This is a genomic window from Streptomyces sp. NPDC085931 (assembly GCF_044540565.1).
Classification (GTDB): Bacteria; Actinomycetota; Actinomycetes; order Streptomycetales; family Streptomycetaceae; genus Streptomyces.
The window spans coordinates 173,015-230,685 of the sequence record NZ_JBITSK010000002.1 but is presented as its reverse complement, the minus strand read 5'-3'; the positions used below and the strand labels follow the sequence as shown (position 1 = coordinate 230,685).

The window sequence follows — 57,671 nt, the reverse complement described above, 5'->3', positions numbered from 1 at the left end:
GACCTTCAGCGACGCGGCGGTGTCCGGCACAGCTCCGGTGTGCAGGATCTCCAGGCACTCACCGGCGATCAGCTCTCGGGCCAGTGCCGCCCACAGCGGGCGGGCCCGGCCGAGGTAGGCGGCGGGCAGGCCGCTGGAGACGAACAGCTGACCGGCCAGCGACATCAGCAGATCGCCCACCAGCATCGCCAGGGAACGGGCGGCGTTCGCCGCGCGCGGGCGCCGCCGCAGTGCGCTGCGCAGGGCGACGTGCGCGGTGGGGCGGCCGTGGCGCAGCGCACTGTCGTCGATGAGGTCGTCGTGCACGACGGCGGCGGTATGCACCAGTTCCATGGAAGCAGCCGCCCGCACCAGCGCGTCACTGTCGGGCTGCCCGGCCGCACGCCAGCCCCAGTAGCAGAACGCCGCCCGCAGCCGCTTGCCGTCCGCGACCGCCTGCTCCAACTGCCGGGCGACGGGGTCCAGAGCCGGATCGACCGCCGCGAACCGGTCGGCCTCGTGGGCGACGAAGTCGCACAGCACCTCGTCCACGCGGGCCTTGAACGCAAGCGGATCCCAGCGCTCAGACACTGTCACCGGCCTGTCGGGCCATGACATGCCGGGCCAGCACCTCCAGGTGGGCCGGTGGCGCGGTCGCGTACTGGTCGAGCACCAGACGACCGCGAGCGATCAGATCCTGCTCGGCCTCGGCCGCCAGCGCGGCCGTGTCCGAGCGGCGCAACAGCCCTCGCACCGTGCCGAGCACCGACCCCACGGTGCTCACCGCCAGACCGGCCAGACCCGCCACCAGCAGCACCGCGTGCTGTTCCGGATGTCCAGGGCGTTCCGCTCCCCGAGTCATGCCAATCCCCCTCCACCCAGGAATGTGACGGCGCCGGTCCCGCGCCGCGTCTTCCAGCGTCCGGTGACCCAGGGGGGAGAGGGGGGAGAACTCACCAACGAGCGATCACACCGTATGGATGTACGGCCGACGTCGGGCCTGACTCCGCGCGGATGCGGTGCAGCATCTCACCAGTTGGACTTCGGTGCTCCGCTGCCCTCAGCAGCAGGTCGTGCAGCACCGCGGCGACGGCGACGGCATCGTCGACGCCGAGTACGGCAAGGCCTTCGCTGCGGCCATCCCGGCGGCCCGGTTCACCCTTCTCCCGCACAGCGGCCACCTGCCGCAGATCGAAACACCCGGAGCCTTGCTGGGCGCCCTCCTCACCAACTGACCCACTGCGACAGGGCGTCCGCTGTCGCCTCGGTGGGCATCCGCCGGGCTTGATCGGCACGGCGGGGGAGTTCCTCGTGGAAGACGAGGTGAAGAGGCTCGGACGCCGGCTTCCCTCAACGGTCCGATCGGCTCGTACGCCTGTATCAAGGGTGAATCGGGGACGATGCGCGAACCCGCGGAGGGCGGGCGCTGTCACTCTGCTGCTGAAGATCGCAGACGGCGCGGCGCCGGGGGAGGCCCGCAGCACCGGGTCTGCTCGGGGGCGTGGAGGAAGTGGGCGTGACAGTGCAGGAGTCCGCGACCGGCAGGGTGCCTCATCCCGCATCCGGCGGGCCGGGCGCGGCAGTCGGGGAGCCGCGGCAGGTGCCGCGGCATGTGGCGTGCGTGATGGACGGCAACGGCAGATGGGCGCAGCAGCGGTCGCTGCCGCGGACTCTCGGGCACCGCGCGGCCGAGACGACGGTGATCGACGTCATCGAGGCGGCGCGTGCGGCCGGGGTGGGCTGGCTGAGCCTGTTCGCGTTCTCCACCGAGAACTGGCGACGCCCCGACACCGAGATCGCCTTCCTGATGCACCTGGTGCGGCAAGTGGTGCGCAAGCACGCGCCGCTGCTGCACGCACGCGGCATCCGCTGCCGTTTCCTCGGGATGACCGATCCCCGTATCCCGCCCGAACTGGGCCGCGACATCGCTGACTTGAGGACGCTGACCGCGCGGAACCGGGGCATGACGCTCACCGTCGCGTTCGACCACGGCGGGCGCCGCGACATCGTGGAGGCCGCCCGCTCGCTGATGCGCAGCGGCGTGCCGGCCGAGGACGTGACCGAGGAGGTGTTCGCGGCCCATCTGCCCATGCCCGACACCCCGGACGTGGACCTGGTCATCCGCACCTCCGGCGAGCAGCGCATCTCCAACTTCATGCTCTGGCAGGTCGCCTACGCCGAATGGCTCTTTCCGCCGGTGCTGTGGCCCGACTTCCGCGCACCCGACTTCCTCCAGTGCCTGCACGCCTACCGGCAACGCGAGCGCCGCTTCGGCGCCGTGCCCACGAACAAGAACGGAGCCACCTCACCGTGACCACCGCCAACAGCCACGACCCCGCCGTCGGCGGCATGGGCTCCGCACCCGACGACAGCGGCGACGACGGCACCTCGTACGCGCCCCTGTTCGGCCCCGGCTCACAGTTCCACGCCTTCTTCAACGATCCGCGCTGGGCGCTGGCCATGGTCCGGGCGACCGTCCTGGAGGCCGCGCACCCGCAGATCGGCGCCGCCCTGATCGACAACTCCACCTTCGTCGCACACCCTTGGCGGCGGCTGAAGAACACCTTCCTCAGCATGCAGCGCATGTTCGGCGCCGACGAACAGGTGCGGCTGCGGGAGGCGGCACGGCTCAACCGCCTGCACGCCCGGCTGCAAGGAACCGGCGCCGGCGACCGGCCCTACGACGCGTTGGACCCCGCGGTGCGCGCGTGGGTGGTGGCCACCCTGTTCGAGAGCGCCGTCACCATGTGCCGGCTCAGCGGCCAGCCCTTCGAGCAGCAGGCCATGGAACAGCTGTATACCGAATTCCGGGCGTTCCTGGCCGCCATGGGCGACGAGGCCGGACACCTGCCGGAGGCTCTCGCCGACTTCTGGCCCTACTTCGACCAGGTGGTCGAGCGCGAGCTGGAGAACACCGAGGCCATGCGGATCATCCTGTTCAAGCTCTTCGACCACCTGCCCGCCCCGCCGGTGTTCAGTGGGTTCCCCACACTGTGGGCCACCGGCCGGGCCCTGGCCGGACCGGTCATCGGAGCGATCACCGTGGCCTCGCTGCCGGAACCCTTCCGCCGAAAGGCCGGGCTCCCCGAAGTCGCCGGCGCCCAGAGCGTGATGCAGGGCGCCTACCTCGCCGCCGGGCTGGCCCGGTTCCTGCCCGACGGCTGGATCCAGTCCGCCGGGATCGTCAACCTGCTCGCCACCTCCCCGCACAGCGACGACCCTCGCGCCCGCACCATCACCGCCCTCGGTGATCAGATGAAGCGCGCCGGCGCCCTCCTCAGGCTCCTGGCACCTCTGCCCACCCAGCCGCAACCGGACCCTGCGGGGGGCGCCGAGGCCCGGCGCAGCGCGCAGGAGTTCTTCGCCGAAGTCCTGGACCAGACCGGCGACGGCTACCTGGACTGGCCCGACCTGGCGGCCATGGCGCGCGAGATCGCCGGCCGTCTCGACCTGGACGAGCCCGAGGAGACCCGGCTCTACGACGCCTACGCCGCCTGGTGGCGCGAACTACAGGCAGCCCTGGATGCCGACGGCGACGGTCGCGTCAGCATCGACGAGTACGCCGCCGCGGTCCCCGCTCTGGCCGGCCCCGCCCTGATCAGGGTCGCCGAGGTCCTGTTCGACGTCACCGACAGGGACGGCAACCAGCACATCGACGCCGCCGAACACCGGGCCCTGTTCCAGACCGCCTTCCACCGCGACACCACCCACAGCGGTGGCACCTACACCCGCAGCGCGTTCATCAACGAGTTCCTGTCCTTCATGTCCGGACGCCTCCGCACCACCCCGTACGACCCCCTGCTCGCCCAGGCGTGAGCACCGCAGCCCCGACGCGCGGCAGAAGTGTCGCCCACCTGCCCCGGCCGTCTGTCGGCGTCACTGCCGGCCTGGCCCGTCCGGTGGGGCGTCAGTGACCGGTGCCGGCCTTGACCGTCTTGACCGCCTTGGTGGCGAAGTAGCCGGGGAGCCAGCCGGCGGTGGCCTCCGAGTGGTGCGGTGCCTCGGTGAAGCCGGTGATGGCGAAGCCCGCCGCGATCTGCCCGCCGAGCTGTTCGCTGAGGCTGTGGCTGTACTCCACCGGCGCGTCGGGGCCCCACAGCCGTTCCCGCTCGGCGGGCTCCAGGTGGGTGAGGTCGCTGTAGGGCAGGCGGTGGCGCACCACCAGCTCGCCGCGCGTCTCCAGGGACTCGGCGTCGAAGAGGTAGAGGTCGGGATTGAGGAAGCCGGACAGCAGCGTCCCGCCGGGGCGCAGCACGCGGTGGCACTCGCGCCAGACCGGCGCCAGTTCCGGGATGAACAGGTTGGAGACCGGGTGGACGATCAGGTCGAACGAGGCGTCCGGGAACGCGCTCAGATCGCGCGCGTCGCCGAGCACCGTGCGCAGGTCGAGCCCTTCCCGCGCCGCGACCGTCTCGTCCTGCTCCAACTGCCGGGGCGAGTTGTCGAACACGGTCACGCGGGCGCCCGCCGCGGCCAGCACCGGACCCTGCTGGCCGCCGCCGGAGGCGAGACAGAGCACGTCGAGACCGGCGATCTGCGGCGGGAACCAGGACGGGTCGACCGGCTCGTACCCGATCAGGACGATGGACCACTGGCCGGCCCGTGCCTTCGCGATCACCTCGGGACCGACGGGCCGTGACCACTCGTTGCCCTTCTCCACCTGACGGTCCCACGCGAGGCGATTGTGCGCGACGGGGTCGAAGGGAGTCCGGCTCATACGCCGTACCCTAGCGGCTCGGCTCGAAAGGCTGTACGCCATGGGGCCCTTCCCCTCGGCAGGAGACAACGGCGGCCGAGGCCGCAAGCGCTCAGCGCCGGAGCCGTGTGCGCAAGCGGGTGCGTCTTCTTATTGGCGTTATGGCGTCTATGCCTGGTTCGGCAGGGGCACTTACGGTGGCGGTCGAGGGCGTGCGGTTGGCGAGCGGGCGACCGCGGGACGCTCGGCAGGAGGGCTCATGGTTGTCCCGACCCGCAACGCCCCGGTGGCGCCGGGGGCGCTTCCGGTGATCGGCCACGCGTGGCCGTTGATGCGGCGTCCGCTGCAGTTCGCACGACAGCTGTCCGACCAGGGTGAGTTGGTCGAGGTGCGGCTGGGTGGGGTGCGGGCGCTCGTGCCCTGCAGGCCGGAGTTGTTGTGGCGGGTGCTGACCGATGACCGGGTCTTCGACAAGGGCGGCCCGTTCTTCGATCGGGTGCGTGCCACGATCGGCAACGGCGTGGGGAGTTGCGGGTTCGCCGAACACCGCCGCCAGCGTCGGTTGATCCAGCCGTCCTTCCACCCCGCGCGACTGGCCGGGTACGCGGCGGTGATGGAGCAGGAAGCCGCCGCGCTGACGGGCAACTGGCGCGCGGGCCGGATCGTCGACGCCTATCAGGAACTGTTCGGCGCAGCTCTGCGTACGGTGTTGCGCACGCTGTTCGCCGCCCGGGACGCAGACGCAGTGGTGGACCGCTTCCGCGATCCGGTGGAGACGGTGCTCCATCAGCTCACCTTCCGGATGTTCGTCCCACCCTCCCTGCAGCACCTGCCGCTGCCGGTCAATCGCCGCTTCGACCGTGCCGTGGGTGAACTGCGCCGAGGCATCGCCGACCTCGTCACCGAGCTCCGACGCGGCGGCACCGACCGCGGCGACCTGGTATCAGCCCTGATCGCCGCGCGGGACGGCGAAGACGGAGCACAGGACGGGCTGAACGACGACGAGATCCACGACCAGGTGCTGACCCTCGTCGTCGCCGGGGCCGACAGCGTGGCCGCGGCCGTCTCGTGGGCCCTCCACCTGCTGCACGACCATCCGGACGTCCGTGACCAACTGGAAGACGAGGTGGACACCGTGCTCGCCGGCCGCGTTGCCGGTGCCGATGACCTCCCCGGTCTGCCCTGCACGGCCCGCGTGATCACCGAGGCATTGCGCCTGTATCCCCCGGGCTGGCTGTTCACACGAGTGACCACCGGCGATACCGAGCTGGCAGGACACCACCTGCCCGCCGGCACCACCGTGGCCTTCTGCGCCCCGGCGGTGCACCGCAACCCCTCCGTGTACCGGCGCCCGGAGGTCTTCGATCCCGACCGGTGGCTGCCGGAACGTGCCCGTGGCTTGCCGCGGGGAGCTTTCGCGGCCTTCGGTGGCGGCGCGCGCAAGTGCGCCGGGGAAGCGTACGGCCTGACCGAGAGCACCCTGCTGCTGTCCACGATCATCGCCCGGTGCCGGTTACGTCTCGCGCCCGGCAGCGACGTCCGCCCGGTGGCACTGTCCACGGCCTTGCGTCCCCGCCGCCTCCTGATGGAGGTCACCACCCGACGGGGCCGCGCCACGTGATCCGCCCGGCACCGCGGGGATCCCCGACCGGGCAACCGATGCAGTGCCGCCGATGCGCCTGGCGCGACAGGAGGACACCCGTGCCGGACTACGAGACCGTGTCGGTGGACATCCCCTCCCGCTACTGTCCGCTGCCCACCCTCCGCCATCCCGAAGAGGGCGTCATGGCACGGCGCACCGCGGAGTGGATCGACAGCTTCGGCCTCCCACTGACCGCGCAGCAACGCGTGCGTCTACGGGGTAACGACTGCCCCGGCTTCTACGGGCGCATCATGCCCCGGGCACCGTCCGATCGTCTGCAACTCGCGGTCGACTGGTGCACGTTGATGTTCCACTTCGACGATGTGCACTGCGACGAAGGCCCGACCGGTGGCCGCGCGGCCCGGTTCGCGCACCTCGCCACCAAGATCGTGCGGATCCTGGAGGTGCCGCAGGCGTACGTGGACGGCCCTGAGGACGACCCCGTGCTGGCACCGGTAGGGGACCTGGCGCGCCGAGCGCACCGGTGGGCCACCCCCACTCAGTTGCGCCGCTGTGCCGAGGCCCATCGAGCCTGGTTTCTGGCCGTGCTGTGGGAACTGGGCCATCGCGCCGCGCGGAGCACCCCGACTCTCAACGACTACGCCCACATGCGGCAGCACACGGCGGCAGGTGCCGCCACGCTGTGCTGGGCGGAGATCATCGAGGGCAGGGAAATCCCCGAGCGGGAGTTGTCCTCGCCCCCGGTGCGAGCCCTGACCGAACTGGCCTTCACCACCGCGGCGTTCGACGACGACCTCTTCTCCTACGGCAAGGAACTGTGGCTCGAGCATGCCGGGGGCAGCACTCCATCGGGGCTCAGTCTGGTGGACGTGCTCAGCCGGGAACACGACTGCGGCCGAGCGGAGGCCATGGAACGGGCAGTGGAGCTGTGCAATCGGCTCACTCACCGTTTCATGAGCTTGCACCACCAGATCCTGCCCGGCGCGAGCACGCCGCTGCGTGACCATCTCGCTCACCTCGCCCACCTCCTCCCCGGCAACCTCGACTGGGGTCTGACCGCCGACCGCTACCGCAACCCCGACGGTCTCCACCCCGACGCCGTCACGACCACCGCCACCCGCACCTGCTCCCCGCCGGCCGATACCTCACCGCCCCCGATCCCCTCCATCGCCTGGTGGTGGGATCCGTTGGACTGGTGACGACTCTCACGAGCTCAGACGCTTCACCGAGCATGCTCGTGAGTGAGAAGCGGCGTCGGATGCCGGGGTGGTCAAGGGGACGGGAGTGTCCGCCGGGCCTCGGCGGCGGCGGTGTCGGTGGCGAGGGCCACCCTTTTCACGTCGCTGTCGGCATCGGCCTTTCGCACGGCTGCCGCCAGCTTGCGGGACTGGTCGAGGTGTTCCAGCATCGCGGACCGCAGCAGACGGTCGAAGCGTGGCCCGCGGGCCGTCTCCAGCGCGTGCAGTTCACGGGCGTTGACCATGCCGGGCATGTCGTGGCCTTCATGCGGGTTGTCGTCCGGCAGGCCTTCTTCGGCCAGCAGGGCGCGCAGGGTGGCCAGCCGTTCCCGGTGTCGCTCCGCCGTTCCCGCCGCCCATGTCTTGAGGTGTCCGTTGCCGCTGCGCTCCGCGGCCAGTTCGAGGATGTGCCGGGCCTGGTCGTCCATCGCGATCGTCAGCTGGATCCAGCCGACGTCCGTGGCATTCAGACCACCGGTTGAGGCAGTGCCGTCCCCTCCGAGCGGCCCGGAGGGAGAAGGCGGCTCGCTGACGACCCTGGACGCCGCCACCGGGCCGGACGGTTGCTCAGCGGCGGTACACCCCGACACGGCAAGCGCACACAGCACAACGGCGATGAAGGTCTTCCTCGTTCCGCCGCGAAAGTCCGTCATCGCCGCTCCTCGGCTCGCTCGCCGTGTCGGGGTGGTGGTGGGGCAGGTGGAACGTCAGGACGGATTGCCGTCCGCTCCGCACTTGACGATGGCGTTGATGCAGTTGGTGACCCGGCGGGCCAGTTCGTTCTCCGGCCAGGCGTTGAAGAAGTCACCGTGCATCGTGTAACCGGGCCCGGAAGCCAGCCGTAGCCCTTGGGTGCTCCCCGACACCGGGTAGCGCAGGACCTGGCGGAGTTTCGGCACCGGCACCGGATGGCTGGAGGGGCAGGCGCCGTTGACCGGGTAGGACATGTGGCTCTTGTGGTCGGCGGAGTCCAGGTTCCTGCCGTCCCAGCACTGGGGGAAGTCCAGGTAGGACTCCAGCATCGATCCGGCCGGGCAGGTCACGAAGTCCTTGGAGGGATTGACCTCGCCGTGGTGCAGGCAGGACCAACGGGCGATCGACGTGGGGTCGTTCACGCCGCTGGACTTGGCGTTGCCGGCCACGATGCGCAAGCCCTGGGGGAACGGGCGGATGCGCTGGATGACGTCGTCGCGCACGCCCTCGCCCAGGTAGTAGAAGGTGGTCCCCGTGGGTTCCACGGGCTGGTCGTTGCGGTACAGCGTGGGCACCCAGTACGACGAGGTGTCCACCGCGGGAGCGCATGTGGAGGACGAGCCGAGCAGGTCGGTGACGTCGGTGTGCGCGTTGGTCACCCGGCTGCCGAAGAAGCTGTGCATGTGGGAGGCCCCGGGCAGGCCGGGGAAGACGATCGGGTCGTCGGGGAGCCGGTGACTGTAGGGGCACTCGGCGAGGAACTCCGCCACGCGCACCACCTGAGCGGCTTGTGGCGCGGCGTCGAGTTGGGCGGAATCCCGTTGCGTGCGGGGTGAGTTGGCGCCGCTGTACAGGGTGGCGAGTAACAGCCCGAGGGCCGCGAGAGCAGTCGACCAGGCGCGTCGTCTGCGCGTTCGGCCCGAGGGCGGGCGGGGGGAAGCGTGCAGCACAGCACTCCTCCTAGGGAAGTGGTGGGGGCTGTCCTTCGGAACCGGTTCCGGAACCGGTTCCGAGCTTGGCGAGAGTGAACGGCACTGTCATGGCGGCGTCAATACTTCTCGTAAGGATCGGTACATTCGGACGGGCGTCGGCCTTCAACGGATGACGTCACGGCGGGAGTTCGCCTGCTGCTCCGGGGGCCGCGACCCGGCGGCGGGCGCGAGGCTCGGCAGAGGCCGCGGTGCCGGGGCTCGCGCTCCAGGCATCTCGTGCTCTGGGCATAGGGTGTCCGGGTGCTGGGGGCAGCCGCCGGCTGCTGTCCACAGTCGCCGTCGAGCGGCGTACCGCCGTCGAACGGTGAACCGTCGGCGGCCGAGTGGGTGTCGTCCGGACGCCATCAGCGGGGGAGGGAGGAACATGCGGGTCACCATCGCGGACGTGGCGCGGATCGCGGGCGTGAGCAAGACGACCGTGTCACGCGTGCTCAACACACGGGGCGACGTGGACCAGGCCACGCGGGCTCATGTCCGGGAGGTCATCGAACGACTGGGGTACGTACCCAGCTCGGGGGCGGTGGGCCTTGCCCGGGGCAGCAGCCGCACCGTCGGGATGCTTGTGCCCTCACTGACGTGGCCGTGGATGGGGGAGGTCCTTCAGGGAGTCGTCGACACCGTGGAGCAGGCGGGGTTCGGGCTGCTGCTGTTCACCTGCAACCGGGGCGCCGACTCGGTCGAACGGTTCGCCAGCCAGGTCTCCGCCCGTGCCTTCGACGGTCTGCTCGCCGTGGAACCCGAGGACACCTTGGCCATGCTGACAGCCCTGCACCGCAAGGGGCTCCCCGTCGTGCTGATCGACGATCGCGGTCGGCACCCCACATTCCCGCACGTCACCGCCGCGAACCGCGACGGGGGCGCCGCGGCCGCGCGCCATCTGCTGTCCCTGGAGCGGCACAGGCCGCTCGTCCTCACCGGGCCGCTGCGCTTCGGGTGCGTACGCGACCGGCTCGACGGCTTCGGCGAGGTCTACGCCGAGGCCGGCCACCCGCTGGACGCCGCACGCGTGGTGGAGGGCGACTTCACCGAGGCCGACGGGCGGGCCACCGTCGACCGACTGCTGCGAGAGGGAGAGACGTTCGACGCGGTCTTCGCCCACAACGACCTCGCGGCCATCGGTGCGCTGGCCGCCCTGCGCGCGGCTGGCCTGCACGTGCCCGACGACGTAGCCGTGGTCGGCTTCGACGACATCCCGATGGCCGCGCTGACCCACCCGACCCTCACCACGGTCCACCAGCCCATGCGCATGATGGGGGAGACCGCGGCACGGATGCTCCTCGCACGGCTGACGGGGGAGGAGCAGCCGGATACGTCCGCGGTACTGCCGACCTCCATGGTCGTGCGACAGTCCACCGTCGGCGTCTGACGGATGTGCGCTCCACCCTCTCGCCTCGACTCATCGCCACACACCGATGATCAACGGTGGCCCCACGGTCTCCGTAGCGCGTCGGGGTCGCGCAGCGTCCGCCTGCCGTCCCGTGTCAGGAGGACATGTGCAACGAGGCGAAGTCTGGTGGGTCGAGTTCGACGAGCGGCGGCTGGTCGTCCTGCTGTCGGGAGACGACGCGTCCGGGATCCGGGTGATGCAGGTCGTCGCTCCGGCGGGCGTCGACATCGGCGGTCTGGGCGTCGAAGTGGTAGTAGGAGCCGCGGAAGGACTGCCCTTGGAAGGCGTGCTGCGGTTCGCGTTCCCGCGCCCTGGCTTCACCCCTTGCACGTGGCTGACCACCGTGTCCCGGGACGATCTGATCGAGCGGGCGGGCGTCCTGTCCTCAGCGAAGCTCGGCGAGATCGAGGAGGCCCTCCGACTCGGGGAACAGCAGAAGGAGTGGACCCCGGCGACGACCGCGAAGCTCAGCGAGATGAGGGACGCCCTGCGCCTCGGCGGTCTCGCGTAGGCCGAGCAGGAACGGACGCCCCCACGGCGTGGCCGATCCCGCCAAGACGATCGACGTCGGCCGGCCAGTCGGCAGTCGGGTACAGCCGGACCAGGGGCAGTGGCAGTAGCGGTGAGATGCGGGCCGTCGGTCCCGTCCCCGCCTACGACGCGGAGCGTCTCACCGATCTCAGGCGCACGTCCGACGCCTCCTTCGTCTCCGGGAGCAGCCCTCACTGGCAGTGAGCGAGGGCGGGACGACCGATCAGAAAAGTCCCGGCTGCCGGAAAATCGTCGGTCGTTGGCTGGTCCACACCACCTCACGGCGACCGAGATCGGTGTACCTGACAAATAGCCCGTGGAGTTCCGGACCGGCCCCGACGGGAGCACGGACGCTGGTGGTGTCGGGCGAGCTGACCAGCCCGCCCGACGAGCAGCTCACGAAACGGGAGCATGAACCGAGTGACGGGAGCATGAACCGAGTGAACAGCACCTTAGCCAACGCCCACCCGGCTCCGGCCACCCCCCAGAGCACGGCGCCGCGTCGCCACACCGACGCCATCCCCACCGTGACGCCCGAGGACGCGCGCTACCCCGACATGATCAGGGGTCACGGCAACAACCGGCACGTGGCTTCTCCCGAGGCGATCCGCCTGCCCTCCACCACCGAGCAGGTCGTCGAGATCGTCCGGGAGGCGGTCCGCGACAACAAGCGCATCGCGATCCGCAGCGGCGGCCACTGCTTCGAGAACCTCGTCTTCAACGACGAGACGGAGATCATCGTCGACCTGCGGCTGATGGACCACGTCGGCTTCGACGACGACCGAGGCGCCTTCGTGGTGGAGCCCGGCGCCACGCTCCTGAAGATCTACGAGACGCTGCACATCGGCTGGGGCGTCACCCTCCCGGGCGGCGGCTGCTACGCCACGGGCGCCGGCGGCCACTTCTCCGGCGGCGGATACGGCATCCTCTCGCGCAAGCACGGCATCCTCAGCGACCACCTCTACGCCGTCGAGGTCGTCACCGTCGACGAGCGGGGCGAGGTGCGCGCCGTCGTCGCCACTCGCGACCCGGAGGACCCGAACCACGACCTGGCCTGGGCCGTCGCCGGCGGAGGAGGCGGCAACTTCGGTGTGGTCACGCGCTTCTGGATGCGCAGCCGCGGCGCCGAGGGCAGCCCGGGCGACCTGCTGCCGAAGGCGCCGGCCACCGTCTTCTCCATCTTCGCGGCCTGGTCGTGGGAGGACATCACCGAAGAGGCCTTCGCGACCTTCATGGCCCGGTACGCCGACTGGTCCAGGACCCACGGCAGCCTCGACTCGCCCTACATCGACATGGGTCACTGGATCTTCCTGCAGCACGCCGACTCGGGCACCTTCAACTTCGTCGCGCAGATCGACTCGACCGTCCCGGGCGCCCGCAAGCTGGTGGACGACTTCATCGCGTTCGTGTCCGACGCGCTGGGCGTGCGGCCGCGCGGCGTCGACATCACGGAGCAGCCGTTCCTCAAGGCCACCGCGCGGACCATGACCGCCGGCGAGACCATCACCAGCCCCAGTCTGCGCACCTCGCACAAGTCGACCTACATGAAGGACGCCTTCCCCGAGCACCAGGTGCGGACGATCTACCGGTACCTGACGAAGACGGTCAACCCCAACCCGTACAGCTTCCTGGTCATCAACTCCGTCCGCGGACAGATCAGCGCCCTGGACGACCACGCCACCGCCGCGACCCACCGGGACGCCCTCTGGCTGGTCTACTTCGAGTCGTACTGGCACAGGGCCGAGGACGACGAGCGGAACGTCACCTGGCTGCGGTCCTTCTACCAGGATCTGTACGCCGACACGGGCGGCGTCCCGGTGCTCAACGACGTCACCGACGGCTGTTACATCAACTACCCGGACAACGACCTGAGCGACCCCACGTTCAACCGGTCCGGGGTGTCCTGTCACGAGCTGTACTACAAGGACAATTACCCGCGGCTGCAGCGCATCAAGGCGAAGTGGGATCCGCGGAACTTCTTCCGCCACCCGCAGTCGATCGAGCTGCCGGACAGCTGAGCGGCACAGCACGGGCCGGGCGGGGCGTCACGCCCGCCCGGCCCATGGCTGCGCCGCCCGGCCCCTGCTCCGACCAAACCGACCCCCAGAAGCCGGGCGTTCAGCGTGCCTCGCCCTTCTGGCTGTGGCCGGCTCGCCTGCGGGTCCAGCCGCACACCCGCACCGCGGAGGCGAGTGAGGTCCGGGAGGGTGCGCCGGTACGCCGGGTCTTGCCAGTGCCGGGGCGGCGCGAGCCCTTTCGCCGACTCCGGAACTGTTGAGAGGGCAGCGGTACGGCGTTGAACCCCGGGCAGCAGCGTCTGGCGGATCACCGTCATGCGGCAGCACGAAGCGGCAGGACCGACGGATCCGGCCGATCACCGGCACCCGGGGGAGGGCGAGCCGGATTACCGGCACCCGGGCGAGGGCGAGCCGGATCACCGGAACGGGCCGGGGCGAGCCGGATCACCGGCACCGGGCCGGGGTCAACTGCACCACCGGCACTCGGGCCTACCCGCGCCGCGCCCGCGTCGAGGCCCACGCTCGTCGCCGTAGTCCGCCCGGCACAGGATCAGGAGGCCTGCCGTGCCTGCGGAGCCGCCGTGGAGAGCACGGCCACGGCGTGCGCGGCCGAGGCGAGGGTGGTGTGGCGGTGCCAGCCGCCGTAGGAGCGGCCGACGTAGTCGCGGATGCCCACCCGACACGTCACCTCGTCGAAGTCGCGGTCGACCCGTCGCGCGGCGTCGGCGAAGCGCAGCACCGAGGCGGCCGGATGGGGCAGGTCGGTCAGCCACATCTCGGCCGGGCCGCGCCGGCCCGGAGCGTTCACCCCGACCAGTGACAGCGGCGCCCCGCCCGGGCCCGCCCCCGGCGCCCGCACCCCGACCGCCGCGACCAGCGCGGTCCTGCGGACCGCGGGCAGCGAACGTGAGACGGTCTTCAGGCGGGCCATGGGCCGGAACAGGGCCCGCGCCGCCTGCATGATCTCCGGAGCGGTCAGCAGGTGCGCGCCGTGCCCGGTCAGCGCGGGATCGTGCACCGTCAACGGCAGGTCGCCGTGGACCCGCACCACGGCCGGGAAGCCCATGGCGCGCAGCCCGCGCACCGTGGCGACGGGGTCGGCCTCCTCGATGTCGACGACGACCGGCTGCGCCGGCAGCTCCCAGGCGGCCAGGCTCTCCCGGCAGGCCGTCAGCACGCAGTCGCCCAGCGTCTCGGGCCCCACCTCGCACGGGATGGAGGCCTGATTGCGGCGCAGCCCGTCCTTGATCCAGGTCTGCGGCAGGTACAGCCGCCAGTTGAACGGGGCCGTGATGGTGTCGCCGACGCCCCACACCCCCACGGCACGCTGGGCGTTGAGCGCCTGTCCCTCGTCGACCGAGAAGTACCGGCTGACTCCCACCGAGTGACGCCCCACCTTCGGAATCGTCATCAGGCGCGCGACGTAGGCCTGCGGCGGCGCGAGGCGGGTCAGGTACCCGGCCAGGGACCGGCGCACCGGAATCCAGTCCCAGGTGGAGCTGCAGATGAAGTGATGCAGGCTCTGGCCGGTGCTGCTGCCCTTCAGCGCCGCCATGTTCCGTATCGACTTCCGGCCGCGGGTGGAGAGCAGTCCGTGGATGTACTCCATGCCGCGCCGCCGCTGGTCGCAGCGGCGCAGTGTCGCGAACAGCTCCGTGCCCAGGTCGTCGAGCGCATCCCCGAGCACGGCGTCGGGCCGAATGAGAGCAGTACTCATATCACTCCTCGGTCGATTCCTTTCACGCCGTGCGGACCGCTCAATTCACGCCGTGCGGTCGGTTCGATTCACGCCGTGCGGTCGGCTCCACATTAGGAATCGGAGGCAGCCGTATTGAATGACAAGGGCCTAGCAAGGTTCAGCGGTTGGGGCGCCCTCGGTACATGACTGCTTCGAGCCCGAGCGCCCTGGGAACGGTTGACCGGGACACCCTTGAACAGCACAGTCTGCTGCGGGACTTGAATCACGCAGCGGAGACGGGTGAAAATGGGACGCTCAAAGAAGGTCATCCTCGCGGAACCGCGCAGTTTCTGCGCCGGTGTACGCCGGGCCATTTCGATTATCGAGCTGGCGTTGGAACGCCATGGAACTCCGCTTTATGTGCGCAAGGAAATCGTGCACAACCACTACGTGGTGCGGCAGCTGGAACAGCGCGGCGTGCGGTTCGTGGACTCCGAGGAGGAGGTGCCCGAGGGGGCGGTGTGCGTGTTCTCCGCGCACGGCGTCTCGCCCCAGGTGCGGCGCAACGCGCAGGCCCGCCGGCTGGACGTCATCGACGCCACCTGCCCGCTGGTGTCCAAGGTGCACCAGGAGGCCAAGCGGTTCTCCCGGGAGGGGCGCACGCTGCTGCTGGTGGGCCACGCCGGGCACGAGGAGGTCGAGGGGACCTACGGGCACGCGCCCGACCGCACGGTGATCGTGGAGACCGTGGAGGACGCCGAGCGGCTGGACCTGCCGGCCGACACCCCGGTGGCCTTCCTCACCCAGACGACGCTGTCGGTGGACGAGACGCGCGACATCATCGAGGTGCTGCGCCGCCGCTTCACCGATCTGCGCGGCCCCGCGACCGACGACATCTGTTTTGCGAGCCAGAACAGGCAGGACGCCGTCAAACAGGTCGTGCCGCGCTCGGACCTGATGCTCGTGGTGGGCTCCCGGAATTCCAGCAATTCACTTCGGATGGTCGAGGTGGCGCGGCGGCTTGGCGTTCCCGCCTATCTTGTCCCGGACGTCACGGAATTCGATGAGAGCTGGCTCGACGGAGTGTCGGTGGTGGGCCTGAGCGCAGGTGCCAGTGCCCCGGAGATTCTCGTCGACCAGGTTCTGGGAAGGCTCGCGGATTTCGGTTACCGCGACATCGAGATCGAACAGGTGGCGCAGGAGGACGTGGTCTTTCATCCGCCGACGCACCTCATCGAGACGGCGAAGGCCGGCTGACCGGCCGGACAGGAGAGGGAGCAACAGATGACGACCGCGGTGACAGACCGGCTCACCGTGCGCGACACCCGTGCCGAGGTGCTGCGCAGGGCCGAGCGACGTCTCGGCGAGCTCCTCGCCGACGAACGCGCCCGCTGGAGCGGTGTCGACGAACGGGGCGCGGTGCCCGTGGACACCGTGACCTCCCTGGTCGACGCGGGCGGCAAGCGGCTGCGCCCCGCCTTCTGCGTGACGGGGTACCTGGCCGCGGGAGGCGACCCCGACGACCCGGCGGTGGCGGACGCCGCCTCCGCCATCGAACTGATCCACACCGGTGCGCTGCTGCACGACGACGTACTCGACGCGTCCGACACCCGCCGCGGGGCCCCCGCGGCGCACATCCGGCACGCCACGGTCCACGCGGAGCGCGGCTGGCGGGGCGAGTCGCGCCGCTACGGCGAGGGCGTGGCCCTGATCTCCGGTGTGCTGGCCATGCTCTACGCCGACCGCCTCACCCGCGACCTGCCGCCGAGCGCCCGTGACGTGTGGGGCGAGATGGTCACCGAGATCCAGATCGGCCAGCATCTGGACGTGGCCGTGGCCGCGGAGGGGGTGATCGCGCCGGAGTTGTCGCGGTGGATCGCGATCTGCAAGTCCGGCCGCTACAGCATCACGCGTCCCCTGCTGCTGGGCGCCGCGCTCGCCGGACGGCCCGACCTGACGGCCGCGTTCGAGGAGTACGGCGAGTGCCTCGGACTCGCCTTCCAGCTGCGCGACGACCTCATCGGCGCGTTCGGCGACAGCACGGTGGCCGGCAAGCCGGTCGGACTGGACCTGGAGCAGCACAAAATGACGCTGCTCCTCGCCGAGGCGGCGGAGCGCGACCAGCAGGTGCGCCTGCTCGTCAACCGCCCCGAATGGGACACCGCGGCGCTGCTCGACCTGCTCGGCGAGAGCAGGACCCGGATCGAGGAGCGCATCGACGCGCTCGTGGAACGCGCCGGCGCGGCCCTCGACCAGGCCGCGATCGACCCGGTGTGGCGGGAGGAACTGAGCGAGATGGCCCTCGAAGTCGCCTACCGGGACCGGTGATCGCATGTCGTTGCTGCAGACCGTGCACGGCCCGGAGCGCCTCCGGGAACTGAGCGCGGAGGAACTGCGCGCACTCGCCGCGGAGATCCGGGACTTCCTCGTCGACCGGGTCTGTGCGACCGGCGGCCACCTCGGCCCCAACCTGGGGGTGGTGGAACTAAGCCTCGCCCTGCACCGGGTCTTCGACTCGCCCCGCGACCGGCTGCTGTGGGACACCGGTCACCAGTCGTACGTGCACAAGATCGTCACCGGCCGGGCGGCGGGGTTCGACCGGCTGCGCCGGCAGGGCGGTCTGTCCGGCTACCCGAACCCGGCGGAGTCCGAGCACGACCTGGTGGCGAACTCCCACGCGTCCACGGCGCTGTCGTACGCCGACGGCCTGGCGCGCGCCGACGCCCAGCAAGGGCGCACCGACCGGGCCGTGGTCGCCGTCATCGGCGACGGGGCGATGACCGGCGGCATGGCGTGGGAGGCCCTGAACAACATCGCGGGCGGACCGGACCGGCCGCTGGTCGTCGTGCTCAACGACAACCAGCGCTCCTACGCCCTCACCCAGGGCGGCTTCGCCGAGCACCTGGCACAGCTGCGTGCCGGACGGCGGGGCGTCCCCGGCCTGTTCGAACAGTTGGGCCTGGCCTACCTCGGCCCGGTCGACGGGCACGACGTGCCGGTGCTGGAGGAGACGCTGCGCCGCGCACGGGACCTGCGCAGGCCCGTCGTCGTGCACGTGGTCACCGAGAAGGGCCGCGGGTACACGGTGACGGAGCGGAACGAACTGGACCGGGGCCACGCCGTCAAGCCGATGGACCCCCAAACGGGCCGGCCGCTGAAGGGTTCCGCCGGGCCGTCGTTCACCTCCGTCTTCGGACGCGAGCTCGTCCGCATCGCCGAGCGCCGGCCGGACGTCGTGGCGATCACGGCGGCCATGCTGGAGCCGACGGGGCTGCTGCCGATGCGGCAGCGCTTCCCGAACCGGGTCGTCGACGTCGGCATCGCGGAGCAGCACGCGGTCACCATGGCCGCGGGCATGTCCCTGGGCGGTGTCCACCCGGTCGTCGCCATCTACTCCACCTTCCTCAACCGCGCCTTCGACCAGCTGCTGATGGACGTGGCGCTGCACCGCAGGGCCGTGACGTTCGTCCTCGACCGGTCCGGTGTCACCGGCGACGACGGTCCCAGCCACAACGGGATGTGGGACCTGTCGGTGCTCCAGGTGGTGCCGGGGCTGCGGATCGCCGCCCCGCGGGACGGTGCCCGCCTCGCCGAGCTGCTCGCGGAGGCAGTCGAGTGGGAGGAGGGGCCGACCCTGGTCCGCTTCCCCAAGGGCCCCACGGGCGACGACATCCCCGCCAGGACGACGTTCGCCGGCACCGATGTCCTGCACCGCGCGGGACCGCTCGACGTGCTGATCGTCTCGGTCGGAGCGCTGGCCCCGGTGGCGCTGCAGGTGGCCGAGGTGCTGTGGGCGCAGGGCATCGGCGCGACGGTCGTCGACCCGCGCTGGGTGACGCCGGTCAACCCGACGCTCGCCGACATGGCGCGCAGGCACCGCCTCGCCATCACCGTCGAGGACAACTCCCGCATCGGCGGCGTGGGTTCGGCCGTCGCCCAGTTCCTGCGCGACGCGGGGGTGCGCACCCCGATGCGGGAGTTCGGCATCCCCCGGAGTTTCCTCGAGCACGGCAGCCGTGCCGAGGTGCTCGCCGGCTGCGGACTGACCGCGCAGGACATCGCCAGGGCGGTGGTGGAGGAGATCAGCGGTCCGGTGGAGGGCCGCGTCACCACCGGAAGTGCCGACTTCCAGCGGGAGATGGCCCGCCTCATCGACCAGGAACGCGGAGGAGAGACACGATGACGACGGTCGGTCTCGGAATGCCGTCGGTCAGGACGGAGGCGGCTCTGCCGCCGCTGGCCCGGCGGCGCAAGTCCCGCCGGATCATGGTGGGTTCGGTGCCGGTCGGCGGCGACGCACCGGTGTCGGTGCAGTCGATGACGACGACCGTGACCGCGGACGTGAACGCCACGTTGCAGCAGATCGCCGAACTGACGGCGGCGGGCTGCCAGATCGTCCGGGTCGCGGTCCCCTCCGCCGACGACGTGGCCGCGCTGCCCGCCATCGCCAGGAAGTCGCCGATCCCGGTGATCGCCGACATCCACTTCCAGCCCAAGTACGTGTTCGCGGCCATCGACGCCGGATGTGCCGCCGTACGCGTCAACCCGGGGAACATCAAGAAGTTCGACGACAGGGTCGGTGAGATCGCCAAGGAGGCGGCGAACGCCGGCATCCCGATCCGCATCGGCGTCAACGCCGGCTCGCTGGACCGCCGGCTGCTGGAGAAGTACGGCAGGGCCACCCCGGAGGCGCTGGTGGAGTCGGCGCTGTGGGAGTGCTCTCTCTTCGAGGAGCACGGCTTCCGCGACATCAAGATCTCGGTCAAGCACAACGACCCCGTGGTCATGATCGCCGCGTACCGGCTGCTCGCCCAGCGCTGCGACTACCCCCTGCACCTCGGGGTCACCGAGGCGGGCCCGGCGTTCCAGGGCACGATCAAGTCCGCGGTGGCGTTCGGAGCGCTGCTGTCCGAGGGGATCGGCGACACCATCCGGGTCTCGCTGTCGGCGCCGCCGGTGGAGGAGGTCAAGGTCGGCACGCAGATCCTGGAGGCGCTGGCCCTGCGCGAGCGGGGTCTGGACATCGTCTCCTGCCCTTCCTGCGGGCGGGCCCAGGTGGACGTGCACACCCTGGCGGAGAAGGTCTCGGCGGCGCTGGAGGGGTTCCCCGCGGCGCTCCGGGTGGCCGTCATGGGCTGTGTCGTGAACGGGCCGGGCGAGGCCAGGGAGGCCGATCTGGGCGTGGCGTCCGGCAACGGCAAGGGGCAGATCTTCGTGAAGGGGAAGGTGATCAAGACCGTTCCGGAGTCGCAGATCGTCGAGACGCTGGTGGAGGAGGCCGTGCGGATCGCCGAGGAGCGCGGCGCGCCGGTCGACGGGGCGGGGCCGGTGATCGTCACCCCGTCCTGACCTGACGTCCCTTTCGTGCCGAGGACGGTCCGCGGGTCGCCCGCGGACCGTCCTCGCGTGCCGGGGAGTTGACATTCTTCGTGCTCTTTGAGGAAGGTTTTGCGCCAACCAGCCGTGCCCCGCTCGCGACTGCGACGCCGCGCCACCGGCTCGGGCGACGGTCCGGCGGAGGGGAACGCACAAGTGATACAGGGGTGTTGAGCGGCACGAAAAGCGGGTTGAGTCGTTCCGCGGGTGGCGATGGCCGGAGATGCCCGGCTGGAATCAATTCGCTCAAGCGCGCGACTAACTTACCGTGGCACTGTCCGGAACAGGATGGAAACGGGGGTGACTGCACGTGGTGTGCGGCAGGTGTCGCGCGCGGCCACGGACGGGAGGTCCTGCGCCCGGCAGGCCGAGGCGGAGCGTTCGGCTCCCCGGCCTGCGCGCGATTCTCGTCCCGCCGTCCCGAGACGGCGACGTTCCTCCGGCTTCTCCGAGGTGCTGGCGCGCCGGGTCACTGTAGGCGCGGCGAGGAACACCTCGGCTCGTCCTGCGTACGAGCTTGCCGGAAATCAGCGGGATCGATCCATCACGTGTGTCCGTTGATCCATAGGGGCTGCCCATGTACCCGATCAGTCCGAGCACCACCACTGACGACCTCGGCGCCGGCGGACCGGGTCTGCTCACCGTCGCCAACCGCTCCCTCGTGGGGCGGCAGGAGGAGCGGGCCGAACTGCGCGGACTCCTCGGCAATCCGGCCGTCCGCGTCGTCACCGTCACCGGCCCCGCCGGAGTCGGCAAGAGCCGGTTCGCCGCGGCCGCGTACGCCGACGTCGCCCAGTCCTTCGAGGACGGCGGCTGGGCCGTCGACCTGAACGACGTCCACCCCGGCCAGGACCCCGAGACGCTCCTCGCGGAGACGCTCGGCCTGGAGACCGTCACCGGCCGGCCCGTGCACCCGCTGCTGCGCGCCTACCTCCGGCCCCGCCGCTCCCTGCTCCTGCTGGACGGCTGCGACCGGATGCGCGCCGCGCTCGTACCGGCCGTAACCCGGCTGGTCAACGACTGCCCCCGGCTCACCGTCCTGATGACCGGAAACGAACGGCTCGGCATCTACGGCGAGGTATTGCTGCGCCTGCGCCCGCTGGAGCTGCCCCCGGCCGACCGGGAGCCGGACCTGGACGAGCTGCGGGAGATCCCCTCGGTCAAACTGTTCGTGGAACGCACCGTCGTGAGCCGCCCCCACTTCGCGCTCACCGAGCACAACCGCGACGCGGTGGTCCGGCTCTGCCGCCGTACCGACGGCCTGCCGATGGCCATCGAGTTCGCCGCGTCCCGCATGAAGATGCTCTCCCCGCAGCGCCTCCTGGACGAACTCGACCACAGCCTCGACGCCCTGTCCGGGACCGAGTTCGACACCCTGTCCCGGCACCGCAGCATGGGCGCCGCCATCGCCCGCCAGCTCGACACGCTGGACAAGGACGAGCGGGCCCTGCTCAGACGGCTCGCGGTGTTCCACCGGGCGTTCGACCTGCCCACCGCCCAGGCGCTGTGGCCGGGCGACGTCGCCGAACTGCAGCGCCTGCTGGAGACGTTCGTCGACAAGAGCCTGCTGCACACCGAGGAGTGCTCCGACGGCGAACTCATCATCTCCATGCTCGGCCTCACCCGGCAGTTCCTGCTGGAGGAGGCGCAGACGCTGGGGGAGGACCGGGAGCTGTCCGCGGCGCACGCCGCGTTCTGCGTCGACCTCACCGAGAGCGCCGAGAGCGGACTGCGCGGCCCCGACCAGAGCCGGTGGCTGCTCGTGATCGACTACTGGCGGCAGGACCTCGCCGGCGCGCTGGACTTCCTCGAGCGCACCGGCGACACCGCGAACCTGGTCGCGATCGCCGTGCACCTGCGCGAGTACTGGCAGGCCCGCGGGGAGATCAGGGAGGGCATCGCCCGGCTGCGGGCCGGACTCGACGACGCCGGCGGCCTCACCCTGGCCCAGCAGGCCACGGGACGCCTGGCGCTCGCCGAACTCCTGCTGGCCGCCGGCGAGATGACGGCCGCCGAGGACTGCCTCGGCAAGGCCCGAGCCGCCTACGAGGAACTCGGCGACGCCGCCGGAGTCGCCGCCTGCATGCGCGGCGCCGGGCTCGTCGCACTGCGGCGCGGGGACCTGGCCGAGGCCGACCGCCGTGTCGAGGACTGCGTGGCCGCCGCCGACGACGGGGCGGAGCACGCCGAGGTGCTGCGCGTCCTCGCGGAGGTCCGCCGCGCCGAGGGCGACGCGGCCTGCGCGCGCAGACTCGCCGAGGAGGCGCTGGAGTTCTTCGAGCGGCAGCGGGACGTCCGCAACATCGCGCTCACCCGTCTCGTCCTGGGCGACGTGGCGTTCGCGCTGGGCGACCAGGACGGCGCGGTCGATCTGTACCGCTCCGCCCTGCGGGACTTCGCCGAGCTGGGGCACCTGGCGCTGTGCGCGCTCGGCCTGGAGAAGTTCACGCTCCTGCTCACCCGCAGCCGGGGCCAGTCGATGGAGACCTGGCGCCGCGCGGCACGGGCCCTGGGAGCGGCGGCGGGCATCCGGGCCGCCACCGGCTGTGTCGCGCCCGCCCCCGTGCGCATGGAGGTAGACGCGGTCACCGCCCTCACCCGGGTACGCCTGGGCGAGGAGGAGGCCGCCGAGCTCGCCGCCGAGGGCCGGCAGTCGCCGCCGAAGACCGCGGTCGCCGCCGTACTCACCCCTGCCGAGAGCGCCGAGCCGGACCGCGCACCGGACGGCGCCCCCAACCCGCTCACCCCGCGGGAGCGAGAGGTGGCCGAACTGGTGGCCAACGGCCTCACCAACCGGGAGATCGCCCGCCGTCTCGGCATCGCCGAGTGGACGGCCGTGAACCACGTACGCAAGATCATGCGCAAACTGGCCTGCACCTCGCGGGTCCAGGTCGCCAGCTGGATGTCCAAGCAGGACTCCGCCCGCCGGAGCCGGCCGACGGCCTTGCGGCCCTCCGGCGCGCGCGCCTCCCGGGCCTGAAGGGGCCGCGGACAGGCGTCGAAGACGGGGCCCGGCAGGCGGAGCGGCGGTGGTGCCGCCGCTCGCCGTACCGGGCCCCGCGCGCTCACAACCAGTGGTGCGCCACGTTGAACAGCAGCACACCGGCGACGGTCGTCCGGAAGACCACCACGCCGCGGGAGCGCGCCAGCAGCGCGTGGCCGTCGCGCAGGAAGGAGACGTACTGGCGCAGCCGCAGCGCCATCAGCGGCACGGTCGCCACCACGAACCAGCCGGGAATCCACCCCGCGGCGTACGGCCCGAGGATCACCAGGAGGTTCGCCGCCGTCAGCGCCCCCAGGAACACCTGGTTGCCGCGCTTCGACGTCATCACCGCGACGGTGCGCCGGCCCACCGCCGCGTCCCCGGCGATGTCCTGGGTGTTGGAGTAGCCGGATATCAGCAGCTGCCCGAACCCGAACAGCAGCGCCTCCACCAGCACCAGCGCGGGAAGGTCACCGGCGGTGAGGGAGTAGGGAGACAGCACGAACGCCGTGGCCGAGAAGAGCAGCAGCAGCTCACCGAGCCCGACGTAGCTGAGCTTCAGGCCCCACGAGTACTGCGGGCTGAAGACGAACAGCAGCGTGGTGACCACGACACCCCACACGGGCGCGTGCGGTGCCGCGAGCACCGCCACCAGCCACCACAGCGCCCCCCACCCCAGGGCCACGTACCCGAACCGCTGCGCCTGGTGCACGGTGAGCTCGCCGGTGAGCAGCGGCTTGCGCTTGAGGGGCCGCAGCTCGGTGTTGCCGTCGGAGAGGTAGTTCGCCGTGTCGCTGCCGTCCTTGACGCCGGTCACGTCGTCCAGCGTCATGACCGCGGACAGCACGCCCACCTTTCCCACGGCGAACACCAGCAGCGTCAGGAGCACCTGCCCGTCCAGGCGGGCGCCCGGCTCCATCGCCGTCCACACGATGAGCAGCGCGAGGAGGAAGTCGAGGACGAACTGGAACTTGACCAGCCTGGCGTACCTGCCGAGTCGCTGCAGAACGCCTGCGTCGGGGGCCACTTGCATACCCGCAGCCGCCATGGAGTGAGTCCTTACTGTCGGGCCGGGGACGCCTCCTCAGAGCGTCACCGCGGCGGTGTTGAGGCAGGCGAGCAGTGAACGTGCCTGCACGTTGACGTACCGGCTGTGCCGCACCAGCGCGTTGAGCTGCCCGGGTGTCATCCAGCAGAACCCCGCAGGCGGCTCGGTGGGTGCCTGCGACTCGTCCGCCTCGACGAACAGGTAACGGCTCTGCGCGTGATAGAAGCGGCCGCCCTCCTCGGAGTGCACCGCCTCGTAGCGGATCTGCCTCTCGTCGGCGCCGAGCACCAGGTCGAGGAAGCGCGGGCGCTGATCGGGGCGGAAGTGGCGGTAGTTGTCCGGCACGCACTGCACCGTCGGCGCCAGCTCCAGCGTCTCCAGGAGGCCACCCTCCGGCAGGGCCCGTACGAGCAGGTGGGGGACACCGCCGAAGCGACGGGTCACGAACGCCGTGACCCCGAGACCGAGCGGTTCGATCAAGGGCTGGGTCCACTGCGCGACCTCCCGGCCGGCGGCCTCCACCGCGACCGCCATCACGCGGAAGAAGCCCTCCGGCTCGTGGTCGATGGACCAGTCGCCGCGCACCCAGTTCGTCACCTCGGCCAGCGGCACCGACCGCACCCGGCGGTCGTGGCGGGCGCGCTCGGCCGTGATCCAGGACAGCAGCCCCAGGTCGGAGTGGAGCGCTCCCGTCTCGGCCGGCTGCACCGGGGCGCAGGCGAGGACCGTACGCGCGTCCATGTTCACCACGTTGTCGAGGCGCAGCAGTTCCCCGATCTGCCCGAGGGTCAGCCAGCAGAAACCGTCCTCGAGCGGGACCTCGCCGTCCGCCTCCACGACCATGTTCCGGTTGGCCTTGCGCAGGAACCACGAGCCGTGCTCCGACTGGAGCACATCGGCGATCACCCGCTCCGGCGGTACGTTCAGGAAGTACTCCAGGTACTTCACGTCCGCGCCCCGGTGCACCTTCGTGTAGTTGCTGCGGGTCGCCTGCACGGTCGGCGACAGCTGCACCAGGTTGGGGTTGCCCGGCTCCATCTTCGCCTGCATCAGGAAGTGCAGGACGCCGTCGAACTCCTTGGCGAGGATGCCCAGGATGCCGACCTCCGGCTGGTTGATGATCGGCTGGCGCCACTCCGGGACCGGGTTCTCGGGATGGGTGACGTGGATGCCCTCCACCGTGAAGAACCGGCCGCTGCGGTGCACGAGGTTCCCGGTCCCCGGCGCGAAGGACCAGTTGTCGAGGCCGGCGAACGGGATGCGCTCCACCCGGTACCGGTGGGTGCGCGTGCGCTCCGCCAGCCACGGCACGAAGTCCTCGGTGCGCGGACCGCGGCCGTGCGCGGCGAGCACCGAGCGGATGAGGCGGTCCGGTCCGGCCGCCTGCTCGTCACGGCTGCGCAGGGCCGGTGCCGACGCGCTCATCGGTCCGCCTCCGGAGTGGCGGCGCGCTTGAGGTCCTTCCACCAGCCGGGGTGGTCCCGGTACCAGTCGACGGTCTCGCGCAGACCGCGCTCGAACGGCACCGCCGGCTCGAAGCCCAGCTCCTCGCGGATCTTCGTACCGTCGAGGGAGTAGCGGTCGTCGTGGCCCGGCCGGTCGGCCACCCGGCGGATGGCGGACGCGTCGGCGCCGCACAGCTCCAGCAACTGGTGGGTGAGCTCCAGATTGGTCCGCTCGACACCCCCTCCCACGTTGTAGATCTCCCCGGCCCGGCCCTTGGCGCGCACCATCTCCACGGCGCGGCAGTGGTCTTCGACGTGGATCCACTCGCGGACGTTGTGCCCGTCCCCGTACAGCGGCACCGGCTCGCCCTCCAGGAGGTTGGTGACGAAGAGCGGGATGAGCTTCTCGGGGTGCTGGTAGGGGCCGTAGTTGTTGGAACAGCGAGTGATCGACACGTCCAGCCCGTGGGTGCGCCAGTAGGAGCGGACCACGAGGTCGGAGGCGGCCTTGGACGCCGCGTACGGCGAGTTGGGCGCCAGCGGCCAGGTCTCGGTCCACGACCCGGACGCGATCGACCCGTAGACCTCGTCGGTGGAGACGTGCACGATCCGCTCCACGCCGGCGAGGCGCGCGCAGTCGAGCAGCACCTGGGTGCCCAGGACGTTGGTGCGGACGAAGTCGGCGGCGGCCGCCACGGAGCGGTCGACGTGCGACTCGGCCGCGAAGTGCACGATCGCGTCGTGGCCGGGCAGCAGCTCCCGCAGCAGTCCGGCGTCGCAGATGTCACCCCGGACGAAGTCCAGACGCTCCGCGCCGGCCGGCAGGTTGGCGAGGTTGCCGCTGTAGGTCAGCTTGTCGACGACGGTGACCCGGGCGCCGACGGCCTGCGGATAACGGTCGTCGAGCACGGCGCGCACATAGTGCGAGCCGATGAAGCCGGCGCCGCCCGTGACCAGGATTCTCATGATGCGACCTCCACTCGGGAGTCGTCCCCGACGATCAGCCGGTGCCGGCGGGTGGCCGTCACCGAGGCGGTCCTGCCGATGAGCGAGCCGCTCAGCCCGCGCAGGTCCGACAGCGAGGACCCGTCCTGCACGATCGAGTCCTCGATGAGCGTGCGCCGTACCACGCAGCCGGCGCCGATGGCGGTGTAGCGCCCGAGGTGGCTGTCCTCCACCACGCTCCCGGGGCCGATGTACGCCGGTCCCTCGATGCGGGAGCGCACCACGCGCGCACCGGGGGAGAGCACCACCGGACCGTTCAGTACGCTGGCGTCGTCCACCTCGCCGTGCCGCTGGGGGCGCACCTCGTCCAGCAGCCGGCGATTGGATGCGAGGACGGCGTCGACGCTCCCGGTGTCCGCCCAGAACCCGAAGTACTCGCTCGCCTTCACCCGGGCTCCGTGCTCCACGAGCCACTGGATCGCGTCGGTGATCTCCAGCTCCCCGCGGGCACTCGGCCGGATGCTGTCGACCGCCCGGTGAATGGCCGGAGTGAAGAAGTAGACGCCGATCAGAGCGAGTTCGCTGCGCGGTACGGCCGGCTTCTCGGCCAGCCGGGTCACCGTGGCCGACTCGTCGATCTCGGCAACTCCGAAAGCCCGCGGGTCGGCGACTTTCTGGACGACGATCTGGGCGTCCGGCCGCTGCGCGGTAAAAGTCCGCGCGATTTCTGTGATTCCCTCCGACAGGATGTTGTCGCCGAGGTACATCAGAAAATCGTCGGCCCCCAGGAATTCCCGGGCGATCAGCACGCAGTGGGCCAGGCCGAGGGGTTGTGCCTGGTGGATGTAGGTGATGCGGGCGCCGAACCGGGACCCGTCGCCCATCGCCTCGCGGATCTTCTCCGACCGGTCGCCGACGATCACGCCGATATCGGTGATGCCCGCAGCCAGGATGTTGTCGATGACATGTTCCAGGACCGCCTTTCCGGCGACCGGAATCAGCTGTTTCGGCGTGGAATAGGTGAAGGGCCGAAGCCGGGTTCCCATCCCGCCGGACAGTACGAGAGCCTTCACTTTGTCCTTCCGGATCGTTTCTTCGGCCAATGGGTGATGTCCGTAGGAATTTCCGGGAGTGCGTGAAGTGAGGCTAACGGCGCCGCTGTGGACGCCCGTCGATATGTTTTTGGACTCTGTCATGTCCTGCTGGGCATGACGCACGCTGCCCTATTCGCTCATGCGGGAAGGCCGATCCGGCCGGCGCCACCGGGCAGGGGAGGCGGGCGCCGAACAGGTGCACGGGCGGGGCACCGTGGTCGGCCGGCGCCGTGCGGGATCAGGCGCGTGCCCCGGCCGCACGGCCCGGGGGTCACACCTGCTCGCCGGCCGGCATCTCTTGTGCCGCCTCCTCGGGGCTCAGCGTCCCGCCCCGTTCGTAGGCGGCGGTGAACCGCTCCTCGCCCAGCCGCTCACGGGCGCCCGCCGCGATCCGGTCCACGTCGTCGCGCTCGCCCTCGGGCAGGGGAGTGCCCACGCGTGCCCGGGCCGCGGCGGCCGCGCCGAGCAGGCACGCCGCCCGCTCGGCATGGCCCGCCAGGAGCTGCGCCCCGGCCAGACCCTCCAGACCCAGGGCGACCGCGCGGGGATCACCCGACTCCTGCGCCACCTTCAGGCCGTCCCGCTGCAACTCCAGGGCGGTCCGCCAGTCGCCGCGCGACTCCGCGACGAACCCGAGCTCGGCGAGGATCAGGGAGGGCACCCCGGGCTGGTAGCCCATGCGCCGGTGTACGTCGAGCACGTTGCGCAGGTGACGCTCGGCGGTGTCCAGGTCGCCCTCCCGCCGGGCCCCCATGGCCAGTCCCATCTCCGCGAACTGCTCGCCGAAGTCGTCCGACTGCTCCACGGCGAGCCGCCGGGCCCGCTCGTGGTACTCCCGGGCCATCGCCCAGTCCCGGGTGAGCAGGGAGATCCGCCCCAGCCCCGAGAGGTGGAACGACACCTCGGGCCACAGCTCCAGGTCCTCCGCCATGCGCAGTCCGTCGCGCAGCAGCCGCCCGGCCTGCGGGTAGTCCCCGACCACCTCGGCCAGCGTCTGCAGCGGCACCATGGCCCGCAACTGCCCCCACCGGTCGCCCAGTTCGCGGAAGATCTCCAGGCTCTGCTCGCCGTACCTGCGCAGTGCGCCGAACTCGCCGCGCAGCTTGGCGATGAACGCCCGGCTGCTCAGCGCCGCCGCCGTGCCCCAGCGGTCCTCCAGCGACCGGAACGTCATCAGCGCCCGCTCGACCAGCTCCTCGCTGGGGCCCAGGTCCCCGACGCCGTACAGGTTGGAGCCCAGGAACCACTGGGCGTGCGCCTCGCCGCCGGGGTCGTCCAGCTCCTCGTAGGGGAGCAGCGCGGCGCGGTACTCGGCGAGCGGGTCCTTGCCGCCGCCGAGGAGCAGCCTGGTCCCGCCCAGCCAGGCCGTCGCCTCGGCGACGGCCGGAGTGACCGGCGTCCGCGGCACCAGGGCGAGCGCCGCGGTCAGGGAACGTTCCGCCTCGCGGTTGCGGCCGCGCAGGTGCCAGTACCACGCCAGGGAGTTGACCAGCCGCAGGGCCCGCTCGCCGTCCCCGCTGTGCACGGCGCTCTCCAGCGCGGTGCGCAGGTTCGCCGTCTCGCTGTCGAGCCGGCGCAGCCACTCCCGCTGCCCGTGGCCGCGCAGGTGCGGCCTGGCCCGCTCGGCAAACGCGGTGTAGTACGCGCGGTGGCGCAGCCGCAGGGCCTCCAGCTCACCGCTCATCCGCACCTGCTCCAGGCAGTACGCGGTGACCGACTCCAGCAGCCGGTAGCGCGGCCCGTCGACGCCGTCGCTCATGACCACCAGGGAGCAGTCCACCAGCCGGGCCAGCAGGTCCAGCACCTCCGTGTGGTCCACGCCCGCGCCCGCGCACAGTTCCTCCGCCGCCGCCAGCGAACAGCCGTCCGCGTGCACGGCCAGGCGGTGCAGCACCGCCCGCTCCCGAGGGCTCAGCAGGCCGCAGCTCCACTCGATGACCGCCCGCAGCGTGCGATGGCGCGCCGGGGCGTCGCGGGTCCCGGCGGCCAGCAGCGTGAACCGGTCGTCGAGCCGGGCGGCCAGCTCCTGCACCCCCAGGGCGCGCACCCGGGTGGCCGCCATCTCCAGTGCCAGCGGAATGCCGTCGAGGCGGCGGCAGACGGAGACCACGGGGGCGATGGTCTCCTCGCTCAGCCGGAAGCGGGGGGCGGCCGCGGCGGCCCGCGCCGCGAACAGTTCGACGGCGCTGAACCGCAGCACGTCCTCGGTGCTCAGACCCGCGGCGGACTGCGGCAGGTCCAGCGGAGGCACCTCCACGAGCTGCTCGCCGCCCACGCTGAGCGAGGTCTGGCTGGTGGTCATGATGTGCAGCCGCGGCGCCGCTCTGAGCAGCCGTGCCGTCAACTCGGCCACCGGCTCCACGACATGCTCGCAGTTGTCGAGGACCAGCAGGGCCGGCGCGTCGCCGAGGGCGTGCGCCACCCGCGCGGTGGAGGAGAGCGGGTCACCGTCGGGGGAGGGGGAGGAGGTGATGTCGTCGCGCACGCCGAGCACCGCCTCGACCACCTCGTGCACCTCCGTGGCCGACGTTGCGGAAGGGTCGAGGGAGGCGAACTCGGCCAGCCAGACACCGCCGGGGAACTCCGGGCCGACCGCGGCCGCCGTCGCCAGGGCGAGCTGGGTCTTGCCCACGCCGCCCGAGCCGGTGAGGGTCACCAGCCGGTGCCGGCCGACGAGTGCGCGCAGCCGCTCGATCAGCTCGTCCCTGCCGATCAGGTCGACCGGCGTGGCGGGCAGGTTCGTCGGCGGCCGGGCCGCGGTGGTGCTCGGCGAGGGCGCGGCCGCCAGGGCCGGGCTCTGGGTGAGGATCGCCTGGTGCAGCGCGGCCAGTTCGGGGGAGGGATCCACGCCCAGCTCCTCGGCGAGCCGCTCGCGCAGTTCCGCGTAGCTGGTGAGGGCGGCGCTCTGCCGGCCGGCCAGATACAGGGCGCGAATATGGGCCGTACGCAGCCGCTCGCGCAGCGGGTGCGACCCCACCAGGTCCGCCAACTCGTCGGCCACCAGGGCGTGTTCACCGAGCTCCAGCCGGGCCTCGGCCTGCTCCTCCAGCGCCGTCAGCCGCTGCTCCTCCAGTCGGTCGGCGGCGGCACGGGCGAACTCCTCGTCGACGAAGTCGGCGAACGCCGGCCCCCGCCACAAGGCCAGCGCCTCGGTCAGCAGGTTCGTGCGGGTGCGGGGGTCGGTGCCGTGGCGGGCGCGGGCGGTCAGGTCGAGGAAGCGGTCGGCGTCGACGGAGCCGGGCGGGACCGCCAACTCGTAGCCGGGCGGGCGGGAGGCCACCAGGTCCCGGCCGCCGGGCGCGGCGTCCTCCAGGGCCCGGCGCAGCTGCCACACCTTGTTCTGCAGCACACCGGCGGGGTTGCTCGGCAGTTGCTCGCCCCACAGGTCGTCGATCAGCCGGTCCACGGACACGGGCCGGCCACGGTGGATCAACAGCGCGGTGAGCAGAGCACGCACCTTCAGCTCCGGCACCCGCACCGGCCGTCCCTCGTCCGTCCACACCGCCAGCGGGCCGAGCACCCCGAAACGCATGTGATCACGCTAGCCGAACCGGGCGGCCGACGACAGGACGATACGGCGCGAAGACGGCCGGGAGCGATTGCGAGCGACCGGGTGGGGGGGCGTCGGCCGGCAGTGGGAGAGGCCCGAGCGTGCCGACCGAGAGGCTCCGGCCGGAGAGCACCAAGAGCACCAAGAGCACCAAGAGCGCCGAGAGCGCCGAGAGCGCCGAGAGCGCCGAGAGCGCCAAGAGCACCGAGAGAGGCCGAGAGCGGACCGGGAGCGGGCCGGGAGCGGCGCCGGGCACCGTGGGAGCCGAGGACCCGAGCCCACGGAGGGGAACCATGCCTGAGCCGAAACTGCGGGTGTCCGTCATCATCGGCAGCATCCGCAACGGCCGATTCGGGCCCACGGCGGCCCGCTGGATCGCGGACGAGGCGGCCAAGCGCGAGGATCTCGCCGTCGACGTGATCGACCTGGCGAAAGTGTGGCTGCCCGACGTGCTGCCGGCGGACGAGCACGCGGAGCGGCCGGCCGCCGTCCAGGACCTGGCGCCGTGGCTGGCCCGCGCCGACGCGTTCATCATCGTCACCCCGGAGTACAACCACAGCTTCCCCGCCTCGCTCAAGAACGCCATCGACTGGTACGTCGACGAGTGGAAGGCCAAACCGGTCGCCTTCGTCTCCTACGGCGGCATCGCCGGCGGTCTGCGCGCCGTCGCCCATCTGCGCGAGATCCTGCCCGGTCTGCACGCCGTGACGGTCCGTGACTCCGTCGCCTTCCCCGAGTACTGGAACCGCTTCGACGAGCAGGGCCGGCTGGTGAACGCCACGGAGTGCGAGGCCGCCGCCAAGACGATGCTCGACCAGCTGACCTGGTGGGGGCGCACCCTGCGCGACGCACGGGCCGTACGGCCCTACCCCGGCTGACGCTCCCCGCACCGTTCCCCGTGGTCCGCACCACACCGTCCCCGATCCTGGAAGGACACCCATGTCATCTCATGTCTCCCCGGCGACGCCGGTGAAGGCAGGGACCCGTGAGTGGCTCGGTCTCGCCGTGCTCGCCCTGCCCACGCTGCTGCTGGCGCTCGATCAGAGCGTGCTGTTCCTCGCGCTGCCGCACCTGGCGGAGTCCCTGAACCCCACGGGCACCCAGACGCTGTGGATCATGGACATCTACGGCTTCATGATCGCCGGTTTCCTGGTCACCATGGGAACGCTCGGCGACCGGATCGGCCGGCGCAGGCTGCTGCTGATCGGCGCCACCTTCGTCGGCGCCACCTCACTGCTGGCGGCCTACTCCACCAGCGCCGAGATGCTGATCGCCACCCGGGCGCTGCTCGGTGTCGCCGCGGCCACGCTGATGCCCTCCACGCTCGCCCTCATCAGCAACATGTTCCAGGACCCGGGGCAGCGCGGCCGGGCCATCGCGGTGTGGGCCAGCTGCTTCATGGCGGGCACCGCGCTCGGCCCCATGATCGGCGGCGTGATGCTCGACTACTTCTGGTGGGGTTCGGTCTTCCTGCTCGGCGTCCCGGTCATGGTCATCCTGCTGATCGCCGGTCCCGTCCTGCTCCCCGAGTACCGTGACCCCGACGGCGGCCGGCTCGACCTGTTCAGCGTCGCCCTCTCGCTGGGCACCATCCTGCCGGTCATCTTCGGTCTCAAGGAGATCGCCCGCTACGGCTGGCAGCCGCTGTCCCTGCTGGTGATCGCGGCCGGCCTGGCCGTCGGCGTGGTCTTCGTCCGCCGCCAGACCCGGCTGACGCACCCGCTGCTCGACCTGCGCCTGTTCCGCTCCGGCGCCTTCACCTCGGCGCTGCTCGTGCTGATGCTGGCGATGGCCACCATGGGCGGCAGCTACCTGTTCATCACCGGCTTCCTGCAGATGGTCGAGGGCCTGTCGCCCACCGCCGCCGGCCTGTGGATGGTGCCCTCGGCGCTCGCCTCGATCGTGGCGGCGATGATCGCCCCCAGCCTGACCAAGCGGCTGCCCATGGGCCTGGTGATCGGCGGCGGTCTCGTCCTGACGACCGTCGGCTACCTCCTGGTCGCCTTCGTCGACCCGGTGGGCGGACTGCCGCTGCTGATCACCGGCTTCGTGATCGCCTTCTTCGGCACGGGACCGATCGGCGCCCTGGGCACCAACCTCGTGGTCAGCTCCGCCCCGCCGGAGAAGGGCGGTTCCGCCGCCTCCCTGTCCGAGACGAGCGGCGAGTTCGGCGTCTCGCTCGGCGTCGCGGCGTTCGGCAGCCTGGGCACCGCGCTCTACCGCGGCGACATCACCGTCCCGCAGGGCGTGCCGGCCGAGCAGGCCCAGGCGGTGCGCGGCGGCATGGAGGGCGCGATCGTCGCCGCCCAGGAGCTGCCCTCGGACCTGCGTGACCAGGTGCTGGCCGCGGCGCGCGAGGCGTACACCGGCGGCATGAACGTCGTCGCCGTCGTCTGCGCCTCGCTCATCGCCGTCACCGCGGTGCTGGCGGTGACGCTGCTGCGCAAGGTGGGCGGCGCTCCCTCGGCCGAGGACGACGCGGCCGCCGCCCGGCAGGAGTCCGTCCCTGCCGGTTCCTGACCGCCGAACGTCCCGGCGCGGGCCCTTCGCCACCCCGGCGAAGGGCCCGCGCCGTTTCTCCGCGCCGGGCCGCCGACGTCAGCTTGTCCGCCGACGGTCAGGCCGCTGACCTGACACATGAGATGGCCCGCTCATGGACCCCCCTCCCGGCCGTCGACAGCATGGAGCCGTGCGCTCGCGTCCCTGGCGCGTCAAACCGCCCCCCTCGACACGCAAAGGAATCCGTCCATGGTCCCATGCCGAATCTGCGGTGGCCCGGTCGATGAGTTCTTCGACTTCGGCCGGCAGCCCGTCTCCGATTCCTTCGTGACGCCGGAGACGGCGGGCAGCGAGTTCTACTTCCGGCTGGCCGCGGGTGTCTGCACCGAGTGCACCATGGTGCAGCTCATCGAAGAGGTGCCCCGCGAGAAGATGTTCCACGAGGACTACCCGTACCGCTCGGCGGGCTCGGCCGTCATGCGCGAGCACTTCGAGAAGTACGCGCACCGGCTGCTGGAGGGCGAACTCGCCGTCGACGACCCCTTCGTGGTGGAGATCGGCTCCAACGACGGGACCATGCTGAGGACGATCGGCCGGGCCGGCGTGCGCCACCTCGGCGTCGACCCCTCCGCGCAGGTCGCGGAGTTCGCCAAGGCCGCGGGCGTGCGGGTGCGCACGGACTTCTTCCAGGACTCCAGCGCACGCGACATCGCCGCGGCCGACGGACCCGCCGACGTGATCTTCTCCGCGAACACCGTCAGCCACATCGCCTACATCGACTCGGTGTTCCGGGGCGTGGACGCGCTGCTCGGCCCCGACGGCGTCTTCGTCATCGAGGACCGCTACCTGGGCTCGATCATCGAGCAGAACGCCTTCGACCAGATCTACGACGAGCACTTCTACCTCTTCTCGGTCGGCTCCGTGCAGGCCATGGCCCGGCGCTTCGGCCTCGAACTGGCCGACGTGGAGCCGCTGTCCGTGCACGGCGGGTCCATGCGGTACACCGTCGCCCGGCCCGGGCGGCGCACCGTCTCCGCGGCCGTCACCGAACACGTCGAGCGTGAGCGCGAGGCGGGCCTGGGCCGGCCCGAGACCTACCACCGCTTCGCCCAGCACGTGAGGAAGAGCTGCCGCGACCTGGTGCGGCTCCTCACCGACCTGCGCGAACAGGGCCACTCGGTGGTCGGCTACGGCGCCACCGCCAAGAGCGCCACCGTCCTCAACTACTGCGGCATCGGCCCCGACCTGGTCCCGTTCATCTGCGACAACACCCCCGCCAAGCAGGGCCGGCTCGCCCCGGGCACGCACATCCCCATCCGGCCGTCCGAGCAGTTCTCCCAGCCCTACCCCGACTACGCCCTGCTCTTCGCCTGGAACCACGCCGAGGAAATCCTCGCGAAGGAGCGTGAGTTCCGGGCCGCGGGCGGCAAGTGGATCCTCTACGTGCCCGACGTCCACATCGTCTGATCTCCCCGCCAGGGACCACACAACGGGCCGGGAAGGCCCCCGATCTCAACCGGAAGGTGTCATGAACAAGTACGCCGGCAAGAAGGCCGTGGTCACCGGCGGTACGCACGGCATCGGCATGGCCGTGGTGAAGAAGCTCCTCGACGGCGGAGCGGAGGTGCTGCTCACCGGTCTCAACGAGAAGAACATCGAGGCCGCCCGCGCCGAACTCGGCCCGCGCGCCCACGTGTTGCGCTCCGACGCGGCGAACATGTCCGACATCGACGCCCTCGGCACGGCGGTCAAGGAGACGCTGGGCGAGGTCGACTTCGTCTTCGTCAACGTCGGGTACCTGAAGTTCGGTTCCCTCAGCCAGGTCACCGAGGAAACCTACGACCGCATGTTCGACACCAACACCAAGGGCGCCTTCTTCACCGCGCAGCGGCTCGCGCCCCTGGTCAAGAACGGCGGCTCGTTCGTCTTCACCACCGCCGTCGCCGTCGGCATGGGCTTCGTCGCCACCAGCGTCGGCACCGGCATGAAGTCCGCCATCCGCGCCTTCTCCAAGGTCTTCGCCTCCGAGCTGCTGCCCCGCGGCATCCGCGTCAACACGGTCAGCCCCGGCTTCACCGACACCCCCACGATGGGCATCGCCGAGATCTCCGACGAACTGCGCGCCGCCAACATCAAGGAGGGCGTCGAGCTGACCCCCATGCGCCGCTTCGGCACCGCCGAGGAGGTCGCCGACGCGGTGCTCTTCCTCGCCTTCGACGCCACCTTCACCACCGGCGTCGACCTGCCCGTCGACGGCGGTCTCGGCCAGGGCCTGGAGTGGCCGCACGACGAGATCGTCGAACACTGACCCGGTCGGACCAGCAGACGGAGGTGGAGCGATGACCAGTCGCACACAACGCACCAGGACCGCGGTGATCGGCGGTGGCATGGCCGGCTGCGCCGCCGCCCGCCAGCTGCTGCGCGGCGGCCGCGAGGTGGTCGTCTTCGAGGCGGCGGACGGACTCGGCGGCCGGGCCCGCTCCTGGCACCGCCCGGAGATCGAGCCCGACGTCGGCATCAACCTGATGTACGTCAGCTTCTACAAGCTGATGACCCAGCTCATCAAGGAGTACGGGCTGGAGGACGAGCTGATCCGGATCTCCAGCAACGTCTGGATCTCCGACCACGGCAAGGCCGTGCCGCTCTCCTCCGACTCCCCGCTCAGCCTGCTCCGCTACCGGCACGTCAAGCTGCGCGACCGGGTCGCCTTCCTGCTGACCACCCTCGCCCAGGTCGCCCGCAAGAAGCAGCTCGACCTGTTCGACCCGGTCAAGTCGGCCCCGTTCGACGACGGGCAGAGCGCCGCCGACTGGGGCTACCGGAAGGTCTCCAAGCGCGGCTTCGACTTCCTGCTGCGCCCCCAGATCGAGGGCTTCTGGAACTTCGCCTGCGAGGAGATCTCCGCCGTCCACGCCCGAGCCCTGCTCGCCTGGATGGGCGGCTCCGGCTTCTACGTGCTGCGCAACGGCATGGAGATCCTCGCCGAGAAGAACGCCGAGGGAGCCGAGCTGCGACTGTCGCACGAGGTCACCGGCATCCAGCAGGACGGCACCGGCATCGTCGTCGGCGCCGTCGGCCCGGACGGCACCCCGGTCACCGAGACCTTCGACGAGGTCGTCGTGGCCACGCCCGCGCCGATCGCGGCCAAGCTCGTCGCCGCGCTGCCCGCGCAGGCCGTGGACGAGGAGACCCGCCGGTTCCTGGAGACGCAGAAGTACGAACCGGCCCTGTCCGTCTCGTTCCTGGTCGACAAGGGCACCCTGCCCGCCGAGGCGCACATCGTGGCCGGCGGCCCCGAGGACCCGCCCCTGCGCAACATGATCACCTACCCGCGCACGGTGCGGGACGAGCGGGGACGGCCCGTCGACAAGCTCCTGGTGTTCACCTACCCCGGCCGCGCCAACACCCGCCGCCTGCTCGGCCGTCCCGCCGAGGAGCAGTTCGCCGAGGTGAGCACGATGCTGACGTCGCTGTGGCCGGAGTTCCCGGTGGAGAGCGCCGAGCCGTTCCAGATCGCGGAGCGGCCCTACGGGTTCCCCATCCCCGCGCCGGGCCGCTACCGCCGCTCCGTGGCGGTGCTGAAGAAGCAGCGGCCCCCGGTCGTCTTCGCCGGCGACTACTTCAACTCCCCCACGACGGAAGCGGCGATGCTCTCGGGAGTCCGAGCCGCCGCGGCACTCACGAAGGCAGGTTGAGACAGCCCATGAAGGTCCTGTTCATCCCCGGAAACAGCCCCTACCCGATCTTCTCCCACACCCCGCTCGCCACGGCCGTGCGCAATGCCGGACACCAGGTGTTCATGGGCGGCATCGACTGGGTGCTGCCCAACATCGCCAGCGTCGGCCTGCCCGCCGTGAAGATCTCCCCGGTGTCGATGGAGGAGGTCAGCGCCTTCATGGGCGCCATGCCGGAAGACCCGGCCGAGCAGCTCAAGGCGGTGGGCCGGGTCTACGCCGAGATCGCCGTGGACAGCCTGGACCGCCTGCTCGACCTGGCCGACCACTGGCGCCCCGACCTCGTCGTCGGCGGCGGCATGTTCTACACCGCCCCGCTGCTCGCCGACCACCTGGGCATCCCCAGCGTGCGCCTGGAGTGGGACCGCATCGACTCCCGTGCCTACGACCCGGGCGCCGAGCCCGTGCTCGCCCCGGTCCTCGCCGAACTGGGCCTGCAGAAGCTGCCCGACCCCGACCTGTGGCTCGACGTCTGTCCGCCCAGCCTGCGGCCCGACGACGCGGTCCCCGCCAAGCTCATGCGCTGGGTCCCGGGCAACCCCCAGAAGCCGCTGGAGCCGTGGATGTACACCAAGGGCGACCGCCCCCGCGTCTACATCACCGCCGGGACCCGGCTGTTCAGCGGCGAAGGGCTGCGCGACATGGCGCGCAGCGTCGGCAAGCTCGGCGCCGAGGTCGTGGTCGGCGCCCCCGAGGTCGTCGCCGCGGAACTGCGCGACGAGGTGCCCGAGGCGCGCGTCGGCTGGGTGCCGCTCGACGTACTGGCCCCCACCTGCGACGTCATCATCCACCACGGGGGCGGCGGCACCGACATGACCGCCCTGCACGCCGGCGTCCCGCAGCTGATCGCCCACCCCGAGTACCCCACCACCGCCACCCGCCGCATCGTCGAGTACGGTGCCGCCACCCTGGTCGAGTCGGGCGGCTACGAGGAGATCAACGCGGCCTGCGAGCTGCTGCTGAAGGATCCCTCGTACCGTGAGCGGGCGCGGGAGGTGTCCCGGGAGATGGCCCAGCTGCCCCCCGCCCACGAGATCGTCCGGGACCTGGAGCGCCTGGTGGCCGACCGGACCTGAACCGGCCGGCCGGCCCCCGGCTCCTGCGACGGAGAGGAGAACACGGTGCGTATCGCCGCGACGGCGATCACCGGGGCGTATCTGGTGACCCCCGAGCAACTGCCGGACGAGCGCGGCGCCTTCTGGGAGGGCATGCGTGCCGACAAACTCGAGAAAGTGCTGGGTGAGCCGTTCGTGCCCCGGCAGATCAGCTACTCCGTGTCCCGCCGCAACACCCTGCGCGGCATCCACACGGTGGCCGTACCGCCCGGGCAGGCCAAGTACGTCAGCTGCGTACGCGGCGCGCTGCGCGACATCATCGTCGACCTGCGCATCGGCTCACCCACCTTCGGCCGGCACCACGTCTGCACCCTCGACGCGTCCTCCGGCCGCTCCCTCTACATTCCCGACGGCGTGGGCCACGGCTTCGTGGCCCTCAGCGACGACACCTGCATCTGCTACGTGATGTCGACCGTCTACGAGCCGGGCACCCAGATCGACATCAACCCCTTCGATCCGGAACTGGCCCTGCCCTGGGACCTCACCGAGGAACCCCTGATGTCCCCGAAGGACAGGGCCGCACCCGGCCTCGCGCAGACCCTGGCCGCCGGGGTGCTGCCCCGCTGGAACCAGGAGACCCCGTGACGGACGTCCTTCGCATCGGCGTGCTCGGCAGCGCGGAGATCGCGCGCCGCCGGATGCTGCCGGCCTTCGCCCGCTCCGCGGCCTTCGAGGTCACCGCGATCGCCTCCCGGGACCCGGACCGCGGCGCGGCGGCCGCCGCACCCTACGGCGCGCGCGTGGTGCCCGGCTACGCCCGGCTGATCGAGGACGGCGACGTGGACGCCGTCTACGTCCCGCTGCCGCTCGCCCTGCACGCCGAATGGGTCGAGGCGGCCCTGCGCGCGGGCAAGCACGTGCTGGCCGAGAAACCGCTGAGCACCTCCCCGGAGGTGAGCGCGGACCTGTTCGCGCTGGCCCGCCGCCGGGGCCTGGCCCTGATGGAGAACGTCATGTTCGTCCACCACGGCCAGCACGCCCGGGTGCGCCGGCTTCTCGCGCAGGGCGCCATCGGCGAACCACGCTCCGTCCAGGCGACGTTCACCGTGCCCCGGCGCCCGGCCGGAGACATCCGCTACCGCCCGGAGCTGGGCGGCGGCGCCCTGTGGGACACCGGCGTCTACCCGGTGCGCGCCGCGCAGTTGCTGCTCGGCACCGGCCTGACCGTCGTGGGCGCCGTCACCACGGCCGCCGCCGGCTTCGACGTCGACACCTCCGGAGCCGCGCTGCTGCGCCGGCCCGGCGACGGCGTCGCCGTCCAGCTGTCCTACGGCCTCGACCACGCCTATCGCAGCTCCTACGAGATCGGCGGCAGCTCCGGCCGGCTGACCCTCGACATGGCGTTCACCCCGCCCGCCGACCATGTCCCCGTACTCCGGCTCGACGACTCCTCCGGCACCCGGGAGCTGCGGCTGGAGCCCGAGGACCAGGTGGCCGGCACCGTCGCGGCGTTCGCCGAGGCGGTGCGCCGCGGCACCGTGGACACCGAGCACGAACGGGCCACGCTGGAGCAGGCCCGCCTGCTGCGCGACATCCGCGCAGGCGCCGCGGCGGCTTCGGCCGCTGCAGAGGCCTCGGCTACGGCTGCGGCTGCGGCTGCGGCTGCGGCTCGGGCTCCGGTACCGAGCGACTGAGCACCGCACCGGGCGGCGCGCACATGACCGAGCGGCACACGGTCCGACCGTGTGCCGCTCGGTCATGAGGTGGAGAGAGGGGCCGGACAGGGCCGGACAGGGCCGGACGGGGCCCGGACGCGGGGTCGGTCACGGGCCCGGCCCCGGAGACCGGATCGCGCGGGCCGGCCGAGGGCCGGCCGTGCCAGGGCGATCAGTCAGGGCGGTCAAGGGACGACGTGCGTGGCGACGCGGCGGGAGCGGCGCTCAGCCGGCGTTTCCCCCGACCGTGTGCGCGGGACCCAGCTCCTCCATCTTGAACTCACCCGTGGGGAAGCTGGGCGTGGGCAGCGGGTCGGGGTAGGCGGCCTCCTCGCGCGGCGGCTGCCGGCGCACATAGGCCGCCCGCGCCTTGAGCGCGGCGTCCACGGCCAGCCGCAGCGGCCGCGACGGCTCGGACACGCCGAACGCCTTGCGCATGTGCGGGGTCAGGAGCGCGGGCAGCGCCGCCGCCGCCACCTTGCGTCCCAGCGGCTGGAGCCGCTTCGGGAGCCAGGCCGCCATGGGCTCGATGACCGTGTTCCGCAGCACCTGCCACAGCGTCACGGCCTCCGGCGAATACGCGAACGTCCGCTCCACGTACTCGTCGTGGAACCGGGCGAACTCCTCGTACGAGCCCGGGATGTTCTTCAGGCCCATGAGTTCGCCCTGCTCCCGCATGTGCAGGTACGCCGCGGTCCGCTCCTGGTCGGTCAGCGGCCGCCAGCCGTACCGGTCCACCCAGCGGATCTGGATGAGCATGCTGGTGGCGAGGACGAACAGGTACTCCTCGTTGCTGATGCTCCACTGCTCCTTCTCGTCGCTGATGTGGCGGACCGCGTTCTTGTGGATGCGGTTCATCTGCCGGACGGCGGCCCGGCCGCGCTCGTCCTTGAACCCGCGCCGCACCATCTCCAGGCTGATGAGGGCGAAGTGCTCCATGCGCCGCTGCGTGTTGTGGGTCAGCTCCCCGGTGCGCACCAGGAGCGCGGCCATGTGGGGCGGCGCGACGCTGTTGCAGAACGCCAGCGCGCCCGCGACGCTGAAGTCCCACGGGAACTCGTAGCCCATGTCGAGCCACCAGATGCGGCTGTACTCCTCCTTGACGTCCATGCCCTCGATCTCCCGGAGTCGGGCATACCGTTCGTTCTTGTCGATGGCCATGGTGCGGCCTCTCCTCTCGCCGGTCACCTCGGAAAACAGCGGGTCGTCTGACGCCCGGGCCCTACCGGCCGTTGCGCCCGTGCCGGGGGCGGGGGAGCAGCGGGACGACGGCTCCCGCGCGACGACCATGCCCGAAAAGAAGGCCGTCCGCCCCGCGCCGCCCGCGACTGCGTCAAGTCGCCCCCCGGCGCACCGCGTTACCCGCTCCGCGTCGGCACCCCCTGTCACCCGGCGTGCCCCAGCCGCTCGACGCGTCCACAGTGCGTCACCCGGCCCGGCCGCGCATCACCTCAACGTGACCGGCCGAGAGGCTACTTGACATACACGCGGAGCATCTGTGTCGGCCCTGCCCGGCCATGGGCACGCTGGGGGCCGCTTGGCAACCCACCAGGACGCCCTCGCCGAATGGAGCTGCACGTGAGTATGTTGAACAGGCGACGGTTCATGGCCGGAGCGGGCGCCGCTGTGGCCACCTCCGGGACCGTCACCGCACTCGGTACGCTGTCGCCCGCGCACGCGGCCCCCGAGACCGCCTCCGGCGCGATCCCGACGGTCAGACCCGGTGACCCCCGGTACGTCGACATGGTGTCGGGCATGAACGCCCGCCTCGTCGGCACCCCCGAGGCCGTCCGGCTGCCCGCCACCACGCAGCAGGTGGTCCAGGTGGTGCGCGAGGCCGTCGAGGCCGGCAAGCGGATCGTGGTGCGCAGCGGCGGTCACTGCTTCGAGGACTTCGTCTTCAACAAGGAGGCCCAGATCATCGCCGACCTGCGGCTGATGAACCGGGTCGGCTACGACGAGCGGCGGCGCGCCTTCTTCGTCGAGCCCGGCGCCACCCTCCTCGACATCTACGAGACCCTGCACAACGGCTGGGGCGTGACGATCCCCGGCGGCGGCTGCCACAGCGTCGGCGCGGGCGGACACTTCGCGGGCGGCGGTTACGGCGTCCTGTCCCGGGCACACGGCATCGTCATCGACCACGTGTACGCCGCCGAGGTCGTCACGGTCGACCGCAGGGGCCGGGTGCGGGCCGTCGTGGCCACGCGGGAGCCGAACGACCCCCACCGCGACCTGCTGTGGGCGCTCGCCGGCGGTGGCGGCGGCAACTTCGGCATCGTCACCAAGTACTGGCTGCGCAGTCGCGGCGCCAAGGGCGACGACCCGAGCCGGCTGCTGCCCCGGCCGCCGTCCCGGGTCGTCTACACCCAGGTCACCTGGCCCTGGGAGCAGATCACCGAGGCCGGCTTCACCAACCTGCTGCGCAAGTACGGCCAGTGGTCCAAGGACAACGCCTCCATGGACTCGGAATACCTGGACCTCGGGCACTGGCTGTTCCTCAACCACGTGTCGGCCGGCACCCTCTTCCTCGTGGCGCAGATCGACGCCGACAAGCCCGGCGCCCAGCAGCGGATGGACGCCTTCGTCGACTTCCTCAGCGACGCCATGGGCGCCCGGCCCAACTGGCGCGACTCCCAGAACCTGCCGTTCATGAAGGCCACCACCTACAGCACCACCGGCGGTGAGACCCTCAACAACCCGAACCTGCGCACCTTCCACAAGTCCGCCTTCGTCAAGGACGTCTTCCCGCAGCGCCAGATCGACGCGCTGTACAAGCACCTGACCCGCAAGGACTACAACAACACCTACAGCTACATCGTGCTGGCCTCCGCGGGCGGCCGGATCAACCAGCTGGGCCCGCACGACACCCCGGCGCCGCACCGCGACGCGCACCTGGTGATGTTCTACGAGTCGTACTGGCACCGCGCCGACCAGGACGAGGCCAACATCGCCTGGCTGCGCGACATCTACCGCGACGTGTACGCCGACACCGGCGGCGTCCCCGTGCCCAACGACGTCACCGACGGCTGCTACATCAACTACCCGGACAACGACCTCAGCGACCCCGAGTTCAACAAGTCCGGCATCCCCTGGCACCAGCTCTACTACAAGGACAACTACGCGCGGCTGCAGAAGGTCAAGGCCACCTGGGACCCGCGCAACGTCTTCCGCCACCGGCAGTCCATCGAGCTGCCGGGCAGGTGACACTCCCGCCACACGAAGCGGGCTGTGCGACCCGGCCGGTCGCACAGCCCGCTTCCGCGCTGCCTCCGTCCCGGCCGGCCTCAGGACTGCGGCCGGGACGGAGCTGACCTCACAGCAACGCGCGCGCCTCGGCGATGAGTTCCACCTGCCGCTCCCAGTCGCCGCCGTCGACCAGGAGGTCGAGATGGTCGGCGCCGGCCTCCGCGTACGCGGCGAACCGCTCCGCGGCCTCCTTCGGGCTGCCACCGATCGGCACCAGCCGCGCCTCCTCGGGTGCCAGCCCGTACATGTCCACCAGGCTCTTCTCGAACGCGACGCGCGCGGAGCGCACCGACTCGTCGTCTCCGAGCCCGGCGTGCAGCCACACCGTGGTGCTCGGCGCGGGCCGCCCCGCCTCCTCGGCGGCCTCCCGCAACTTCGCGACACCGCGGGCCACCGTCGCGGGGGAGACCATCGACGGCAGCCAGCCGTCCGCGTACCGGGCGGCCCGCCGGATCGCGTTGTCGGAGTTGCCGCCGACCAGCACCGGCGGCGCCGGCACGGCGGGTGCGAGCGTCAGCGCGGTGCCGTCCGGCAGCGTCGTCTCCTCGCCGGCGAGCAGCCCCGGCAGCAGTTCGAGGGAGCGCTCCAGCCGGGTGTTGCGACCCTGCGGTGTGGCCCCCACGGCCTGCCAGAACGGAGTCCCGGGGGCTCCGCCCGACCCGACACCGAGGATGACCCGGTTGCCGGACAGATGCTGCAGCGTGCCGATCTGGGCGGCGGTCCAGGCGATGTTCCGCAGCGGCAGCACCAGGAGGCTGAAGCGCAGGTCGACCCGCGTGGTGACGGCGGCGGCGGCCGAGAGCGCGACGGTGGCCTCCAGGGCCGGCGCGCCGTTGCCCATGATGAAGTCGGACACGGACACGGAGTCCAGACCGGCCTGTTCGACGTGGCGGGCACCGGCCGCTATGCCTGGGAAGCCCTTCGGCGCCAGGTCGGCCATGGTGGGCAGGGAAATGCCGACTTTGATCGCTGCCAAGACGTCCTCCGTGTCGCATGACGAATGGGAACGCCACCGCCGGGGGCGGACCACCGGACCCCTCCGGGGATCTGACCGCATGGCGATGGCCGTTGCAGCCTAGCGACGCGGAGCGGCCCGGACCTGCACGAGGCCCGCACTATGTCAGCTTGCCTGCCCGCCGCGGCACGCGCCCCGCGAACGGACACTTGACGAAGCCCTGGATACCGCGTTGCCTCGCGGTCACGCGATGGGATCCACTCGTCGTCGTCAGGAAGACGCCGGGGCGCCTGGACCGCCCAACTCAGCGACGCCCGGCGGGTGCTCGTGGTCAGGACGACTCTGGAGTCACAACCGACATGACTGTTGTAGCCAAGGACCCCGGCGACCTCGTCGAGGGACGGAAACCGGTCACGCGTCTGGACCGGGTGATCATCAGGTTCGCGGGGGACTCGGGTGACGGTATGCAGCTCACCGGTGACCGTTTCACCTCGGAGACGGCGTCGTTCGGCAACGATCTGTCGACGCTGCCGAACTTCCCGGCGGAGATCCGGGCGCCGGCCGGGACGCTGCCGGGTGTGTCGTCGTTCCAGTTGCATTTCGCCGACCACGACATCCTGACGCCGGGGGACGCGCCGAATGTGCTGGTGGCGATGAATCCGGCGGCGCTGAAGGCGAACATCGGCGATCTGCCGCGTGGTGCGGAGGTGATCGTCAACACGGACGAGTTCACCCGGCGGGCGATGCAGAAGGTCGGCTACGAGAGGTCCCCGCTGGAGGACGGGTCGCTGGATGGTTATCACGTGCATCCGGTGCCGCTGACCACGCTGACGGTGGAGGCGCTGAAGGATTTCGACCTCACCCGCAAGGAGGCCGAGCGCAGCAAGAACATGTTCGCGCTGGGGCTGCTGTCGTGGATGTATCACCGGCCCACGCAGGGCACGGAGAGGTTTCTGCAGTCGAAGTTCGCCAAGAAGCCCGATATCGCGGCGGCCAACATCGCCGCGTTCCGGGCGGGCTGGAACTTCGGTGAGACGACGGAGGACTTCGCGGTCTCCTACGAGGTGGCGCCGGCGGCGACGGCGTTCCCGCCGGGTGTCTACCGCAACATCTCCGGCAACCTGGCCCTGTCCTACGGGCTGATCGCGGCGTCGCGGCAGGCGGATCTGCCGTTGTATCTGGGCTCGTACCCGATCACTCCGGCCTCGGACATCCTGCACGAGCTGAGCCGGCACAAGAACTTCGGGGTGCGCACGTTCCAGGCGGAGGACGAGATCGCCGGGATCGGGGCGGCGCTGGGCGCGGCGTTCGGCGGTTCGCTGGCGGTGACCACGACCAGTGGGCCGGGGGTGGCGCTGAAGTCGGAGACGATCGGGCTGGCGGTGTCGCTGGAGCTGCCGCTGCTGATCGTGGACATCCAGCGCGGCGGGCCTTCGACGGGTTTGCCGACCAAGACCGAGCAGGCGGATCTGCTGCAGGCGATGTTCGGCCGCAACGGCGAGGCCCCGGTGCCGGTGGTCGCCCCGCGCACTCCGGCGGACTGTTTCGACGCCGCGCTGGAGGCGGCCCGGATCGCGCTGGCCTACCGCACGCCGGTGTTCTTGCTCTCCGACGGCTACCTGGCCAACGGCTCCGAGCCCTGGCGTACCCCGGAGCTTGAGGAACTGCCGGATCTGAGGGTGCAGTTCGCGCAGGGCCCCAACCACACCCTGGACGACGGCACCGCAGTGTTCTGGCCCTACAAGCGCGACCCGCACACCCTGGCCCGTCCCTGGGCCGTCCCTGGCACCCCGGGTCTGGAACACCGTATCGGCGGCATCGAGAAGCAGGACGGCACGGGCAACATCTCCTACGACCCGGCCAACCACGACTTCATGGTCCGCACCCGCCAGGCGAAGATCGACGGCATCGACGTGCCCGACCTGCACGTCGACGACCCGGACAGCGCCCGCACCCTCGTCCTCGGCTGGGGCTCCACCTACGGACCGATCACCGCCGCGGTACGGCGGCTGCGCCGGGCCGGGGAGTCGATCGCCCAGGCCCACCTGCGCCACCTCAACCCCTTCCCGCGGAACCTCGGTGAGGTCCTCGCCCGCTACGAACGGGTCGTCGTACCCGAGATGAACCTGGGACAGCTGGCGGCACTTCTACGTGCCAAGTACCTGGTCGACGTGGTCTCCTGCACGCAGATCAATGGCATGCCGTTCAAGGCGGAGCAGCTGGCCCGCGCGCTGGAGGAGGCATCCCGTGGCAACTGACCTCAAGCTCACCGCCAAGGACTTTAAGTCGGATCAGGAAGTGCGCTGGTGCCCGGGCTGCGGTGACTACGCGATCCTCGCCGCCGTGCAGGGCTTCATGCCCGAACTGGGGCTGGCGAAGGAGAACATCGTCTTCGTCTCCGGCATCGGCTGCTCCTCCCGCTTCCCGTACTACATGAACACCTACGGGATGCACTCCATCCACGGCCGCGCCCCGGCCATCGCCACGGGCCTGGCCAGCAGCCGCCGCGACCTGTCGGTATGGGTGGTCACCGGCGACGGCGACGCCCTGTCCATCGGCGGCAACCACCTCATCCACGCCCTGCGCCGCAACGTCAACCTCAAGATCCTGCTGTTCAACAACCGCATCTACGGCCTGACCAAGGGCCAGTACTCCCCGACCTCCGAGGTCGGGAAGATCACCAAGTCGACGCCGATGGGCTCGCTGGACGCGCCCTTCAACCCGGTGTCGCTGGCGATCGGCGCGGAGGCGTCGTTCGTGGCCCGGACGGTGGACTCCGACCGCAAGCACCTGACGGAGGTGCTGCGCCAGGCCTCCGCCCACGAGGGCACGGCGCTGATCGAGATCTACCAGAACTGCAACATCTTCAACGACGGCGCCTTCGACGCCCTGAAGGACAAGCAGCAGGCCGAGGAGGCCGTGATCCGGCTGGAGCACGGCAAGCCGATCCGCTTCGGCGCCGACCAGGCCAAGGGCGTCGTGCGGGACGAGCTGACCGGGGATCTGAAGGTGGTTGCCGTCACGCCGGAGAACGAGGGACGGATCCTCGTCCACGACGCGCACTCCCCGTCGCCGACGACGGCGTTCGCGCTGTCCCGGCTCGCCGACCCGGACACCCTGCACCACACCCCGATCGGCGTGTTCCGCTCGGTCGAGCGGCCCGTCTACGACACGCAGATGGCCGACCAGCTGGACCAGGCCGTCGAGCAGCACGGCAAGGGCGACCTGGCCGCGCTGCTGGCGGGCGGCGACACCTGGACCGTCGTCGGCTGACCGCGCAGAAGAAACCGAAAGGGCCCCGGCCGCGCATCGCGCCCGCGGAGTGCAGCGCACTGCGCGGCACCCGCCACCGCGCCTGCGGCCGGGGCAGCCCTGCTACCGCCTGTCCGGGCGGGGGAGTCGCCACCGCTAGGACCGCAACGCGTCGAATCGCATGAACCCCGTGAAGCGCGCCGCGAAGGAGGGCGAGACCTGGTCGTCGAGTGAATTCCGTACGCCCGCCGTCACCTCGGGATCGGGTTGTCCGAACACCTCGAAGCGTTCCACCCGGCAGTGCTTCATCACTTCCCGGATGTACGGCTCGGACATCTTCCAGTGCGCGAGGACGGACTCCGAGTCCCGGTACATCTGGAAGCTGTGTGCGAGCAACTTCTGCTCGTCGATGAACACCTCCACCATGACCTGGGGACCATGCTCCTCCACGAATCGTACGGCCCGCTCCGTGGCTTCCCGGTAGGCGTCGAGATGCCCTTCGGTGATGCGCATGGTGTTGCGGAAGAGGAGGATTCCGCTGTCCGGTGCGTCCACGTTGTCCACGCCTTCAGCCTCCGCGGCGATTGCTCTTCGGATCACGACATCCCCACACGTTCCCCGAGGGGCGCCCGCGGACTCCCCCAGGGCGCGCCCACCGGCGGACATCACCCCGACGGCCGTCCCCCATGGCTCACGGCACACCCGCGGCGCGGCTTCGAAGAGAACGGCGGAATCGCAGAAGAGACAGCCACGGTCGCGCGAGGGGCTGATGCCGTGCCCGGCGTAATCCGTTACGCGGCGTTCCAGCCGTGCTCCAGAAGCGCGAACGCGGTGTCCACGGCCTGCTCGGCGTCGTCGGTGCGATGGGCGAAGGCCGAGGTCTCGAGCGCGAAGTGGGCGAGGGCGGCGCACCGGTAGTCGTCGGGCTGCCGGCCCGTGGCCTCGGCGATGGCGCGGGCGAGCGCGTCCTGGTGACGCATCCACATGCGGTGCCCGTACTCGCTCAGGGCGGGCGTGTCGGCGACGAGGCGGAGGAAGGCGGCGAACCGCGGGTCGGAACCGCGGACATCGATGCGGATGCGCTTGATGTGCGCGCACAGCGCCTGCGGGATGCTCAGCCCTTCCGGCCGGTCGCGGACGGCGGCGACGAGGGCGGCCTCCTGCTCGGTGTCTTCGTCGAAGACCAGGGCTTCCTTGGTGGGGAAGTACTTGAGCAGCGTGGTGGTCGACACGTCCACGGCGTCCGCGATGTCACGGATGGTGACGTTGTCGTAGCCGTGCTCCAGGAACAGGTTCAGGGCGGTGTCCGCCAGCGCCTGGCGGGTGGCGGCCTTCTTCCGCTCGCGACGTCCGACGGGTGTGCTCATGGTCGCATCATACAGAATCGCGATGCGATGCAAAAAGTTGTGTCGTTGCACTTTCTGTATGGGTGTGCTTTTTTTGGTGTGCAGGCCGATGAGACGACGTGCGGCCCCGACCAAGGAGAACGACCATGAACGCTCCCACTCCCCGCATCGCGATCATCGGGGCCGGCCCCGGCGGACTGACCTGCGCCCGGATCCTCCAGCGCCAGGGCATCCCGGTCACCGTCCACGACCTTGACGCCTCCCGCACCAGCCGCAACCAGGGCGGAACCCTCGACATGCACCCCGGCACCGGCCAGCACGCCTTGCGTGCAGCCGGACTGTGGGACGCGTTCACCGCGCTCTCCCGCCCCGAAGGCGAGCAGATGCGGCTGGTGAGCCGGGACGGCCGAGTCCTGATCGACGCCGTGCCGGCCCAGGACGGCCGGGGCAAGCCCGAGATCGACCGCGGACAGCTCCGCGACCTCCTCCTGGACTCCCTCGAACCCGGCACCGTGCGCTGGGGCCACCAGCTCACCCACGCCGAACCGCTGGGCGAAGGCACCCACCGGTTGCACTTCGCCGACGGCTCCACCGCCGAAGCCGATCTCGTCGTGGGCGCCGATGGCGCCTGGTCCAAGGTCCGCCGCCTGGTGTCCGACGCGACACCCGTCTACACCGGCGTCACCTTCGTCGAAACCGGTCTCGACGACGCCGACCACCGCCACCCCGAGCGCGCCGCCCTCACCGGCAACGGCACCATGATGGCCCTCGACAACAACCAGGGAATCATCGCCCAGCGCAACAGCGGTGGCCACATCCGCGTCTACATCGGAATGCGCACCGACGAGGACTGGTACCAGCGGCGCAACCTCGACCTGAACGACAACCAGGCCGTCCGCGAAGCCCTGTTGAAGGAGTTCACCGGTTGGGGCGACGACCTGCTCGGCTTCATCACCGACACCGACACCGACACCGACACCGGCTACACCAACCGGCCGCTCCACGCTCTCCCCGTCCCGCACACCTGGCCCCACACCCAGGGTGTCACCCTCCTCGGCGACGCCGCCCACCTGATGTCCCCGTTCTCCGGCATGGGCGCCAACCTCGCCATGCGCGACGGCGCCGACCTGGCCGCCGCCCTCATCGAGCACCCCTCCACCGACGACGCGATCACCGCCTACGAGGACATCCTCTTTCCTCGCTCCAGCGAGGCCGCCGAAGGAGCGGCCGAAGGCATAAACAGCGCCTTCGCCCCCGACAGCGCCACCCAGGCCCTCGCCCACATGACCCGAGACCAGTGAGGTGCCGAGAAGGCCAAGTACCAGTGCCCGCACGCTCCGGCACTAACGTCACGCGGCTTCACCGAGACGGAGGGCACCAAACACTGCCCCATGGCGGAACGGCTCCTCCATCAACCGATGCTCACCGTCGCAGAGGCCCACTCGGCCTGTCGGCCGAGTCCACGGCCGGAGTCGACATGCGATTCAACCGGGAACCCGGGGGCACCTTGAACTCCATGACGACCGGGGGCAAGTCGTACCACTACCTACTGACACGATCGGACCAGTCATCGCGGCTATTCACTGCGGTGCCGGTCTCGTCGGCGAGCCCAACGAATCGCCGACGTCGACCATCGCACCTTGTGTGGCGTCACGTGTGCTGTCGGCGGAGGCGCTCCGGTCACTGTTGCGCCACATTGAGTGCGTAATCCTGATACGAAGGAGGCGCATGATGCTGCACTTTGCAGACTCTTCCGGGAAGGGATCCTGGATACCTGATGGCTGGGAGATTCCCATATTCCTGGGCTCAATGGCTCTTGTTGTCATCATGGTTGCTGTCGCGCGATGGCGTCAAAGGAGGTGAGGTCTGCCTCTACTTCCTCACTCGGCCGGCTCCAGCACAGACATCATCCAGGGCTGGACTGGCTCGGCGGCCTGATGAGTCGGATCAGACGGCTGGCGACATCGCCGCTCGGATCGCCAGCCGGCACTGCTGCCGAAGTGCGTGCTGTAGCTTGACCGTGCTGAGGTCAGCGCGGGCCGGTCAGGCTGGTGGGCTGGGCCGGGATGCGGGGGATCGAGCCGTAGCGGCGGGTGCGGCGGGCGTACTCTTCCATCGCGTGCCACAGGTCGCGGCGGTCCATGTCGGGCCACGGGGTGTCGGGGAACAGCAATTCGGCGTATGTGGCTTGCCAGGGAAGGAAGTTGGAGGTGCGCTGGTCGCCTCCGGTGCGCGGCAGCAGGTCGACGTCGGGTAGTTCCGGGACGTGCAGGTAGCGGGCGAAGGCGTGTTCGCAGACCGAGCCCGGGTCGATCCGTCCGGCGGCCGCGTCCCGGGCGATTCTCGCTGATGCCGCGATCTCGGCGCGGCCGCCGTAGTTGACGCACAGGGTCAGGGTCAGTCCGGTGCGGTCGCGGGTGGCGTGCTCGGCGTCCGTGAGAGCGGCGACGACGTCGGCCGGCAGAGGCCCGCGCACTCCGGTCCAGCGCAGGCGGACGTTCAGTGGGGCGGTGTCGTTCGCCAAGCGGCGCAGTCTCTGGGGAATCTCGTCCATCAAGGCGGTCAGTTCGTCGGCCGGGCGCTTCCAGTTCTCGGTGGAGAGGGCGTACACGGCCAGGTGGGACAGGCCGATCTTCAGAGCACCGTGGACGACATCGGCCAGTGCCTCGCCACCTGCCCGATGGCCGTCGCTGCGCGGCAGGCCGCGGCTGGTGGCCCAGCGGCCGTTGCCGTCCATGACGATCGCAATGTGACGGGGCTTGGCTTCGGTGGGCAGTGTGGGCGGGCGGGCGCCGGACGGGTGGGGGGTCGGAGGAACGATCGGGTTGCGCTGGGCGTCGAGCCGGCGCACTTCCTGGGCCAGTACGGGCACGTGGGAACCCGCACCCACCACATGTGGCCCGCCCGAGGAAGAAACCGGCAGCCACGTGACCCGCAGCCCTTGGCGTCCATGCAAGCCCCACGGGCACGTGCTGCAACGCCTCCTCGCTGCCTCCCCTGCGTGCCAGACGGGGGAGCTTCGCCCCTGGTCGGCGATCCAGTGCCGGATCGCGCGAAGCGTCCCGTACGGTGCTGCGCCAAGGCAGCTTGTCGCGGCCTCTGGCGACAAGCACACATGAAGCGAGGTGCCGTCATGGCTGTCCGGGACAGAAGCGCCACGATCGGAGCGAGCGGGGTCGAGCAACTCCACCTCTCCGTCGGTAAGCAATGCACCGTCGAGATCCGTCAGCCCCGCGACACCTTGACGCTCAGCCGCCGCAAGAACGGCGTCAACCTCGACCTGATCGAGGACAACCCCAACTTCACCGGCCTCTTGACCTCTCAGACCATCCCCTGGGGCACGATCCGCGCACTCGGGCCTCAAGGACTGCAAATCCTCTACCGTGTACGAACCGGCAGAGACGTCACACTCGTCCCGGAATTCGAATTCGAGGACTGAGTACCCACGCCGGCTGGTGCGGTCGACGGCGAGGGAAAGCCGGTGGCCTGAAGCGGGCGTACGGGTATCGAACGCCTGCGCGAGACGGGATAAGCTCACCCAGAACCACTGGCCGCCAGTACGGAGCTGGGCATGCACTAAGGGCTGTCCCGCTGCTCAGGGTTGCTGGCATGATGGCGTCCATGACCGCATACCGAAAGGCCGATGCCGCGTAGACGGCCCGGCAGGCTCCGCGCCGACCACCGGCATGGCCCGCGTACCTGGAGCGATCCGCCGCCAAGTCGGATCCACTGGCTTTCAACTCGCGCCAGCCTGACGATACACTGAGTCGAGAGGCTCTCAACCGACTACTACGTGTACCCCGGCGCCACAGACCGAGCGTTGAGACGATACCGATCCTTTGCGCTATCGCCAGGACGCGGCTCCCTGTACCCGCAGGCTGCGGAGTGCTCGTGTCGCGGGTGTTCCTTTGACGATGTGCGGCACGCGAGGGACGTCCTTGATGAGGTACTGCAGCAACTGCCGGCGGGTGCTCGCGAGGAACTGAGGCGTCGGGTGGCTTCCCTGGACGCCGCGTACATCCGGCGTACTCTGCCCGATCCGTTCGCTGATCACGTCAGTGGCGCTCCGACCTCTGGTGGCGTCGCCGTCTCGCCGGCGGCAGGGAGGGCTCGTGAACGTAAGCGCCTTCCGCAGCACAGCGAAATGATCACAGCCATGGCTGCTGTGATCACGGCGTCGGACTCCTCTTGGATAGCCCCGTTCACGGGACTGAGTCCGCGTGTGTTCCGGACTTTGCTCACCCAGCTTCGCCGCGAGGGCGCGGACTCGGTGCGGCCTGGCCGCCCGTGGTCGCTGCCGGTGGAAGACCGGGTTCTGCTGGTTGCCGCCTACTGGCGGACCAACCTCACCCTGCGCCAACTGGTTCCGCTCTTCGGTGTCTCGAAGTCCGCCGCCGACCGGATCATTGACCACATCGGCCCCTTGCTCAGCCTCAAGCAGCGGCAGCGGTTCCGCGAGGGCACTGTGCTCATCGTGGACGGCACCCTGGTACCCACTCGCGACCACAGCATCGCCGAGCGATCCAAGAATTACGGATACTCGACGATCAGCGCATCCGTAACCGGGCTGATCAGTTACGGGACAGCCCTTGGGCAAGGCCGGCGACGGTCCCCCCAGGCCGTCCCGGACCGCCCTCCGACCGGGTTCACGCCATGACCGGACCCCGGCCCTCTCAGGGCCCTGGAGCCGATGCTGTGTGCGCATGCCGGGCGATGTCCTGGCGGGTCAGGGTTGGTGTCGTGCTTGCGGAGCCGTACCGCTCCCTGGTCAGAACACGCCGTGGGTCTCCTTGAGGTGCCCGCATCTGACCCACTGGTCTCCGCCCACACCGCCGTGGTCGGGGAACTCCGTCCGGCAAGGCTCGTCGCCGCCTGAGCCCCTGTAACGTCGGCATCGGCACCAATGCGGGGTCGGCGGAGGCGGCAGCTCTCCGGAGCACGCGAACTCGAGCGAGTGCCGCTCCGCGGGACTCAGCTCCAACCCCGACTCGCGGATCATCGCCGCGGCCTTGTCCTGCGCTTCGATGAGCAGCGCGGCAGCCTCGGCCAGCATCCGCGACTGCTCGTCGGTCCTGTCCTTCCGCTTCGAGTCGGACATCCACGTACTCCTGACCGGTCAGATGTGGGCGTGCTCGGATTCCGTGTGCTCGCATGTCCTGGTAGGCGATCCCGTGCCGAAGTCCGGGCCGGTGAAGTCGATCCAGGTGTTCGGGCAGGGATCCTCGCCGCCCGAGCCGCCGTAGTCGCCGCAGCCGCAGAAGTGTGGGGTCGGCGGGGGGTCCAGTTGGGCCAGGCAAGGGCGGCCCACCCAGTCGCGTTCTTCGGGTGTAAGGTCCGCGCCCGAGGCGCGTACGAGGTCCGCGGCCTTGCGGCGGGCTTCGACGAGCAGGGCGCTCGCCTCAGCCAGGGTCCGGTTCTGGGCTGTCGTCCTGCCATTCCAGTTCACGGCTCCCGTCCTATCAGGAACCGCAGACCGATCTCCCGCAGCGCGCAGGCGTGTCCGTCGGACGGAGGGGGGAACCAGGGGTGCGCTTGCCGGGCGCGCGGGAAGGGGAAGAGGCCCGGGTGTCTGGGCCGGCTGCCTGCGATTCACGACGGGCGAACTGGACGGCCGAGCCGCGCCCCGCTACCGGTTCCGGCGGCCCTCGGCACTTGCCGGCCCCGGGGGAACAGCACATCAGGGGCAGGGCAGGAGCCCGTTGGTTCTCGACGGGGTCGTGGACGGCCGCGATGTCCTGTGACCGCTGGCCGGGGTCGGTGATGCCGACGGCGCGGGGTGAGAGGCGCGACAGCGCGGGGTGAGAGGCGCGACGGACACGGCTCCCATGCCGCTGGGGCAGGTGACCAGTGCCTCAAGAGCACGCGAGTCTGGTGGGTCCCTTTCCTGCCGCGCTCTGCGGCGCAGCGGAGCCTGGTTCCCCCGCACCAGCGTGCCGCCGTCCGTGTCCACCGCGGAGCGCGAGCCCCGGTGGTACCCGGACCTCGGCGGGCTGTCAGGGTTCTTGTGTCCCCCGCGGGCTGCCAAGCGCCTGGGCCCAGGCCAACAGTTCGGGAGCGTCCAACGCCGTTAACCACCCGTCGGCCCGGGTGACGCCGTCGCCCGGTGGCAGGGGGCCGACGCCCAGAACCCGCAGGCCGGCCCGGTGGGCCGCTTCCACACCGGTCAGGGAGTCCTCCACCGCCAGCGCCCGGTGCGCTGGGACACCGCAGAGCCGGGCCGCCACGGTGTAGACGTCGGGGTGCGGCTTGGGGCGTACGCGGTCCCCGGTGTCGGGGACCACGAGGTGCTGGAAGTGCGCGAGCAGACCGGCCCGTTCGAGGCTGCCTTCGACGACGACCCTCGGGCAGTTGCTGGCCACCGCCAGCGGTAACCGGCCGGAGAGCAGCCGTACGAGCCGGGCCGCACCGGGCATCGTCACGGGTTCGTCGGTGACGAGTGCCAGGAAGTGGTCGAGGAGCGCGGCTGTCAGGTCCTCGGCCAGTTCGGGTTTGTGCACGGACTGTGCCATGAGCCGGCCGCAGTCCTCGTAGTGCAGGCCGAGGGCCTGCTCCGCGAACCCGGGCGGTGGCTGGAGTCCGTGCTCCCGGAAGGCTCGCCTGCGAGCCTCCTGCCAGTGGCGTTCGCTGTCCATCAGGGTGCCGTCGCAGTCGAAGACGACGGCTTCGGGCGACCAGTCGAGCAGATCGTGGTCCGAGATGGTCACTGGGGTCTCCCATACCTTGGCGGGTACGCAGGGGGCATTTCCGTGTCCGGAGAAAACGGAAAGATAGTTTCCGCTACGTTATTTCCGTCCAGGCAAATCGGGCAATAACTCTTTTCGGTGACTCGACGGGCGCAGGAAACGGGCGTATGACCGTGCGGCGGTGACAGCCGTGACGCGGCCGCCGCGACCGCCAACGCCACCTGCTCGCCATCCAGTTGGCGCACGCGCTTGGCCGCATGGGGCGCAAGGCGCCATGCGTCCTCTATCACTCGCACGCGCTCGCATTCGAAAGAACTGCGTAATCAGTGCACGAAAGTGCCTGTTCGGACTCCGGGCGTACGCTGGCGCACTAAATTCGTGGTCGGCACGAGAACTGAGCGAGGGCGGACGGTACGTTGCAGGAACGGGCGAAAGCAACCCGCAGATCACTGCTGGAAGCAGCTGCCCAGTTGTTCGCTGAACAGGGATACGCGGCCACCAGCGTCGACGACATAAGCGCAAGGTCGGGCCGGACCAGTGGCGCGGTCTACTTCCACTACTCCGGCAAGGAGGGCATCGCCGTCGCCGTCGTCGAAGACCGGTTCGCCACCTGGTCCCAGCTCGCTGGACGCTACGGAGACGAGAAGGTTTCCCCGCTCGAACGGCTCGTCGCCCTCAGCTACGACATCGCCCATGATCTCGCCCGGGATCCCGTGGCGCGTGCCGGCGCCCGTCTGTGGGCCGAGCGGACCGTCATCAAGACTCCCGTTCCCGACCCCTTCGCGCTGTGGACCGCCGCCGCCACGCGACTGCTCGCGCAGGCCCGGCTGGCAGGGCAGGTCCACGAGCGCGTCCGCCCCGCCCGCACGGCCCGGACCCTGGTGCGCGCGTTCTTCGGCCTGTGCACCCTGACCGAGGCCCTCGAGGGTACGACCGTCCTTGACGACCGCCTGACCGACTGGTGGCACCTGACTTTGCCCTCCCTCCGGCCGCAGCCGTTCCGCGGGGGGTTTCCCGAGCTGCCGGGGCTGCCTCACGTGTGGTGACGGGTGACGAGGATGTGTGTTGGTGTCGTCCGCGGCGCTCGCGGCCGGGGCGAGCAGGAAGCCCGCGCCGAGCAGGACCGTCGCCGGAGCCGGCGTCAGCGCAATCCCGGTCGGGGTGAACGGCCCGTCGCTGCCGAACGGGTCGACTCCGGGAACGGCGTCGACCGCGAGACCGGACCCGACGCAGAAGGCATCACTCGCCAGCGCCGCCGACAGCACCAGGGTGCTGCGCACCACGTGGACCGCCGCGAGTCGCGGAACGCGGGCGCAGTGCGCCGCCACAGACCGCGCGCCGAGAGAGACGGGCCCGGCGGGGCGGTGACACACACCGTGCGCGTCGCGTGCGCCAACGCCGCGACCAGGCCCGCGGCCAGCCGGAGGACGGGCATGGCGCCGACGGCCGGCAGTAACGCCGACGTGGGCTGGGCGAAGTTGGGGCCCTCGGACCGGTCGGCCGCGAGCTTGTCGTGTCATGCCTGCGTGAAGTGGGGTCAGGCCAGGGCGAAGGCCGTCACAGTTGCCGCCAGCCCCGTCCCGTAGGCCGGCACGGCAGTGCCGGGCACGAGCGGCGGCAGGGACCGGCCCTGCCGCCGCAGGGCTCCGAAGGCCGCTCCGAGGCGGTCCGCGGCACCGTCCCCGGTGCGGTTCCGTACCGGTCGGTCCACGGGCCTCACGTCCGACGTTCCGTCCGGATTCCCGCCGTGCGTGCCGTCACCGCTGGAGACGGTCGACCGCCTGCTTGGCCTCCAGCAGGCCGGCCCCGGTGGCCTCGCGGTACTTCTTGATCGCCGGTATGTGCTGTCCGGCGCGCACCAGGGCCGCCACCTCCGCCAGTTCGGGGTCGTCGTCGGGCACGCCGTGGTGCCGCATCAGGAGGTCGAGCC

Annotated in this window: 47 protein-coding genes and 1 pseudogene (2 of these 48 running past the window's edge); 28 read left to right on the top strand and 20 right to left on the bottom strand. The window is 70.8% G+C overall.

The annotated features are described in order from the left end of the window. Positions 1–597 carry the 5' portion of a polyprenyl synthetase family protein gene (locus ACIGAN_RS04040; RefSeq protein ID WP_399854714.1) on the bottom strand. Its footprint begins 483 nt before the window's first position, so 597 of the gene's 1,080 nt are visible here — the first part of the coding sequence; it begins with the start codon at positions 595–597; its stop codon lies off the left edge, out of view. After that, positions 563–841: a polyprenyl synthetase gene (locus ACIGAN_RS04035; RefSeq protein ID WP_365098445.1), complete on the bottom strand. Its 279-nt coding sequence runs from the start codon at positions 839–841 to the stop codon at positions 563–565. The genes ACIGAN_RS04040 and ACIGAN_RS04035 overlap by 35 nt, the downstream gene beginning before the upstream one ends. A gap of 184 nt (positions 842–1,025) precedes the next feature. Between ACIGAN_RS04035 and ACIGAN_RS04030 the strand changes: the two genes are divergently transcribed. The 3 genes from ACIGAN_RS04030 to ACIGAN_RS04020 all read left to right on the top strand — a co-directional run bounded on the left by ACIGAN_RS04030 (position 1,026) and on the right by ACIGAN_RS04020 (position 3,795). Beyond that, on the top strand, positions 1,026–1,214 hold the full coding sequence (locus tag ACIGAN_RS04030; protein WP_399854712.1) for a hypothetical protein: 189 nt from the start codon (positions 1,026–1,028) through the stop codon (positions 1,212–1,214). A gap of 311 nt (positions 1,215–1,525) precedes the next feature. Next, the gene (uppS, locus tag ACIGAN_RS04025) at positions 1,526–2,293 is read left to right on the top strand and encodes a polyprenyl diphosphate synthase (protein WP_399855322.1); all 768 of its coding nucleotides are present in this window, start codon (positions 1,526–1,528) and stop codon (positions 2,291–2,293) included. A 35-nt stretch (positions 2,294–2,328) separates the two neighbouring features. After that, positions 2,329–3,795 carry an oxygenase MpaB family protein gene (locus ACIGAN_RS04020; RefSeq protein ID WP_399855320.1) on the top strand — a complete coding sequence of 489 codons (1,467 nt, stop codon included), beginning with the start codon at positions 2,329–2,331 and terminating at the stop codon, positions 3,793–3,795. A 91-nt stretch (positions 3,796–3,886) separates the two neighbouring features. Here the strand turns inward: ACIGAN_RS04020 and ACIGAN_RS04015 are convergent, their stop codons facing one another. Next, positions 3,887–4,696, bottom strand: coding sequence for a class I SAM-dependent methyltransferase (locus tag ACIGAN_RS04015; RefSeq protein ID WP_399854710.1), 810 nt, complete (start codon positions 4,694–4,696; stop codon positions 3,887–3,889). Positions 4,697–4,934: 238 nt separating this feature from the next. On the opposite strand from ACIGAN_RS04015, the gene ACIGAN_RS04010 reads away from it, so the two are divergent. Beyond that, positions 4,935–6,296, top strand: a complete 1,362-nt coding sequence (locus ACIGAN_RS04010; protein WP_399854709.1) for a cytochrome P450 — start codon at positions 4,935–4,937, stop codon at positions 6,294–6,296. 80 nt (positions 6,297–6,376) lie between these two features. Next, complete coding sequence (locus tag ACIGAN_RS04005; protein WP_399854708.1) at positions 6,377–7,477, top strand: terpene synthase family protein; 1,101 nt, start codon at positions 6,377–6,379, stop codon at positions 7,475–7,477. A gap of 71 nt (positions 7,478–7,548) precedes the next feature. Here the strand turns inward: ACIGAN_RS04005 and ACIGAN_RS04000 are convergent, their stop codons facing one another. Further along, positions 7,549–8,169, bottom strand: a complete 621-nt coding sequence (locus ACIGAN_RS04000) for a DUF305 domain-containing protein (RefSeq protein ID WP_399854706.1) — start codon at positions 8,167–8,169, stop codon at positions 7,549–7,551. A 54-nt stretch (positions 8,170–8,223) separates the two neighbouring features. Beyond that, positions 8,224–9,159, bottom strand: coding sequence for a DUF1996 domain-containing protein (locus ACIGAN_RS03995; protein ID WP_399854705.1), 936 nt, complete (start codon positions 9,157–9,159; stop codon positions 8,224–8,226). A 406-nt stretch (positions 9,160–9,565) separates the two neighbouring features. Here ACIGAN_RS03995 and ACIGAN_RS03990 point away from each other — a divergent pair, with 406 nt between their 5' ends. From ACIGAN_RS03990 to ACIGAN_RS03980, 3 genes are all read left to right on the top strand, one after another. Continuing rightward, complete coding sequence (locus ACIGAN_RS03990; RefSeq protein WP_399854703.1) at positions 9,566–10,567, top strand: LacI family DNA-binding transcriptional regulator; 1,002 nt, start codon at positions 9,566–9,568, stop codon at positions 10,565–10,567. A gap of 127 nt (positions 10,568–10,694) precedes the next feature. Further along, the gene (locus ACIGAN_RS03985) at positions 10,695–11,099 is read left to right on the top strand and encodes a type II toxin-antitoxin system PemK/MazF family toxin (protein ID WP_365740550.1); all 405 of its coding nucleotides are present in this window, start codon (positions 10,695–10,697) and stop codon (positions 11,097–11,099) included. Between the two features lie 451 nt (positions 11,100–11,550). Next, on the top strand, positions 11,551–13,137 hold the full coding sequence (locus ACIGAN_RS03980; RefSeq protein WP_399854701.1) for an FAD-binding oxidoreductase: 1,587 nt from the start codon (positions 11,551–11,553) through the stop codon (positions 13,135–13,137). A gap of 550 nt (positions 13,138–13,687) precedes the next feature. Here the strand turns inward: ACIGAN_RS03980 and ACIGAN_RS03975 are convergent. Next, positions 13,688–14,854 (bottom strand): IS701 family transposase, encoded by a 1,167-nt coding sequence (locus ACIGAN_RS03975; RefSeq protein WP_399854700.1) that lies wholly within the window; start codon positions 14,852–14,854, stop codon positions 13,688–13,690. A gap of 267 nt (positions 14,855–15,121) precedes the next feature. Here ACIGAN_RS03975 and ispH point away from each other — a divergent pair, with 267 nt between their 5' ends. The 5 genes from ispH (at position 15,122) to ACIGAN_RS03950 (ending at position 23,171) form a co-directional block, all read left to right on the top strand. Then, entirely contained in the window at positions 15,122–16,072 is a 951-nt protein-coding gene (gene ispH / locus ACIGAN_RS03970) for a 4-hydroxy-3-methylbut-2-enyl diphosphate reductase (RefSeq protein ID WP_399854699.1), read from the top strand. Positions 16,073–16,099: 27 nt separating this feature from the next. After that, positions 16,100–17,143, top strand: coding sequence for a polyprenyl synthetase family protein (locus ACIGAN_RS03965; RefSeq protein WP_365098464.1), 1,044 nt, complete (start codon positions 16,100–16,102; stop codon positions 17,141–17,143). Between the two features lie 4 nt (positions 17,144–17,147). Further along, positions 17,148–18,998: a 1-deoxy-D-xylulose-5-phosphate synthase gene (locus tag ACIGAN_RS03960; RefSeq protein ID WP_399854698.1), complete on the top strand. Its 1,851-nt coding sequence runs from the start codon at positions 17,148–17,150 to the stop codon at positions 18,996–18,998. Beyond that, entirely contained in the window at positions 18,995–20,164 is a 1,170-nt protein-coding gene (gene ispG / locus ACIGAN_RS03955) for a flavodoxin-dependent (E)-4-hydroxy-3-methylbut-2-enyl-diphosphate synthase (protein WP_399854697.1), read from the top strand. The genes ACIGAN_RS03960 and ispG overlap by 4 nt, the downstream gene beginning before the upstream one ends. Positions 20,165–20,768: 604 nt before the next feature. Beyond that, positions 20,769–23,171 (top strand): ATP-binding protein, encoded by a 2,403-nt coding sequence (locus ACIGAN_RS03950; RefSeq protein WP_399854696.1) that lies wholly within the window; start codon positions 20,769–20,771, stop codon positions 23,169–23,171. An 85-nt stretch (positions 23,172–23,256) separates the two neighbouring features. Here ACIGAN_RS03950 and ACIGAN_RS03945 read toward each other — a convergent pair whose 3' ends face one another. The 5 genes from ACIGAN_RS03945 to ACIGAN_RS03925 form a co-directional block, all read right to left on the bottom strand. After that, positions 23,257–24,222, bottom strand: a complete 966-nt coding sequence (locus ACIGAN_RS03945) for a UbiA family prenyltransferase (RefSeq protein ID WP_399854695.1) — start codon at positions 24,220–24,222, stop codon at positions 23,257–23,259. 36 nt (positions 24,223–24,258) lie between these two features. Then, positions 24,259–25,647: an NDP-hexose 2,3-dehydratase family protein gene (locus ACIGAN_RS03940; protein WP_365098474.1), complete on the bottom strand. Its 1,389-nt coding sequence runs from the start codon at positions 25,645–25,647 to the stop codon at positions 24,259–24,261. Then, positions 25,644–26,633 (bottom strand): dTDP-glucose 4,6-dehydratase, encoded by a 990-nt coding sequence (gene rfbB / locus ACIGAN_RS03935; protein ID WP_399854694.1) that lies wholly within the window; start codon positions 26,631–26,633, stop codon positions 25,644–25,646. Before rfbB ends, ACIGAN_RS03940 begins: the two co-directional genes overlap by 4 nt. Then, positions 26,630–27,685, bottom strand: a complete 1,056-nt coding sequence (locus ACIGAN_RS03930; protein ID WP_365740594.1) for a glucose-1-phosphate thymidylyltransferase — start codon at positions 27,683–27,685, stop codon at positions 26,630–26,632. Before ACIGAN_RS03930 ends, rfbB begins: the two co-directional genes overlap by 4 nt. A 292-nt stretch (positions 27,686–27,977) precedes the next feature. Continuing rightward, positions 27,978–31,238, bottom strand: coding sequence for a BTAD domain-containing putative transcriptional regulator (locus tag ACIGAN_RS03925; protein WP_399854693.1), 3,261 nt, complete (start codon positions 31,236–31,238; stop codon positions 27,978–27,980). A gap of 311 nt (positions 31,239–31,549) precedes the next feature. Between ACIGAN_RS03925 and ACIGAN_RS03920 the strand changes: the two genes are divergently transcribed. The 8 genes from ACIGAN_RS03920 to ACIGAN_RS03885 all read left to right on the top strand — a co-directional run bounded on the left by ACIGAN_RS03920 (position 31,550) and on the right by ACIGAN_RS03885 (position 40,238). After that, positions 31,550–32,134, top strand: coding sequence for an NADPH-dependent FMN reductase (locus ACIGAN_RS03920; RefSeq protein ID WP_351367774.1), 585 nt, complete (start codon positions 31,550–31,552; stop codon positions 32,132–32,134). 61 nt (positions 32,135–32,195) lie between these two features. Beyond that, complete coding sequence (locus ACIGAN_RS03915; RefSeq protein ID WP_365098480.1) at positions 32,196–33,776, top strand: MFS transporter; 1,581 nt, start codon at positions 32,196–32,198, stop codon at positions 33,774–33,776. A gap of 228 nt (positions 33,777–34,004) precedes the next feature. Then, a complete protein-coding gene (locus ACIGAN_RS03910) occupies positions 34,005–35,222 on the top strand; it encodes a methyltransferase domain-containing protein (protein ID WP_399854691.1) in 1,218 nt (405 codons plus the stop codon). Between the two features lie 61 nt (positions 35,223–35,283). After that, on the top strand, positions 35,284–36,063 hold the full coding sequence (locus ACIGAN_RS03905) for an SDR family oxidoreductase (protein WP_399854690.1): 780 nt from the start codon (positions 35,284–35,286) through the stop codon (positions 36,061–36,063). Between the two features lie 31 nt (positions 36,064–36,094). Further along, entirely contained in the window at positions 36,095–37,450 is a 1,356-nt protein-coding gene (locus ACIGAN_RS03900; protein ID WP_399854689.1) for an FAD-dependent oxidoreductase, read from the top strand. Further along, on the top strand, positions 37,447–38,565 hold the full coding sequence (locus ACIGAN_RS03895) for a nucleotide disphospho-sugar-binding domain-containing protein (protein WP_399854688.1): 1,119 nt from the start codon (positions 37,447–37,449) through the stop codon (positions 38,563–38,565). Before ACIGAN_RS03900 ends, ACIGAN_RS03895 begins: the two co-directional genes overlap by 4 nt. 45 nt (positions 38,566–38,610) lie before the next feature. Beyond that, entirely contained in the window at positions 38,611–39,189 is a 579-nt protein-coding gene (locus tag ACIGAN_RS03890; RefSeq protein WP_399854687.1) for a dTDP-4-dehydrorhamnose 3,5-epimerase family protein, read from the top strand. Beyond that, positions 39,186–40,238: a Gfo/Idh/MocA family protein gene (locus tag ACIGAN_RS03885; RefSeq protein ID WP_399854686.1), complete on the top strand. Its 1,053-nt coding sequence runs from the start codon at positions 39,186–39,188 to the stop codon at positions 40,236–40,238. The genes ACIGAN_RS03890 and ACIGAN_RS03885 overlap by 4 nt, the downstream gene beginning before the upstream one ends. 246 nt (positions 40,239–40,484) lie before the next feature. Here ACIGAN_RS03885 and ACIGAN_RS03880 read toward each other — a convergent pair whose 3' ends face one another. Further along, positions 40,485–41,420 (bottom strand): oxygenase MpaB family protein, encoded by a 936-nt coding sequence (locus tag ACIGAN_RS03880; RefSeq protein WP_365098492.1) that lies wholly within the window; start codon positions 41,418–41,420, stop codon positions 40,485–40,487. A 423-nt stretch (positions 41,421–41,843) separates the two neighbouring features. On the opposite strand from ACIGAN_RS03880, the gene ACIGAN_RS03875 reads away from it, so the two are divergent. After that, positions 41,844–43,463: an FAD-binding oxidoreductase gene (locus ACIGAN_RS03875; protein ID WP_365098508.1), complete on the top strand. Its 1,620-nt coding sequence runs from the start codon at positions 41,844–41,846 to the stop codon at positions 43,461–43,463. A 109-nt stretch (positions 43,464–43,572) separates the two neighbouring features. Here ACIGAN_RS03875 and ACIGAN_RS03870 read toward each other — a convergent pair whose 3' ends face one another. Further along, complete coding sequence (locus tag ACIGAN_RS03870) at positions 43,573–44,481, bottom strand: LLM class flavin-dependent oxidoreductase (RefSeq protein ID WP_365098493.1); 909 nt, start codon at positions 44,479–44,481, stop codon at positions 43,573–43,575. A gap of 338 nt (positions 44,482–44,819) precedes the next feature. Between ACIGAN_RS03870 and ACIGAN_RS03865 the strand changes: the two genes are divergently transcribed. Next, positions 44,820–46,718: a 2-oxoacid:acceptor oxidoreductase subunit alpha gene (locus ACIGAN_RS03865; RefSeq protein ID WP_399854685.1), complete on the top strand. Its 1,899-nt coding sequence runs from the start codon at positions 44,820–44,822 to the stop codon at positions 46,716–46,718. Further along, positions 46,708–47,733, top strand: coding sequence for a 2-oxoacid:ferredoxin oxidoreductase subunit beta (locus ACIGAN_RS03860; RefSeq protein ID WP_399854684.1), 1,026 nt, complete (start codon positions 46,708–46,710; stop codon positions 47,731–47,733). The genes ACIGAN_RS03865 and ACIGAN_RS03860 overlap by 11 nt, the downstream gene beginning before the upstream one ends. Before the next feature lie 135 nt (positions 47,734–47,868). Here the strand turns inward: ACIGAN_RS03860 and ACIGAN_RS03855 are convergent, their stop codons facing one another. Beyond that, positions 47,869–48,276, bottom strand: a complete 408-nt coding sequence (locus ACIGAN_RS03855; protein WP_365742586.1) for a hypothetical protein — start codon at positions 48,274–48,276, stop codon at positions 47,869–47,871. A gap of 227 nt (positions 48,277–48,503) precedes the next feature. Next, entirely contained in the window at positions 48,504–49,079 is a 576-nt protein-coding gene (locus tag ACIGAN_RS03850) for a TetR/AcrR family transcriptional regulator (RefSeq protein WP_365096927.1), read from the bottom strand. Between the two features lie 125 nt (positions 49,080–49,204). Here ACIGAN_RS03850 and ACIGAN_RS03845 point away from each other — a divergent pair, with 125 nt between their 5' ends. Further along, the gene (locus tag ACIGAN_RS03845; RefSeq protein ID WP_399854683.1) at positions 49,205–50,359 is read left to right on the top strand and encodes an FAD-dependent oxidoreductase; all 1,155 of its coding nucleotides are present in this window, start codon (positions 49,205–49,207) and stop codon (positions 50,357–50,359) included. 728 nt (positions 50,360–51,087) lie between these two features. Here ACIGAN_RS03845 and uppS (ACIGAN_RS03840) read toward each other — a convergent pair. Then, positions 51,088–51,930 (bottom strand): polyprenyl diphosphate synthase, encoded by an 843-nt coding sequence (gene uppS / locus ACIGAN_RS03840; RefSeq protein WP_399854682.1) that lies wholly within the window; start codon positions 51,928–51,930, stop codon positions 51,088–51,090. 261 nt (positions 51,931–52,191) lie between these two features. Here uppS (ACIGAN_RS03840) and ACIGAN_RS03835 point away from each other — a divergent pair, with 261 nt between their 5' ends. Both ACIGAN_RS03835 and ACIGAN_RS03830 read left to right on the top strand, forming a co-directional pair. Continuing rightward, the gene (locus tag ACIGAN_RS03835; RefSeq protein ID WP_399854681.1) at positions 52,192–52,497 is read left to right on the top strand and encodes a hypothetical protein; all 306 of its coding nucleotides are present in this window, start codon (positions 52,192–52,194) and stop codon (positions 52,495–52,497) included. A 717-nt stretch (positions 52,498–53,214) separates the two neighbouring features. Beyond that, positions 53,215–53,604, top strand: a pseudogene (locus tag ACIGAN_RS03830) (transposase family protein); the annotation flags it as partial. Between the two features lie 222 nt (positions 53,605–53,826). Here ACIGAN_RS03830 and ACIGAN_RS03825 read toward each other — a convergent pair. The 3 genes from ACIGAN_RS03825 to ACIGAN_RS03815 all read right to left on the bottom strand — a co-directional run bounded on the left by ACIGAN_RS03825 (position 53,827) and on the right by ACIGAN_RS03815 (position 55,762). Continuing rightward, positions 53,827–54,156: a DUF6422 family protein gene (locus ACIGAN_RS03825; protein ID WP_365742594.1), complete on the bottom strand. Its 330-nt coding sequence runs from the start codon at positions 54,154–54,156 to the stop codon at positions 53,827–53,829. 18 nt (positions 54,157–54,174) lie between these two features. Further along, on the bottom strand, positions 54,175–54,504 hold the full coding sequence (locus tag ACIGAN_RS03820; RefSeq protein ID WP_365742596.1) for a DUF6422 family protein: 330 nt from the start codon (positions 54,502–54,504) through the stop codon (positions 54,175–54,177). A 547-nt stretch (positions 54,505–55,051) separates the two neighbouring features. After that, on the bottom strand, positions 55,052–55,762 hold the full coding sequence (locus ACIGAN_RS03815) for an HAD family hydrolase (RefSeq protein WP_365742598.1): 711 nt from the start codon (positions 55,760–55,762) through the stop codon (positions 55,052–55,054). Between the two features lie 395 nt (positions 55,763–56,157). Between ACIGAN_RS03815 and ACIGAN_RS03810 the strand changes: the two genes are divergently transcribed. After that, positions 56,158–56,787, top strand: coding sequence for a ScbR family autoregulator-binding transcription factor (locus ACIGAN_RS03810; protein WP_399854679.1), 630 nt, complete (start codon positions 56,158–56,160; stop codon positions 56,785–56,787). 711 nt (positions 56,788–57,498) lie between these two features. On the opposite strand, the gene ACIGAN_RS03805 is transcribed toward ACIGAN_RS03810, so the two are convergent. Beyond that, a protein-coding gene (locus ACIGAN_RS03805) for a hypothetical protein (RefSeq protein WP_365096959.1) crosses the window boundary here: on the bottom strand, positions 57,499–57,671 show its 3' portion. It continues 109 nt past the right edge of the window; only the last 173 of its 282 coding nucleotides appear in the window; its start codon lies off the right edge, out of view — the gene reads right to left on this strand; the stop codon is at positions 57,499–57,501.

Bases quoted from the DNA above. Each gene is read 5' to 3' on its own strand.
- ACIGAN_RS03940 (WP_365098474.1), bottom strand. From the start codon at position 25,647: ATGAGCGCGTCGGCACCGGCCCTGCGCAGCCGTGACGAGCAGGCGGCC.
- ACIGAN_RS03920 (WP_351367774.1), top strand. From the start codon at position 31,550: ATGCCTGAGCCGAAACTGCGGGTGTCCGTCATCATCGGCAGCATCCGC.
- ACIGAN_RS03925 (WP_399854693.1), bottom strand. From the start codon at position 31,238: ATGCGTTTCGGGGTGCTCGGCCCGCTGGCGGTGTGGACGGACGAGGGA.
- ACIGAN_RS03835 (WP_399854681.1), top strand. From the start codon at position 52,192: ATGGCTGTCCGGGACAGAAGCGCCACGATCGGAGCGAGCGGGGTCGAG.
- ACIGAN_RS03865 (WP_399854685.1), top strand. From the start codon at position 44,820: ATGACTGTTGTAGCCAAGGACCCCGGCGACCTCGTCGAGGGACGGAAA.
- ACIGAN_RS03910 (WP_399854691.1), top strand. From the start codon at position 34,005: ATGGTCCCATGCCGAATCTGCGGTGGCCCGGTCGATGAGTTCTTCGAC.
- ACIGAN_RS03905 (WP_399854690.1), top strand. From the start codon at position 35,284: ATGAACAAGTACGCCGGCAAGAAGGCCGTGGTCACCGGCGGTACGCAC.
- ACIGAN_RS03945 (WP_399854695.1), bottom strand. From the start codon at position 24,222: ATGGCGGCTGCGGGTATGCAAGTGGCCCCCGACGCAGGCGTTCTGCAG.
- ispG (WP_399854697.1), top strand. From the start codon at position 18,995: ATGACGACGGTCGGTCTCGGAATGCCGTCGGTCAGGACGGAGGCGGCT.
- ACIGAN_RS04035 (WP_365098445.1), bottom strand. From the start codon at position 841: ATGACTCGGGGAGCGGAACGCCCTGGACATCCGGAACAGCACGCGGTG.
- ACIGAN_RS03875 (WP_365098508.1), top strand. From the start codon at position 41,844: ATGTTGAACAGGCGACGGTTCATGGCCGGAGCGGGCGCCGCTGTGGCC.
- ACIGAN_RS03825 (WP_365742594.1), bottom strand. From the start codon at position 54,156: ATGTCCGACTCGAAGCGGAAGGACAGGACCGACGAGCAGTCGCGGATG.
- ACIGAN_RS03900 (WP_399854689.1), top strand. From the start codon at position 36,095: ATGACCAGTCGCACACAACGCACCAGGACCGCGGTGATCGGCGGTGGC.
- ACIGAN_RS03965 (WP_365098464.1), top strand. From the start codon at position 16,100: ATGACGACCGCGGTGACAGACCGGCTCACCGTGCGCGACACCCGTGCC.
- ACIGAN_RS04020 (WP_399855320.1), top strand. From the start codon at position 2,329: ATGGGCTCCGCACCCGACGACAGCGGCGACGACGGCACCTCGTACGCG.
- ACIGAN_RS03915 (WP_365098480.1), top strand. From the start codon at position 32,196: ATGTCATCTCATGTCTCCCCGGCGACGCCGGTGAAGGCAGGGACCCGT.
- ACIGAN_RS03880 (WP_365098492.1), bottom strand. From the start codon at position 41,420: ATGGCCATCGACAAGAACGAACGGTATGCCCGACTCCGGGAGATCGAG.
- ACIGAN_RS04015 (WP_399854710.1), bottom strand. From the start codon at position 4,696: ATGAGCCGGACTCCCTTCGACCCCGTCGCGCACAATCGCCTCGCGTGG.
- ACIGAN_RS03850 (WP_365096927.1), bottom strand. From the start codon at position 49,079: ATGAGCACACCCGTCGGACGTCGCGAGCGGAAGAAGGCCGCCACCCGC.
- ACIGAN_RS03975 (WP_399854700.1), bottom strand. From the start codon at position 14,854: ATGAGTACTGCTCTCATTCGGCCCGACGCCGTGCTCGGGGATGCGCTC.
- ACIGAN_RS03990 (WP_399854703.1), top strand. From the start codon at position 9,566: ATGCGGGTCACCATCGCGGACGTGGCGCGGATCGCGGGCGTGAGCAAG.
- rfbB (WP_399854694.1), bottom strand. From the start codon at position 26,633: ATGAGAATCCTGGTCACGGGCGGCGCCGGCTTCATCGGCTCGCACTAT.
- ispH (WP_399854699.1), top strand. From the start codon at position 15,122: ATGGGACGCTCAAAGAAGGTCATCCTCGCGGAACCGCGCAGTTTCTGC.
- ACIGAN_RS03960 (WP_399854698.1), top strand. From the start codon at position 17,148: ATGTCGTTGCTGCAGACCGTGCACGGCCCGGAGCGCCTCCGGGAACTG.
- ACIGAN_RS03980 (WP_399854701.1), top strand. From the start codon at position 11,551: ATGAACCGAGTGAACAGCACCTTAGCCAACGCCCACCCGGCTCCGGCC.
- ACIGAN_RS03950 (WP_399854696.1), top strand. From the start codon at position 20,769: ATGTACCCGATCAGTCCGAGCACCACCACTGACGACCTCGGCGCCGGC.
- ACIGAN_RS04010 (WP_399854709.1), top strand. From the start codon at position 4,935: ATGGTTGTCCCGACCCGCAACGCCCCGGTGGCGCCGGGGGCGCTTCCG.
- ACIGAN_RS03845 (WP_399854683.1), top strand. From the start codon at position 49,205: ATGAACGCTCCCACTCCCCGCATCGCGATCATCGGGGCCGGCCCCGGC.
- ACIGAN_RS04000 (WP_399854706.1), bottom strand. From the start codon at position 8,169: ATGACGGACTTTCGCGGCGGAACGAGGAAGACCTTCATCGCCGTTGTG.